Below are 54,930 nucleotides of genomic sequence, written 5' to 3' on the forward strand. Positions count from 1 at the left end.
AGGGCCGTATCGGTTCCGGTCTACTGATTGCTACTCTGGTTATTCTGGCGATAGTCCTGATAGTGGCTGGCTTTATTATATTTGAACGACGCAGGAAGAAAAAAATTTAAGCGATAAGGATAAGGGAAATTATGGATTTTAACTCCGGCCGCTAAAGCCGGAGTTTGTTTTAGACGTAATTGCCAAAATAACGGATTTTTGTTAAACTTCAACCCAGTTATGACTGATCAGAAACTGTCACAATTGCAACGCGATCTGCGGCGTTTGGCCAGCCCGGCCAAGGCCGCTATTCTGTTGCGGTTCTTTAAGACCGGCAAAGGGCAGTACGGCGAGGGTGATAAGTTTCTTGGCGTAGTGGTGCCGGAGCAGAGGAAATTGGCGCGTCAGTATGGTCAGCTGACTTTAAGCGATTTGGAAAAATTGTTGCATAGCAAAATTCATGAAGAACGCCTGACCGCGTTGATTATTTTAGATGACCAATTCAGGCGCGGTGACAGTAAGATTCAAGAGAAAATTTTTAAGTTGTATCTTAGAAACACTCGCTATATTAATAATTGGGATTTGGTAGATTTGAGCGCGCCCAATATTGTCGGCGCTTGGCTGTATCGGCGCGATCGTAATATTTTGTATCGTTTAGCTGAGTCAAAGTTGTTATGGGATAGGCGCATCGCCATGTTGGCGACATTTTATTTCATTTGCCAAGGTGATTGCGCTGATACTATAAAAATCGCTAAAGTTTTTTTAACTGACCAGCATGACCTAATACATAAGGCTGTTGGCTGGATGTTAAGGGAAGTGGGTAAACGATGCGATGAAAAAGAATTGAAGTCTTTTTTGAATCAGTATTCAGCCAAGATGCCCCGTACAATGTTACGTTATGCCATTGAGCGATTATCAACGGGAGAGCGCAAGAAATATTTAGCCAGTAAGGAGGTTTAAAATATGAAAGTAAAAGCATCGTTGCATTTGCACACCAAGGAGGATGTCCAAGACGGCAAAATAATTGATTACACCGCCCAAGATGTGATTGATCAGGCCGCTGTTTTTGATTTTAAGGTTTTGGCAGTAACTAACCACGATAAATTTGTTTGCAGTCCTGATATGGTGGTTTACGCTAAAGCCAAAGGCATCTTGCTTTTACCCGGTGTTGAAGTTCGCATTGGGCGTAAGCACATGTTGATTTTAAATTGCGGCGCCGCAGCCGATGAGGTGACCGACTTTGACCAGTTGGCCAAATGGCGGCAGGAACATCCGGAGTCTTTCATTATCGTGCCCCATCCTAATCATGGCATGGGGGTATCTTTGGGACTGAGAGATCTGCATCGTTATCATGATCTTTTTGACGCGGTGGAGCATAGTTGGTTTTATAGTAAGTGGTTTAACCCCAACAGAAAAATTGAACGGGCGTGCAAAGAATTGCATAAGCCGTTTATCGCCACTTCCGATCTGCACACCATGAATTATCTGGCTGGCGATTATGCTGTTTTGGACGTACTAGAGTTGACTCCGGAAGCAGTTTTTACCGCCATTAGAAATGGTGATTTTTCTAACGTCAGCAAACCCAAAACATTATGGGAGCTTATCAGGTTCAGTGTTTGGATGGGCCTCCATTAGTTCCTTGACTCGTAACTGTCGCACAACAATATGACTCGCAAAGCGGGTCATTTTTATTTAAATTTAGCTTATATTGTTGTTTTAGTGGGTTAGTAATTTTTCTGTCTGACTTGACTTTTATTCTTTAGTGTGATATGCTACCAGTCTGTTCTTTGGATAGTTGTGTGGCTAGCAATCAGGCTAGTAGCAAGAAGAGACCGCAAGGTCAAAGGAGGTGGCGTTAATGCCCGATCGTGAGAAGGTTAATGGAATCCATTTACGGTACTTGGTAATAGAAGCGATCAATATCACATTGCGCGGCGCTGGAGTTACTGACCGTGAGCTATTATTCAAGATGTATGAGATGGTGGTTGATGAAGATTTCCCGGCCAGGTTGTGGCTGGCTGAAACCCAAGAAGAGTCTTTCCGGGTAAAAATTGGGAGACTGTTTGAGCTTCAGTTTATAGATGGTAAGAATCGAGTATTGGTGCATATTGTCAATAATCGACACGATCGAAGCGCCAACGACGATGGCGATTTTTCCGGTCAGATTCGAGCCAGGCCGTTGGTAGAAGTCGCTCGACATTTTATCCGATATGCCCATGATATTGATCCGCTAAATCGTAGTGAGAAAGCGGTGCAACAAAATCTTGAGGCATTGGGTATAAAAATCAACAACTAATCGCTCTTTAGCCGTTCGGTAAAGCCGGGCGGTTTTTTTGATTGTCATTATTAGTGAAGATTAAAAAAGGAAGCCGTAATCGGCTTCCGCTGTAAAGTGCTTAGAGAATTGGCTCGTTGCCCCACCCCTCCATTTCTCGGATAACTTTAGCGTAACTTTTGCCTTCATTATCGTGAGTGAATAGCTCTACCAAGTAAACCGGCTTACGTGCCATGAAAGCCATCCCCAAATCAAAGTGCGAGCCGGTTGATCCTGCATCCCAGAAAATATGCACATAAGAACAGGCTTTCATGGCTTCGGCATGAGCCAGGCAGATATTTATTCCAGTGGGATCATTTTGATCAACATCGCGTGGCGGAAAATGAACTCTCAGGCCTTTTTCTTCTAATTTTCTAACATAGTCATCTATGACTTCCTGTTGCTCCGGGGTGATATTACGTACCGGACAAATCAAATAGATGAGGTTTTTATCCGCTGGCGCTGGTTTCTGCTGTCGGTTTTTTTGTCCGATCCAACGATTGCCCTTCAGGCGCAAATATGACCAGCAAGCTAAAGCCAGGGCGTATAGTAAATGCAAGGGGAAGGCAGAGATATAGCATAGCATGACAAAAGCCGCTAGTACGACATAATCGCCGATTTGCATAATGGTTGTCTCCTTATTGGGTTGTTCAAAGAGCTTTATAGTACTTTATTCGTATCCAACTTTAACATGGAATAGGCAAAAAGGCAAGGTGATATCAAAGACTCGATTAATTGATAATTGACTGCGTAATTACTGCCTGGCCAATCAATAGTTCAGATCGGCGCCATTTTGACTTAAGCGATTAAAAGTGATAAAATCATTATATAATATAGTGAAATTAATCCAATGAATAAGTCGGTGGCAATAGTCGTCTGCGCCTGGCCGCCCTTAGGTGGCGGTATTGGCAATAACGCCTATTATCAACTTAAGGAGCTGGCTAGAAACTCCATTACGACCCGCGCTTTTACGCCGGCTTATTTTGGTCTTGATCAAGACTTATCTTTACCTGTTTCTTATTTGCCGGCGATTTCACCGATTGGTAAGGCCGGCTTTATGCGAGGGTTAAAACGGGAACTGGAACAGTTTGATATTATTCATTTATACTGGCCATTTTTCGGCGCTGATTTGCAGTTGATTAGGTTTAAGCTCCGACATCCGGAAAAAAAACTTGTTCTACACTATCAGATGGATCCGATCGGCCGGGGAGTCAAAGCTTGGGTTTTTAGGCTTTACGTTAAATTATTCTTGGGTCTTATTGTTAAGCTGGCTGACAGGATCTTGGTGTTGTCTCTTGATCATGCCCAGCATTCCTATTTGTCTCCCTATCTTAAGTTGTATCCGGAAAAATTTTTGGAGTGGCCCAACGGCGTGGATACGGATTTATTCAAACCATTGAACAACAAGAATGAATTGCGCGCTTTGAACAAGTTTAGTGTTCAGGATGAAATCGTATTGTTTGTCGGCGGTTTGGATAAACAGCATTTCTTTAAGGGCGTACCGGTGTTGCTTGAGGCGTTTGAGAAAGTAGTTAGGGCCGTACCGCAGGCCAAGTTGTTAATTATCGGCGACGGCAATGAGCGTCTGAAATTTGAGGGTCAAGCCTTAGATCTGGGACTGAAGGATCAAGTTCGTTTTTTGGGGTGGATGAAGAATGAGAGCTTGCCGGTTTGGTATAATTTGTCCGATGTTTTTGTTCTGCCCTCTACCAAGTCTACGGAAAGTTTTGGGATAGTGGCGGCCGAAGCGCAAGCTTGCGGTTTGCCCGCTATCGTCGCCTCATGGCCGGGTGTCAGGCAGACTGTTAAATTGAATGAAACCGGTTTATGGGTGGAGCCGAACGACGCTAATGACTTGGCTTTGAAGCTGATCAAGCTTTTGACTGATGAGTCTCTACGCCAGCGTTTTGGCCAAGCCGGCCGGGAACGAGTTGGACGCTTGTATAGCTGGACTAGTTTGATTCTGCGTTTATTAGATATCTATAATTCGCTTTATGTTCCATCGACAGAAAAAAAATAATTTTCGGGCCGCTTTACTTTGGCTATTGGTCATATCTTGGCTGACTTTTATTTTTTGCTTGTCCGCCCAACCCAGTTTTCCGGTTAACTTTACGGTCAATGAATATCAAATAATTTCCTCTTGGGCTCACATTGCTTTGTATGTTATTCTGGCTTTTTTAGTAGTTGAGGCCGCAGTGGCATCGGGTATCAACCGGCGCCAGGCTTTGGTTGTCGCTTTAGCAGTTTGCGCCATTTACGGCGCTTCCGATGAATGGCATCAATTTTTTGTGCCGGGTCGGGAGGCGAGTTTAAATGATTGGTTATTGGATACGATAGCCGCCTTGTTGGTTGTTTTTTTCTACGCTTTTATTTATCGCTTTAAACTGGTTGACTGTTAATATGAAGATTGCTGTTATCCATTCCATTTATCAGCCTTACACTCGCGGTGGAGCAGAGGTAATGGTGTCCAATGTTGTCAGCGGGCTTAAGAGTCGCGGGCATGAAGTTCTTGTTATTACGGTCGGCTATGAAAATAAAATGGAAGTAATTAACGGTATTAAGGTTTATCGCATTAAGCCGTTTAATCTATTTAATTTTTTGGATATTAATAACCAGCCGGCTTGGAAACGTTTGTTCTGGCATTTGCTGGATATGTTCAATGACGTGCAGACCTGGCGGATTTATAAAGTTCTCCTGGCTGAAAAACCGGAGTTAGTCCTAACGCACAATCTCAAGGGCCTAGGTTATCAGGTTCCTCCCTTATTGAAACTATTGAAGATCAGGCATATCCATACTGTCCATGATATGCAGTTGATTCATCCTTCTGGACTGATCACTGACGATCCTAAATTCAAGCTTAATCTTTTTGTCCGATTATATACCAGATTCTGCCGCGAATTATTCAATAATCCTGATGTAGTAGTTTTCCCCTCGGACTATATCCGATTGGTTTATCGCCGTTACAAATTATTCACCAAAGCCAAGATGGCAATACTGGGCAATCCTTTATTGATTAAACCACGAAAAGTCAAAACCACCGCCAAAAGCAGAATCTTTACCTTGGTGTTTATCGGCCAATTGGAATTGTATAAGGGGATCATTGATTTGATTAAGGCCGCTAATCGTTTAACCGGCGATTGGCAGCTGCTTGTTGCCGGTGACGGCAAAGCCGAAAAGGAGGCGCGTCGCGTAGCCATTGACAGTCCGCGGATTAAATTTCTTGGCCGGTTGAGTCAGGATGAGCTTGAACAAAAAATTTGGTCGGAGGCGGATGTGTTAGTCAATCCTAGCCGAACGGCAGAAAGTTTCGGCATGGTGGTCATTGAATCTTATGCGCACGGCGTTCCTGTAATCGCTTCTAAGATCGGGGCTTTGCCGGAGTTAGTCAAGGACGGTTTGACTGGTTGGCTGGTCAAGCCGGGTAATCCCGATGATTTGAAACGGCAATTGGAGTTTATTATTGATAACCGCGATCATTTGACGCCGCTAACTGACAAATGCCTGGCTGAAGCAGAAAAGTATACCATTGACAGTTATTTGAATCGTCTTTTAGAACTATGAATCAAATTATGAAAGCTTTAATTATTTTCAATCCTACTGCCGGAGTTCTGACTAAATCAGATGTTAAGGGTCTAGTAGCGGCGCGACTCCAATCCTTGGGTTATCAGTCGGATGTTTTGATTTTAGACTTTAATTTTGAAACTAATATTGAGACTTATAACACTGACGGTTTGCGTTTGATTGTGGCGGTCGGCGGAGACGGAACAGTCAAAGTGGCGGCGCGGGAAATTATTCAACGCAAGCTGGACGTACCGCTGGCGATTATTCCTTTTGGTTCGGCCAATGTTTTGGCTTCGACTTTGGGTCTGCCTTTGGATATGGCCGGATCCTTGGCTTTGCTTCAAGAAATAAAAACTAAAAGAATCGATGTCGGCGTCATTAATCGCCAGATTTATTTTATTGTCGGCTTTTCTTTAGGTTATGTGTCTTCCATCATTATTCATACTGAAAAAGGACTCAAAAACCGTTTCGGCTACCTGGGGTATTTGTTGAATATTTTATGGAGTAAGATTAGGATTTTCCGCATTAAGTTCCGGATTGAAACGCAGAATAAAGTCTTTTGGGTTAGGGGCAATAGTTTGATTATTTTTAACGCTTTTAAGTTTTTCGGTCTAGAACCAAAAAAACCAGTCAGTATAACTGATGGTATTTTGAATCTTTACGTTGTTACCAACAAGACTTTTTTGACCTTGTTGCAAGCGGCCTTGGGGGTGCTGTTTTATGTTAAACCGCCGCGCCATATTTTTACTTTGGATAATCGTTATTTTAAGATTAGGATTAAACGTCGCCATTTGAAAACCGCCCAAGTGGACGGCGATCGTATTAAGGTGCCGAAGGTAATGGAAGTGGAATGCCTGCCTCAAGCACTTGAAGTGGTGGTAAAATAAAAGAAGTCGCATTTATGTGGCGGCTCCAACAAGGTACGAATCAGGGTAGGGATGAGATTTCCTACGGTTTATCATCGGAAGCGGCTTCGAGAAGCGGCTGACCGCAAGAAGCACAGACACTAATAGTGCACCTTTCTCCGTCACCTTCCGGATTTTTTAGTCCCGCACCGCATTTAAGGCAAATGCATCCACTGCCGATAGAGCTGATAGCTGAAAGATCAAAGTATTCGCCATCACAAGTCCTGAGTTTCAATATTTTTCCGCAAGACGAACAAACAGATCGCTTTTGATTCTCCATGTTCGGTCCTCCTGATGTTATCCGTTTTAACGGATTTTTTTGTTGTTTAAAAATGTACTGTCTTTAAGTATTCTTATCATAAATATGATTATTTGGCAAACTATTGATTTTTTTTAAGTATTATGTTAACATCTGGTCATATTGGTATATTTTGAACAACACTTAGCTGGAGGAATATTAAGGATGAAAAGAAAATTGCTGGAATGGGGAGTTAAGCCTAGCAATGCCAATGCTTGGATTGGTAATTTTCAATGCGGGCGCTGTGGTCAGGACTTAATTGATTTGAGTGATTCTTTGGTTGGTTTTTCTCATGCTGTCATGCCTAGCCAAACTGGACAAGAGGGAGCGATTGGTACTCTCGTTGTTAAGTGTCGTAAATGCTCTCGGTTGTATTGGATGCACGCTTATGAATCAACCATTGATTCCATTTTGCTTAACAAAAAAGCTTGTTCTAATTGGCCGAAGCCTCGTACCATTAAGAAAAATAAGAGGAGGAAAGTAAGAAGACTTAACCGCTCTAACTAGAGCGGTTTTTAATTTTTTAGGGTTTGGCAAACTACCTGATTATGCTATAATGAAATTAAGAATTAATCGCTAAATAAATGGATATTTCCTTTCATGGCGCCGCCGGCGAAGTTACCGGCTCCTGTATTTTAGTTAAAACTAAAAAGACTAAGTTTTTGGTTGATTGCGGTATGTTCCAAGGCGGTCAGTTTGCCCGGCAAGAGAACTTTGAGTCTTGGCCGTTTAATCCGGCGGAAATTAATTTTGTTATTCTGACCCATGCCCATATTGATCATTGCGGCCGTTTGCCCAAACTTTATGCCGACGGCTTTAAGGGCAAGATTTATTGCACTAGCGCCACCAAAGAGCTGACGGAAATTATTTTATCGGATGCCACTAAGGTTATCAAAGAAGAAGTCCGGCGCCATGGCGGGGAAGTGTTGTATCGTGACAAAGACGTTTACGGGGTTATCCCTCTGTTTTGGTCGTTGGATTATAGTCAAAAGCAAAAACTAAGCACTGATGTTACGGTCTGTTTCCGCGATGCCGGGCATATTTTGGGTTCGGCTATAGTTGAGGTTTGGGTTAAGGAAGGGATTAAGCCTAAGAAAATAGTTTTTTCCGGCGATTTGGGCAATCCGCCGGCGCCGATCGTGCGTGATACTGAGTTCATTGCTGGCGCTGATTATGTTGTTGTCGAGTCTACTTATGGCGGCAGGATACATGAGCCGGCGGAAATGCGTTCGCAGATCCTACGCCAATCAATTTTGGATTCCATCGGCCGCGGCGGCGTATTAATGATCCCAACTTTCGCTTTGGAGAGGACACAGGAAGTCCTTTATGAGTTGAATTACCTGCATGAAACTCGGCAGATTCCCAAGGTGCCGGTTTATTTGGACAGTCCTTTGGCAATTGACGCTTTGGATATCTATAAACGTTATACAAAACTATTTGATGATGAGGCCAAGGAACGCATTGATTCCGGCGATGCTTTGTTTAGTTTTGAAGGCTTGGAGTTGGCGCGAACCGTGGATCAATCCAAACGTATTAACCGTGTAGCGGCACCTAAAGTTATTTTAGCCGGCAGTGGCATGGCTAACGGCGGCCGCATTTTGTTCCATTTAAAATTATATCTGCCTAACAGTAAAAGCCATTTATTGATTATTAGTTATCAGGCGGAAGGGTCCTTGGGTCGATTATTGAAAGATGGCGCCAAGCAGGTTGTCATTGATGGTGAGAAAGTGGGAGTCAAAGCCAAGATTACCGCTATTGGGAGTTATTCTTCTCATGCCGACCAGCCTAAATTATTACATTGGCTCAAAAGTATTGATTCGCCTAAGCCCAAAATCGTATTTGTAAATCACGGCGAAGAAAAATCATCTTTGATGTTGGTTGATGGCATCAGGCAAAAACTGGGAGTGGAAACGATTATTCCGAAGAAGAACCAGCAATTCGTAATTTAGATAGACAGAGATAAAGATATGGATTATGCGAGTTAAAAATTCGTCAATGAAAAGAATAACCGGAATAAAAAAAGTAATCTCCGGCCGGCAGCTTTTTTTGTTGTCGGCATTTTTTTTGTTTTTGATCCTGGCCGCTTTTAAGATGAACGGCTTGATGGCCAAAACGCAAGCCGTTGATTCAAGCAGCGTTGATGGTCAAATCATTGAAACTTATTTGAGGGCAAAATACGATGATGCCGGAGCGGTTTTGGTTTCCGGCGATTCCGGAGCCAAATATCAGCCGATTATTCTGGAACAGCCCAAAGCGCCTTGTCCCGATTCTGATTTTTCCGCTTATACTTCCGCCACTGTTGACAAGGCGCCGATTCCCGTTTTAATGTATCATCATGTCGCCTTGGCTCCCGAAGGCAGTGCCTTACCGGGATTGTATCATGATCCGGAAGTATTTGAAGACCAATTGCGGACATTAAAGCTTGATTGTTATAGCGGAATTTTCGTTGCCGAGATCGGGCAGTATTTGCAAGGCGATTACCGTTTGCCGGCTAAGCCGGTCGCTTTGACTTTTGATGACGGTTATGACGATATGTATATCAACGCTTTCCCTTTGCTCAAAAAATACGGCATGAGAGGTACGATGTATATTATTGTAGAGGCTTTGGGACTGCCCGGCTACCTGACTAATGATCAAGTTAAAGAAATGTCTGAGAGCGGTTATGTGGAGATAGCTTCACACACCTTGAACCACGCTAATCTTAAAACCGTATCTGATAGTAAAGCCTGGCAAGAGATTTTTGACAGTAAAGGATCGTTGGAAAAAATTATCGGCCAACCCGTTACTGACCTGGCTTATCCCTTCGGTTATTTTCGTCGGCGTGAGGAGGCTTATTGTCGTCGGGCCGGCTATTTGACTTGCGTCTCCACTTATCAAGGGGTAATCCAATCGTTGGATCGCCGTTATTCTATTTTCCGTTTGCGTCCCGGCTACCTTACTGGCGATGACTTGTTGGATTTTATTGATAAATATATTTTTTCCGGACGGGCTCTAGGCGGAAACTGATTTTATGCAAAAAAAAGAGCCAGCCGATTGCTCGACTGGATCTTTTAGTAGGCAGTGATTAGTAGCGTCCTTGTCCGCCGGAGAAACCGCCACGGTCTCCCGTGCGTTTTTCCTGAGGACGAGCTTCGCTGACTTTGATCTCTCTGCCCATCATGTCTTTTCCGTTTAAGGTTTCAATGGCAGTTTGGGCTTCCTCATCAGAGGACATTTCCACAAAGCCGAATCCCTTAGACCGTCCGGTTTCCCGATCGGTAATAACAGAGGCTGACACAACGGTACCGGCGGGGGAAAAGAAGTCTTTCAAATCATCATTGGTAGCGCTATAAGCGATTCCGCCGACATAAAGTTTGCTGGTCATAGTTGTAGCTGTTTTTAATTTTAGTTTATCCGTTGGCCAGACCTTTAGCACTTAAACATGGTTTAGAGAATGCACTTAAGTAGTTAACCTACGAACACTTTAAGTATATCACAGATTAATTAAAAAGTCAATAGCCAAGAGATTTTAACGTATTTATTGGCAAATATCATTATTATCATTAAATAGCTATGTCACTTACAATTAAAGTAAAGAAGTTATCACCCGAGGCCAGATTGCCAAAATATGTCCATCCGGGCGATGCCGGCATGGATGTTTACGCTATTAGCAAGAGCGAAACCGATAAATACGTGGAGTATGGCACGGGTTTGTCATTTGAGTTGCCAGCTGGTCATATGTTGCTCTTATATCCTAGAAGTAGTGTGACCAACACTGATTTAACGTTGGCTAACTCTGTCGGTGTCTTGGATTCAGGCTATCGGGGCGAGCTTAAGTTAAGATTCCGCAGGTCTGGCAAGAGCGATTATAATGTCGGCGATCGCATCGGCCAGATCATTATTTTGCCCTTCCCGCAAGTAGAATTTGCTGAAGTGGCGGAGTTGTCGGTAAGCGAGCGGGGGAGCGGTGCTTTCGGTTCTACTGGAATAAATAACGTTTTATAATAATATGAAAAAATTTTTCTGCTTGATTTTTTTAATCAGCTTGGCGACACTCTTCCCTTTTTCTGCCAAAGCTTATGAACGTATTACTGATTTTTCTTCCGACATCGCCGTTAATAAAGACGGGACATTGACAGTTACCGAAACTATTAAGGCGATAGCCGAACACAAGAAAATCAATCATGGCATTTATCGCGATTTAATCGTTAAATACCAAGGACCGGATAGGGATCATTATTATCAAGCGGGGATAAAGATTCTGTCGGTTAAGCGTGACGGATTTACCGAGCCGTATCATACGGAAATGTCCGGTTCCAATTTAAGGATTTACATCGGCGACAGCGAGAAATTAGTACCGTTAGGCGAGCCGACTTATGAGTTAACTTACCAAGTTTCCGGCTTAATACGTTATCTTGAAGAAATGGACGAATTATATTGGAATGTGACCGGCAATAATTGGGAGTTTCCGATTGAGCGGGCTCGCGCCCAAGTGACTTTGCCTTGGTCTCAGAAGGAATATGATACGGTTTTTTCTTACAGCGGTCTTTATACCGGTGTCGCCGGTTCTCGCGACCAAAATGGTTATTTTGATGAAATTGGCGGGAAGTTTGTTTATCGAGCCAACTCGGTGCTTTATCCCGGCGAGGGCTTGACGATTGTTTTAGGCTGGCCGCAGGGGCGTGTTGCCAAGTTATTGCCTGTTTTGCGGGAAGTTAATCCCGTGGTCAAATTTTTGAATTCCTTGACTCATCAGGACCGTATTAATATTATAAGCGGGTTATCGTTGTTGGTGCTTATTTATTTTTTAGTAATTTGGTTATGGCGCGGCCGAGGCCCACAGCCGGGCACGATTATCCCGCAGTATGATCCGCCGGCCGGGTTGTCGCCCGGCGATGTTGCTCATATTGCCAGTCTGGGCTCGGGTTTTAATAAAACCCTGGGAGCGTTAATAATCAGTTTGGCGATTAAGGGTAAACTAAAGATCGCCAAAAACGATGGTTTTTTCAGTGTAGCGAAATGGAAATTAGATCGTCTTAATAAGGGAACTGAAGACTTAAGCGAGGATGAAAAGCTGTTAGTGACTAACTTATTCAAAAAGAGCGGTAATTTGAAATTGCCTAATTCCGACAGCGGTTTATCAATGTTCATTCGCTGGACCTTCCGTCCATATTTTACTAAGAAATGGCATAAAGCCGCCTATGTGAATAACTCAATTTGGCTGTTTCTGGGGACAACTTTATCAGTTATGCTTTTAATGGCTTTTTGGTTTTTGGGCCTAGGGGAGTCGGCGGTAGTTTTTTTACCATTTATCTTCCTAGTCATATTTTTTATTGTTTTTCTTTCCTCCCTAATGAAAACATTATTCAAGCGCGATTTTAATTTAGTTGCTGTTATTTATTTGATCGCCATAGTTATAGTTTTTATAGTTGCCGGGATTATTTTGCGTCCGTTTTTTCTTGGGATTGCAGAATTGCCGGGCTCTTTCTGGGCTGATTCATTTTTGGCATATTGGTATCTGTTGCTTCTGTTGGCGGTGTTGGTTGTTAATTTTTTAGCTTTCAGGCTTCTTCGCCGGCCGACTACTGAAGGTCGAAAGTTACTGGATGAAATTGAAGGTTTTAAACTGTTTTTGGTTACGACCGAGAAAGATCGTTTGGAATTTTTCCATCCCATCAAGCAGATTCCGGAAGTATTTGAAAAGTATTTTCCTTATGCTATCGCTTTGGGCGTCGCTGATAAATGGGCGGCCAGATTTGATAATTTATTTAAAGAAACAGACGGTCAGTCCGCCTATGTCCCGATTTGGTATGGCGGATCATTGTCCAGTATCGGAGGGATAAGCGGAATCTCTTCAATCGGCTCATCCTTGGGCTCGTCTTTAGGATCATCCGGTGCCGGTGGCGGCGGAGGAGCAGGGGGCGGCGGAGGCGGCGGCGGAGGAGGAGGGTGGTAAGATGAAGACTCGCGCTAAAATCGGCAACAAGCAAGGCAACCCGGCGTACCGCACTGCCGCTACATTCAGGTATAATAAATGTTTTGATATTGTCGGAGCAAAAGCAAAAAATCCGGCTGTAAAAAATAAAAACCCGTCCTGGCCAAAAGGCCGAACGGGCGATGCAAAAGAGCTGAAAAATGATTAGATTTTTTCCGGTTGGGGGTCAAAGAGAATAATGGCGTTTTTGCTGGATAACAGCTTGACGATCTCCTCCCAGCTCTTGCCGATTTTGTCGGCAATAAGACGGCATTTTTTTTCTAGCTGTTGAGTCGGCAAACTTACCCACCAAGCGCGGTCGCCTCTGATTTTTCCTTCGGTTTCATACTCCTGAACTGCGGCGATTTCTTGAGTTTGCTGTATATTGAATTCGGCAAAGGCGATTTTGTGGCTATAGTAGAAACAGAATCCGCCGCATAATATTAACGTTAAACCGATAGTAATACAAGCCAGTCCCAGTTTTTTTCTTTTAAGAATTAAAAAGTAAGTACCCGATATGATTAGTATCGTAGAGCATTGTATTGATATGAAACAAGCGCTGGCCAAGATATCCCGTAGCATTTGCTTTCTCCTTTGCCCTTATATGGCGGTTAACTTTTTTAAGGTGCTTTTTAAAGTCAGTTGACAACTTTCAGATTATTATATATGATAATGGTTTGTTTGTCAAGAGTATGTCCAAAAAATTATTTCAACTAAAATCCAAGTATTCTCCGGCGGGGGACCAACCGCAGGCGATTGAAAAAATCACTAAAGGCCTGAAGCAGGGGCAGGATTTTCAAACGCTCATGGGTATAACCGGTTCGGGTAAGACTTTTACTATGGCTAATGTGATTGCCCGGCAGGATAGGCCTGTTTTGGTTATGGCTCCCAATAAGGCCTTGGCGGCTCAGCTTTATCGCGAGTACAAAAATTACTTTCCGCATAACTCGGTGAATTTTTTCGTGTCTTATTACGATTATTATCAGCCGGAGGCGTATTTGCCCAATACTGATACTTATATTGAAAAGGAAGCGATGATTAATCAGGAGATTGATCGGTTGCGCCATCAGGCTACCTCGGCCTTGCTGTCGCGGCAAGATGTGATTATTGTGGCCTCAGTTTCTTGTATTTATAATTTGGGCGTGCCCGTCAGTTATCTGGAGTCGGCTTTGCATTTGGCTATCGGTCAGCCCTTAGTGCGCGCTGATTTTATTCGTCAGTTGGTGCGCATGCATTTTGAGCGTAGCTCAGGAGAATTAAAGCGCGGACTGTTCCGTGTTAGGGGTGAGGTGTTTGAAATTATGGCCGCCTCGGAAAACATTATTTATCGCTTAGAGTTGGGCGATCAACAAGTCAAGGAAATCCATTTAATTGATCCTTTAACGCGCAAGATCGTTGAGGAGCTCAAGGATATCGTGATTTTTCCGCCTAAGCATTTCGTGTCTACCGAGCCCCAGATAGACGCGGCTATTAAGGATATTAAGATAGAACTTAAGGATCGTTTGAAATATTTCAATAAGAAGAATTTATATTTGGAAGCGGAACGATTGGAGCGCCGTACCCGTTACGATATGGAGATGTTAAAAACCGTGGGTTATTGCCATGGTATTGAAAATTATTCCCGCCATCTGGCCGGCAAGTTACCGGGTGAACCGCCGGATAGCTTGTTGGCCTATTTCCCACTTAAGGCTGGCAAACCCGATTACTTGTTAATTATGGATGAATCGCATATCGGTTTGCCTCAGGTTAGGGGAATGTATGCGGGTGATCGAGCCAGAAAGAATACCTTGGTGGAATTCGGCTGGCGCTTGCCCTCGGCCTTGGATAATCGGCCATTGAAGTTTGACGAGTTTTTGAAGCGTATCGGCCAGACGGTGTTTACTTCGGCTACGCCGGGTGATTGGGAAATCAAACATTCTAAGCAATTAATTGAGCAGGTTATTCGTCCAACCGGACTAGTTGATCCGCCGGTTGAAATCCGACCAGTGTTTGATAAGAATAAAAATTATAGCCAAATTGATGATGTTATTGCTGAGTCAATCAAGATTACAGCTAAGGGCGAGAGAAGCATCATCAATACTTTAACTAAGAAACAAGCTGAAGACCTGAACACTTTTCTTGTTCAGCAGGGGATTAAGTCTAATTATTTGCACAGTGATATTAAGACCGTAGCGCGTACGGAGATTCTGACCGCTTTTCGCCGAGGGGAATTTGACGTTTTAATCGGGGTTAATCTGTTGCGCGAAGGGCTGGATTTGCCGGAAGTGTCTTTTGTAGCCATTTTGGATGCTGATCGCGAGGGTTTCCTGAGATCGGAAACATCATTAATTCAGACTATGGGGCGTGCCGCCAGGAACGTCTCCGGCAAAGTTATTCTCTATGCTGATAACATTACCGGTTCCATCAAACGAGCAGTGAGTGAAGTGGAACGCCGCCGCATCAAGCAACTGGCATACAATAAAAAACACGGTATCATTGCTGAAACCGTGCGAAAGGACATTGAGGAGTTTTTGGATTTTAAGTCGGCGGATTAGTTCATCAATATTAAGAGTTAGTATTAATTCGGCAACAGCACTATTGGCTGATGATAGATGACTACGCACTCGGCGCCGCGAGATTTGGGCATACAGACGCTTATTAATTTTTGATGTTCTTCCGTGTAAGATGCATCTATTTTTTTTTGAATGCCGCCTGGTTCTAATACGTGTGCGTAGATGATGACAGTTTTTTGAACTACCGCTATTTTATTGCCGTTTTTCCAGCCTTCAGCTACCCAAGTCAATAAGAATTGCATTGTTGCTTTCTCCTATTTTGTTAAAGGCCTAATCCCATATCCTTTTGCCGTTGCAGTTCACGTTTCTTTTTTTCGGCTACCTGCTTTAATTGCTGTTTTTTTATCCGTTCATATAGCCAGAGGCGTACGCTTAAATAAATAGAAATAACAAGCCCGACGCCTAACATTACAAACCACAAAGGATGATCGTAAAAGGTAAGTATCTTGACCAAGGTGAGGGTGTCGGCAACGGCAAAGAGCAGAAGTAGGCGTTTAAATTTTTTGGCCCGGTCTTTGTCGTATTCCAGGCGTCGCCTGATTATATCAATTGTCTGCATATTTACTGCCTCCCGTTGATTAAATTTTTATTTGTTGCTAAAGTGCTTAGTTATTAGTACACCCTATCATAAAAATATCATGTTGTCAACTAAAAATAAAAGTAATCTTTGGCAAAAGCTGGCGCGAACAGGCCGGCCGATTTTGGCTTTGGCACCGATGGCGGGCGTGACTGATTCGGCTTTCCGGCAGATTTGTCGCCAATGCGGGGCAGACGTGGCTTATACAGAAATGGTTTCGGCCGATGGTCTGTATTATGATTCCAAAAAAACTCTGGCCATGCTTAAATTTTCTAAGCAGGAGAAACCGGTGGTTATACAATTATTCGGCAAATATCCGGAAAGATTTACTAAGGCGGCTCAAGTAGTCCAAGCCGCCGGTTTTGACGGAATTGATATCAACTTCGGCTGTCCGGCCAAGAAGGTTGCCGGCCATGGCGGCGGGGTGACTTTGATGCGCGACCTGGATAAATGCCGGCAGATTGTGGAAAATGTTTTGGCTGGTACTACATTGCCCGTGTCGGTAAAGTTAAGGTCGTCTATTAAAAAAGATGGCGGGGAAGTGACGGCCAGGGACTTTTTGCAAGTCATGAAGGATTTGCCTCTGTCAGCAGTAATGATTCATGGCCGGCCGTATGAGAACCCTTTTGCCGCCGAGATAGATTATGAGATGATTAAAGAATGTGTTCAGTTTTTTAAGAGGCAAAATCGCCAAGGCGTCGTTTTGGGTAATGGCGGGATTAATACTCCCCAAGATGCCAAAGAGATGATAGAGTCAACCGGTGTAGATGGCGTGGGTTTGGCGCGGGGTCTGTACGGCCGACCCTGGCTGTTTAAGCAAATCAAACAATATTTAAAAACAGGAAAGTATTCGGAGCTTAATATTAAACAGGTTGACAAAATAATATTGCAACACGCTCAGTCGGCTTTTAAAACCAAAGATCGCCAAGGTATTGTAGAGCTAAGAAAACACTTGGCTTGGTATGTATCCGGACGAGTCGGAGCCAAGGAGTTGCGAGCCAAATTAGTCAGAGTGGAAGATCTAAAACAATTGAAACAAATATTAAAGTAAGCCGTCGGCTAGTAAAATCATCAGGGCTAAATTGCAACTCTAATCTTTGAAAAACACTTAAAATCAAAAGACGCCTCGCTCGGGGCGTCTTATTTTTTACTTTTTGTTGGCCCTCCTTTGGGGTCGGCTTTTCGAGGCTGTTTTCCTTGGCGCTATTTCTTTGATAGTAACGCCTAAGGTGTCGGCATTTCGGCGTAAGTAGGTTTCGGGCAGGCCGTTTTTTGTTCCTTTAATGACTAAACATCGTTTTCTTTGCGGGTTGTCCCATTTTGGAATAATCCGTTCAGCTTCGTAACGGCCGATCGGCAGGGTCACTCGGGAATCGTAAATACCTGATCGATTGCGTCTATGGAAGCTGCTCTCGTAAGCTTCTTGGGAATAGCTTGTAATCACGAGTTGTCGGCGACAAATCAACAAAAATCTTTTCTTTGGCATGAACTTATCTCCTTGTTTCTATTTGTATTGTTAGAAAGTGCGGTTGTTAATATAAACAGGTAATAACCTATTGTAGCAAAGAATTGTTATTTTGTCAAATCCAGCGTTTCTTTTTGAAGTAAAAGAAGAGGCAGATAGCCCCGACTATCATGATGAAAATTATTATCCAAAAACCATTGGGATTATCAACGAAAGGCATGCCGCCAATCGTGTTCATGCCGAAAATCGCCGCTAAGAGAGTCAAAGGAAAGACAATGACGGAAAATACTGTCAGGGTACGCATAATATCGTTGAGCTTGAAGGAAATCAAAGAGGAGTTGGTGTCTTCGAGGGCTTCAATCATTTCTTTTTGTTCGCTCAAGATGTCCCAGATGTTTTTGGTGTGTTCTATCAAGTCGTTGTAAAATGTTTTCATCTCGCTTGAGTCCAAATACCAAACGCTGGATCGGCCCAATTTCTGAATAACGCCTTTGTGCGCTTCCATAATCTTGCGGAAATTTAAAATATTCCTCTTGGTCAATAAGATTTCCCGTACCATTTCCCGTTCCCGGCCGTCAAAGATGTTTTTTTCAATACTTTGGATGTCAACGCTCATGTGATCCATAATCGGATAACAATATTCTTGCAGACGGACAATAATCTCGTAAAGAAGCATCATGTTATTGCCGGACAAGTATTGCTCGCGGTAGAATTTGTCGCTGAGGCAGAGATTGAATAATTCAACCAGGGGCGGCAAATTGTTTTTGTGGCAAGTGATCAGAGAATGATCGCTAATGAAGAAATCCACTTCTTCAGCGTCAACAGTGCGGGTTTTTCTGTTATAAATCGGGAATTGCAGGATGAGGAAACAATAATTGTTCCGAACGTAAAATTTCGGCCGTTGGGCGAGATTTTTGGAAAAAGAATCGCGCAGATCTAGTTCATTGAACTTGAATTTTTTGCGCAGATAGTTTATTTCCTCTTTTTGAGCATCGACTATATTGGTCCAATTAAATGTTCCAATATTTGATTTTAGGGTGTTGATGTTTAATGACATAGCATGGGTTCAATTTAATTATAGCATAGATTTATTAATTAGTGTATAATAGTGGTATAATATAAGAGAAACAGAGGGGCAATAAACAGAGATAAGATCCGATTGAATCGTCACTTCCTAATTATTAATTTTTTATTTCTTTCCCCTTCATCATTTTATGCCTTTAGACCAAAAAGAATTGTTAACTCCCGGCCGGGAAAAGCAAGATACTGTTCCGGGCGCAGTCAAGGAGAGCGGATTGGAATTTGAGCCGGCACCGGAGGCGGCGCCGTCAGAGTTCGGTCAGCCTGATAGAGACAGCCGATTAAGGGAGCAGGGCGAAATCATCGTCGGCGGAGAGGCGCCTTCCGCACCGGTTGCTACCCCTGCTAATGCTGAGGCCTTGGAAACCTACAAGCAGATTGAGAGCATTCTGGAGGAGGATTTGGGCGAGCTCTATAATAACTTGTCTCCTCAGGATCAACAGATATTCAAGACTAGGGGCGAGGAAGCGGCTCGTTCTATTTTTAAGGTCGTTTATCATCAAACCAAGATTAAGGTTAAAAAGATTATCAGTTTAATTAAGAAGTGGCTGAGAATGGTTCCTGGCATCAATCGTTATTTTTTGGAACAAGAAGCTAAGATTAAAGCCGATAAGATTGTAGCTTTAGCCAGGAATGACAAAAAGATAGAATTTTAGATTAATTTTATAATTTAGGCGTCATTACAAATTTATAAACCAAAGTTTGTCTATCGTTATTTTTTATGCCCTTAGATGAAGTACAGAATCCTTATCAATTTGATTTGTTTTTGTTATTTTCCAGCATACCCGACGCGGTAATTTATGCGATTGTCGGTGTTGTTATTTTTCTGTTGGTTTGTTTTGTCGTCCTATTGATTATGCGTGCCGTTTTTAGATCCCAGAAGCGTTATCCCAAAGTTTTTCAACAGCATATTTTTTTGGTAACGGTGCCGCAGCGAGTTAAGGAAGAAGGGGAGAATAAAAAGCAGTTGTCGGAAATAATCTCGGAAATTGAAGGGTTATACGCCAATTTGGGCGGACTTAGGGCATCCAAGGGTTTTAAGGCTTGGCTGTTCGGTCGTTTTGATCACTGGTCGTTGGAAATTGTTTTGGGTCTGGACGGCTTGATTTCTTTTTATATCGCTGTTCCCGAATACTTAGTGGAGTATATTAAACAACAGATTTTTTCCAAGTATCCTTACGCGCAGATTGAAGAGACCGGCGATTATAACATTTTTAATCAGCAGGGTTTTGTCGCCATCGGTTATCTTAAACTGCTTAAGCAGAACATGTTTCCGATTCTGACCTATAAGCAGATGAATAATGTTGACCCGCTCGTGTCCATCATCAGTGTTTTATCTAAATTCGGCGATCAGCAGACCGCGGCTATTCAGTTGGTGATGCGTTCGGCTGTCGGCGGTTGGCGCAATAAGGGCGTTAAGGTGGCTTCAGAAATGCAACAAGGTAAAGATATCAAAAAGGCCTTGGCCGCGGCCAATCCCGGACTTTTTTCCGGTTTGAGTAATATTTTTGGTGCGCCTTCTGATTGGTTTTTTGCTTCTAAGCCCAAAGATTTGAGCAAGACCTCAGAACAATACCGTTTGTCGCCTATGGAGGAGCAGGCGGTTAAAGCGATTGAGGAAAAAGCTTCCAAGGCCGGTTTGGATGTCAATATTCGCGTCGTGGCTTTTGCGCCGCTGGAGTCTCAAGCCAATGAAAATCTCAGGCGTTTGATTGACTCCTTCGCGCAGTATTCCAGTTATCAATATGCCAACGGCTTTAAAGGAGTGGTTAAAGGCGACGGCAAACAACTGATTCATGATTTTATCTATCGCAGTTTTGATGATAAGGCTGGCATGGTATTAAACACCGAAGAAATGACTTCGTTATGGCACCTGCCCCTGCCTAATACCGAGGTGCCGAGAATTAATTGGTTGATGGCTCGGCGCCTGCCCCCACCTTTGAATATTCCGACCGAAGGCGTAATAGTAGGCGAGAATGTTTATCGTGGCCAAAAAACAGTCATTAAAATGAAAGACGCAGATCGCCGTCGCCATATGTATATCATTGGTATGACCGGTACCGGTAAATCCACGACCATGGCCACCATGGCGGTGCAAGATATCCGTGACGGCAAAGGCGTCTGCGTAATTGATCCGCATGGCGAATTGGTGGAAAACATTCTGAAAGGCATTCCCAAAGAGCGCGTGGAAGACGTGATTCTGTTTGATCCTTCTGATATGGAACGGCCGATTGGCCTGAATATGCTGGAGGCCAGCAGTTCTTACGAGATGGATATGGCGGCGCAAGAAATGATCAATATCTTTTATAAGTTATTGCCCGATCCGGCGATGGCCGGCCCGATGTTTGAGCATTATATGAGAAACGCGCTGTTAGCCCTGATGGCCGACCGCGAAGATCCGGGAACCTTAGTAGAATTGGCCCGTATTTTTACTGACGATACTTTCCGCAAGAAAAAATTAGAGCACGTAACCGACATTTTGGTAAAAGATTTTTGGGAGCGAGAATACGCCATGTCCCAGAAGGGCTCTACGGGCGCCGATATGCTGTCCTATGTCATTTCCAAAACCGGCCGATTTGTGGAAAATGAGCTGATGCGCAACATTATCGGCCAGTCTCATTCAGGCATTAATTTTCGCGAAGCCATGGATTCGGGCAAGATCTTATTGTTGAATCTATGCAAAGGCAAGATAGGCGAGACTAATAGCAGTTTGCTGGGCCTAATCGCCGTCGCTAAGTTGCAGATGGCGGCTTTGTCCCGCGCCGATATGCCGGAAGATCAGCGCCAGGATTTTTTCTTGTATATTGATGAATTTCAGAATTTTATTACCGATTCCATTTCCATCATTTTGTCCGAAGCCAGGAAATACAAACTTAATCTTTGTCTGGGCCATCAATTCATTTCGCAGTTGGTGCAAAACAATGATACGCGCGTGCGTGATGCAGTTTTTGGCAATGTGGGCAATCTATTGGTTTATCGTATCGGCGTGGATGATTCGGAGATTATCGCCAAACAATTATCGCCGGTGGTCAATGAATATGACGTGATGAATATTGAAAAATACAACGCTTACTTCCGTATTATGATTGATAATACGGCTATGCCGGCCTTTAATATAAAGTGTTATCAACCATCTGACGTGGTTCAGATCAATCCTGAGATTGTTACACCGCTTAAGGAATTATCCCGCCTCAAATACGGTCGCGACCATCAATCGGTGGTGCGGGATATTATGGAGCGCAGTCAGATCGGCCGGCTGGGCGGAGCCAAAAAAGAAAGCCCGGGCGAATTCGGGTTTTAAATCAGGAATATGATATATGATGGGCGACATTTAACAGGGGACCAAATTGTTTTTTGTTGTCAGCCGGCTTATTGATAACTGTTTGTTGCGCATTATTCAAATCAGATACAACAAAATTGACTTTATAGTCATTTTTTTGTTATATTACACCCATAATTAACTAGTAATTATTATAAATGAGCAGCGCTTTATACCGTAAATACCGACCGCAGACTTTTGCGCAAATGATCGGCCAGAATCATATCAAGATTACCCTTCAACATCAACTGGAAAGGGGAGAATCGGCTCACGCTTATTTATTTTGCGGTCCGCGCGGTTTGGGTAAAACTACTAGCGCCAGATTATTCGCCAAATCCATCAATTGCGAAAATCGTACGGCCGGTGACAGCGAGCCCTGCAACACTTGTTCGTCCTGTTTGGATATTATGGCCGGCCGATCGGTGGATATTATTGAGATTGACGCCGCCAGTAATACCGGCGTGGATAATGTGCGGGAGAATATTATTGAGAATTCCCGTTTTACGCCGGTCAAAAGTAAGTACAAAGTGTTTATTATTGACGAGGCGCACATGTTATCCAACGCCTCGTTCAATGCTCTGCTTAAGATTATGGAAGAGCCGCCGGCGCATGTGCTGTTTATCCTATGCACTACGGAAATCCATAAGTTACCTCTGACTATTATTTCCCGTTGCCAGCGTTTTGATTTTAAGAAAGTAACAGCTGAACAGCTCCTAAAACGTTTACAGTTGATCGTTGAGGGTGAGAATAAGAAAGTAGACGATGAAGTACTTAAGCGAGTGGTAGTGGTTTCTGAAGGATGCGTGCGTGATGCGGAAAGCTTATTGGCTAAGATTTTGTCTTTGGGCGATGATATCACCTTGGAACAAGCGGAAATCGTCTTGCCACGTAGCGACTTTCAGATTATTTTGGTTTTTGTGGAGTATCTGGCGGAAAAAAACGCCGCCGCCGCCGTAGAGCATATTAATCGTTTAATGGAGGAAGGGGTTGATTTGTCGGTATTTACGGAAAATTTGTTGGAATTTTTAAGACAAATGATGCTGGTCAAGGTTAACGGTCGTTTAGCTGTTTTTGGCTTGGAATTCAATGATGATTTGGCGGAAAGCATTAAAGACTTGGCTGATAAGTTTAATTTTGCTGAAATCGTAGAGATGGTAGAAATTTTTTCTGACAAGGCCAAGGAAATAAAGCAAGCGCCAATAATGCAATTTCCTTTGGAGATCGCTGTTATTAGATTAGTGGAACGCGTTTCCGGCGTTAAGCCTGATAAAACTGTTTTTGCCGCCGTTTCGGCACCTGTGACCGCAGTCGTTTCTCCGGCTGGCAAGTTGAACGATTCAGTTCCAGTTGCCACCATAAAAAAAGATACACCGATTACTGATAATAAAATCGAAACAGCAACAGCTCCGGCTGTTAGCCAGCCAGTCGCCAGCCAGCCGACCATTGCCGCTACAGCCAGCCAGCCGACCTTAGATCAAAACGTGTCTTTGGCGGATATCGCTGCCAATTGGGGCCAGCTTGTTAATCGTTTAATTAAAACTAATTTTTCCTTGGGCTCTCTTTTGCGGATCAGCCAACCGTTATCTTGCGACAGGGGAGTATTGCAGGTCGCTGTTACCAGTCTGTTCTATAAGAATCGCCTGGAAACTCAAGATAACCAGAAAATAGTAGAAGATACTCTGTTGGAAGTAGCGGGAATCAATATCAGAGTCAAGGGAGTGGTGTCGCAAACCGTGGTGCCGTTGGAAGTAGCGATTGATTATGGTGAGGATTTGGCCGTGCCGCCTAACGATTTTTCACCGCCGCCGGCTGAATCGGTGCCCGGGGTTGTTCCGGTTGTCCCGTCGATCAAGCTTGATCCGACAGAGGATGTCTTGGGTATGTTGTAAAATCCGTTAAGGATAAAATAAATATTAATATGAAACGATCAGAAATCATTATTTCCGCCGGCTTAGTGCCCATTGATTATTTAATGGTGGTTTTAGCCGGTATTGCCAGCTATTATTTCCGTTTCTGGGAGCCGATCAGCGCTTATCGCCCGGTAGTTTTTAATTTGCCGTTTTCGTATTTTTTGAGCTGGCTTTGGTTGATGGCCGTAGTCTGGATTGTCACTTTCGTTTTAGCCGGATTATATAATATGCGTGGCACTTCGCGGGCGGTTGATGAAGTTTCCAAGATTATTCTGGCTTCTACGGCGGCCGTAGCCATCTTGATGTTTTTATTTTTCTTTTCCCGCTCCTTGTTTGATTCCCGTTTTATTATTCTGGCTGCTTGGTTCTTCTCTATTATTTCAGTAATGTTCGGCCGTGGCCTGATGCGTTTCCTTCAGCGTCGCTTGTATGGCTGGGGCGTGGGCATTCATCGGGTGATTATTATCGGTGAAGGCAATGCGGCTGATGAAGTGGTTCGGGAATTTACGGCTAACCCGCGCGCCGGTTATCGCGTTGCTGACCAATTTAAGAATTTTGATGCGGTTACGGAAAAAGAACTGCTGGAGTTGAAAGCGGCGGACAAATTTGACGAGATTTTGGTGGCGCGTGCTGATTTATCGACGGAAATCTCGGAGAAGCTCCATGACTTTTCCTATGTCAATCATGTGGAGCTTAAGTATATTGCGGATATTTTTGATTTTCCCATTAATAATTTTGTCATTGATAATATCGCCGGTCTACCGGTAGTGGAATTGAAGAAAACCAAGTTGGACGGTTGGGGCCGGATCGGTAAGCGTTTGTTTGATTTGGTTGGTTCGGCTTTGTTGATAATCCTGCTATCGCCGATTTTGGTTATCATTACTTTAGCGGTCAAATTAAGTTCGGTTGGGCCATTGTTTTTCACTTACAAACGCATCGGTGAGTACGGCAAGCCTTTTACCTATTTCAAGTTCCGCACCATGATCAAAGACGCGCATAAATTTCGTTTTGATGAGGAATTCATAAAAACGCAAGAAAATGTCCGCGCCGGCACGCCCATGATGAAATTCAAGAATGACCCGCGCATCACGCCGGTCGGAAAATTTCTGCGGCGTTATTCATTGGATGAGTTGCCGGAGCTATTTATTGTCTTCGCCGGCAAAATGTCTTTAGTCGGTCCCAGGCCTCATGAAGTTGAGGAAGTGGAAAAATATGAAAGTTATCATAAGCGCGTTTTGTCCATCAAGCCGGGCATGACCGGCATGTCTCAAGTCGCCGGACGCAGCGATTTGGATTTTGACGAGGAAGTTCGTTTGGATGTGTGGTATATGGAGAACTGGTCCATGAAACTGGATTTAATGGTTATGTTTAAGACGCCTTTTGCCGTAGTGCGTAAGCGGCAGGCGGAGTAATCTGTTTAGATGTATTGATTTAGCCTAAGCACCTGGTATCATTATAGTATCGTCCCGAGAGTTGTCTCGGGACTTTTTTATAAGATATGTTTAACAATTTGGGAATAAAAAAGCGCCTCGCCGCAGAGTGCGACGAGGCGTTGAAATTAAACTAACCCAACGATTAGGGGACAAATGCGACACCGCCCCTCCTGTTGAGAATCGCGAGCTTACCATCGATTCTTATATACCTGAAAGCACAGTAGTCCGCCGAGCAGCTGCTCAGCATCTCAACTGTTGGCGGGTTCATTTCGAACTTTTCCGCTGGTTGGGGGGTCTTGACGGCGTTGCGGGCGTCAAGACATGAAGCGAAGGCGAGGGCGGTAATGAATACTACAACTACTATCGCCATCAGGGTCGGATTATAAGAATGCATTTTTCTTCTCCCTTGATTGATGGTTGAAGTTACGGTCTATTGGTTGGAATCACTATGACCGAGTTTAGAATTCCCGATACGTTCATTTCACCCTCAGGTAACGGGTTGGTTAGTCGCATCACGTGTTTTACCAACCAGTAGAAACTTTTTCCTTCCCAGTAGTACTTTTTACCATTGGCCGTGGTGCTTACCCCGGCCGCTTTCAGCGCCCCGTCGTCAAAGTAAATTATGTCGTCCACGTTGATCGGTTCTGACCATTCCAGAAATATCGTCCGCTCGAAAGCGACTTCTCTAAATATTACCTCATAAACGTGTTTCATCTCGTTCTCCTTGCGTGGTTTTTTACTTTTACCCAAGGCGTTACATAAGTTGTTAGCCTAAAAAACATACTTTTAAAAGTGCCAGATATCATTTAATGATAGCATACTTATAATATTTTGTCAAGTATTTATCCACAATTGAGATATTTTGCCTAATTTTACCTATTTTTATAAGGAAACAGCCCGCTCCATTTTTTATTTACTGAAATTTTGCTATTATTAAAGAAGCTTATGGTCAAATACGTTTTACATACTGCCTCAACAGTTAAGGATTTTAAAATTGATTACGCTAAAGAGCTTAATGAGGAACAACACAAGGTCGTAACCGAGGGCTACGGGCCTTGTTTAGTTTTGGCCGGCGCCGGTTCGGGTAAAACTCGCACCTTGGTTTATCGCGTAGTTTATCTGTTGGAACAGGGCGTACCGGCCGGAAATATCATGCTGGTAACTTTTACCAACAAGGCGGCCAAAGAAATGCTAGAACGCATTGGGGTGTTACTTAAAGGCGAAGCCAAGGGGTTGTGGGGCGGAACTTTTCATCATTTGGGCAATCGGCTGTTGCGGATGTACGGCGAGCGGATAAATATCGCTAATAACTTTACGATCTTAGATGAGGAGGATTCTTTGACTTTGCTTAAGAATTGCCTGAGCCGGGCCAATCCGCCGGAGGATAAGTATTTCCCCAAGGCCAAGGTCATTCGTTCCATTATCTCTTTGTCGCAGAACTTGTGCCAGCCCATCCGCCAGGTCATAGCTGAGCGTTATGATTATTTTAAAGACAATTATTTGCCGTGCATTTTGGAGACGGCTGATTTGTATAAGGAGCGCAAAGCTCAGATTAATGCTTTGGATTTTGATGACCTCCTAATCAAATGGAATGAATTGCTGGAACAATCACCGGAAATAAAAAAGCGTTTGGGCGAAAAGTTCGCTTACATTTTGATTGACGAATTCCAAGACACTAACGCTTTGCAGTCCAAGATTATCGCTAATCTGGCCAGCCCTCAGCGCAACATTTTGGCGGTCGGCGATGACGCCCAAAGCATCTATGGCTTTCGGGGCGCCGATGTTAATCATATTTTGGATTTTCCTCAGCAATTTCCCGATGCCAAGATTCTGCGATTAGAAATCAATTATCGCTCTACACCCGAGATTCTGGCGCTGGCCGATACATCAATTAATCGCAATGAAGCTAAGTTTGAGAAACACCTCAAGGCGATCCGAGCCAAAGGCGCCAAGCCGGCTGTGGCGGCTTTGACTGATAATTATCAGCAAGCTGAGTTTGTTTGTCAAAGGATTTTGGATTTGCAACGTGATGACGGCCTGGCGCTTAATAATATGGCTGTACTGTTTCGGTCGCATTTCCAATGCTTGGAATTGGAAATGGAACTTAATAAACGAAATATTCCGTATCAGATGCGCGGAGGCATGAGGTTTTTTGAGCAGGCGCATTTGAAAGACGTTCTGGCTTACTTGAAAATTTTAGCCAATTTTCGCGACGAGGTTTCTTGGTTGCGTCTTCTTAGTATGCAGGGCGGCATCGGCGAGATGACGGCAGAAAAGATTTGGCGCCAGGCCGCGGTTTTGGGCGATTTGGAAAAGTTGTTGGGTTATAAGCTGGAACTTGGCTCTAAAGCCGCTTTCGGCTGGTCCGTCTTAAGGCGCATATTGGAGAAAATCGCGCAATTAGATAAGAATGATTTGCCCGCGTTAGTAACTGTTATTATTGATTCCGGTTACGAAAAACATTTGCAAGCCAACTACGAGAATTTTCAGGATCGGCTGGATGATTTGACTCAGTTGATAGAATTCGTCAAATCTTACGACAGTTTGGAAAGATTTTTGGCCGATACGGCTTTGTCGGAAAACTTCCAGGGTCAATCGCGCGCTGAGCGACTGGCGAATGATAATGAACAATTAATCCTGTCTACCATCCATCAGGCTAAGGGCTTGGAGTGGCCGGCAGTGTTTGTGATCGGCTTGGCGGAAGGCCTGTTTCCGCACGCCAGAGTTTATGATAAGCCGGCGGAACTGGAAGAGGAGCGGCGGTTGTTTTATGTGGCTTGTACCCGCGCCAAAGACCAATTATATTTGAGTTATCCGTTATTCGGCCGAGACAGTATATTGCACCCGTCGCAGTTTATTAGGGAGTTGCCGACGAAGTTATATGATCGCTGGGATGTGGAGGAAGATGAAGATGAGGTGATTTATGTGGATGAAGCAGGGGAGCGCGCGCTCGGACCGGGCAAACGAAAAGGCATCTTGGATTTTGATCCGGAATTGGAGGTTGAGGAGTCGGATTATTAATTCGGCCAGCTATTGACAAAATACACCATGTTTCTTATTATATTTGCATGATGCAAATCATATTAAGCGCAACCTTGAAAACTGACAACTAAAATGAAAGGAGGCCATTATGCTTGTCTCTGAGAATCTTAAGGCTGGTGAAGGCTGTAAGAAAACGGTCAAACGTATTGAGGTGGGTTTTTCCACCGGTCGGGAAATGGGCGATTCAAAATATAAGATGCGTATTTATGCGGATAAAGGTAGAAACGACGTTCCTTTTTTGAATTTAATCAAACGCGCCGTTGAAAATTTTTATTACGGTCTTTTCTATCAAGGCTTTAATAATGATCCGATACAGATTGATGCTTCAAAAGCTGAAGTAATCAGAAATATACGCGTTACTCTTTATGCTCGTAATCCGTATAATGGCCATTGTGATTTTTATCACTTGGTTCTTTGTCTTGATCCCGTAGACGAACATAGCGATAAAGTCATGTTTTGCTATCGTCGAAGATAATTTCTGGCGGATCGTCTGCCGCCAGTTCGTCCAATTCGTTGTTTTGTAACCAATTTAATCCCGTGATGTGACTGGTCACGGGTTTTTTGTTTGCTCAAAAAGGAATAAAATGTTAAAATGCAGGCGTATGTGGATGCTAATCATTGTCGCTTTTTATTTGCTTTTGCCCGCCTATTTGGCCAATATGGCTCCGCCCGTATTCGGCCGTCTTGGTTTGCTGAAATTATTGGCCAAGCCCATTGACGGCGGTCGCAAATGGCGCGGGCAATATATCTTTGGAACCGGCAAAACCTGGCGTGGGATTTTGGTTGCTGTAATTTTCGGCATTTTGGGTGCCGGTTTGCAGGCCTGGCTTTTTAATTACCCTTATTTTGAGGGGATCTCCCTGGTGGATTATCCGAGTGTCTGGCTGATATTCGGTTTTCTGGCCGGACTGGGCGCAATTCTGGGCGATTTGGCTAAGAGCTTTTTCAAGCGCCGCATTGGCGTTGTTTCCGGCGGCGTCTGGCCCGTATTTGATCAGTTGGATTTTGTCGCGGGATTTTTTTTGTTCACCTGGTGTTATGCGGCGCTGTTCTGGCAGGTTGTCGTGGCCGCTTGTTTGCTTACTCTGGTGCTTCATCCCTTAACTAATATCATCGCTTACTTGCTAAAACTGAAAAAAGTTTGGTGGTAATATAATCAATTACAGTTTTTAAATTACGAATTATTAATTTTTTATGTCTATAACCTTGGTTTTGATCGCTTTGATAATTGTTTTGGTCGCCGCGGTGGTCGGTTTATTTGTTTTTTTTAACAGCAAATTATCGCAATTAGCCGCGCCCCAGGATGATAAGACGGCGCTTTTGCTGTTTGAACGCATTAAGGAATTGAATCAGACTATGGATAGCAGTATTCGCGGGCTGAATCAAACTATGGATAGCAAACTGACCGAATCATCGCGTCAAATGCAAACGCAGTTTGGTCAGAGTATTAGTATTATCAGGGGAGTGACCGAAAAAGTTACCGAATTGCAAGCTACCAATAAACAAGTCATGGGTTTTTCGGAGCAATTGAAGAATTTGGAAAAAGTTTTGACCAGCCAGAAACAGCGCGGCAACCTAGGCGAGGCCGGCTTGCATTTGGTGTTAGATAATATTTTGCCGCCGACCGCCTTCAAGATTCAATACCAGTTTGACGACGGTGATATTGTGGATGCCGCGATTTTTACTAAGGACGGCATTATTCCCGTAGATGCCAAGTTTTCGTTGGATAACTATAATCGCGTAATTAATGAGGATGATGAAGAAAAGCGTTTGCAATACGAAAAGGAATTCAAGAACGATTTGAAGAAGCGCATTGACGAAACCAGTAAATATATCAAACCGGACAAGGGAACTTTGGACTTTGCTTTCATGTTTATTCCCGCCGAGGCTATTTATTATGATCTGCTGGTCAATGAAGTCGGCGCGATTAAGATAAACACCCGTTCGTTGATTGATTACGCTTTTAAGGAAAAGAAAGTGATTATTGTCTCGCCTACTACCTTTGCCGCTTACCTGCAGACGGTTCTGCAAGGGTTGCGCGCTCTAAAAATCGAGGAGCAAACCAAAGATATCATTAAGCGGGTGGAAATGCTGCAAAAACATATCGTGGCTTATGATGACTATTTCAAAAAGCTGGGCGGTAGTCTGGCCACGACGGTTAATGCCTATAATGCGGCGGACAAAGAACTGAAGAAAATTGATAAAGATGTGGTCAAGATCACCGGCGCCGAAAGCGGCATTGATTTGTTGCAGATAGAAGGGCCGAAAAAAACTGATTAATATGAGGTACTTAGAGGGCGAAGAAAAAATACTGGCTGAAGAATATTTTTCTGCGGCGGCCGAGATAGCCAAGCAAGCCACTTGTGAGCGATCCAAATGCGGTACGGTAATAGTCAGGGAAGGGCGGATCATCGGTTCGGGCTTCAATTCGCCGGCCGGCAATCTGGAAAGCCAGCGGCGTTGTTCAGCGTTTAAAAGCGATTTGCATATCAAGGTGACGGATAAAACATGTTGCGTTCACGCCGAACAGCGAGCGATTATGGACGCTTTACGCCGTCAGCCTGACCGATTAAGCGGAGCGGTTTTGTATTTTACCCGCTTAAACGGTAACGGAGAAGCGACAGAATCGGGTCGGCCATATTGCACTCATTGCAGTAAATTAGCTCTTGATACCGGTATCAGCGAATTTGTCTTATGGCACAAGGAGGGAATTAGCGCTTATCCGACAGACGAATATAATTTATTGTCTTATCAATATCAAGAATAATTTTATGCCAAAGATCGCTATTATTGGCGGGTCAGGGTTGGATGATCCGCAAATTTTGCAAAACGCCACGGAAAAAATCGTAGGAAATAGATACGGCCAGCTGGCTTCGCCTTTAACGCTCGGACAGATCGCCGGCGTGGAGGTGGTGATCTTGGCGCGTCATGGCAAGACGCACAATATTATGCCGACCAAGATTAATTTTATGGCCAATATCCAGGCGCTTAAGGATGAGGGTTGTACACACATCTTGGCTACGACTGCTGTTGGATCATTGAGAGAAGAAATTAAACCGGGTAATCTGGTTTTTCCTAATCAGTTTATTGATTTTACCCGCCATCGCAATCTGACTTATTTTACCGACGAAGTGGAGCATAAAGCCATGGCTGATCCTTATGATTCGTTGTTACGTAGCATGTTACGTAACACTTGCGATGAGTTGGGTTTTGATTATAATTATGATAAGACGGTAATTACGATTGAAGGACCCAGATTTTCCACCCGCGCTGAAAGCCACATGTTCCGCCAATGGGGAGCGGATATCATTAATATGTCCACTTGTCCGGAAGTGATTCTGGCTAATGAGCTGGGCTTGCCTTACCAGACTATCGCCATGTCCACGGATTATGATTGTTGGAAAACCGATGAGGTGCCGGTAACTTTTGAAATGGTGATGCAACGTATGACTGAGAATGCGGAAAAGGTGAAGCAGTTATTGATTAAGATTATACCTAAGATTAAATAGTTTTTTGACGCTGCGCCTACCTGCCGGCAGGCAGGCTTGCAAAAATTTTTCGTGAACGCCCTGGCTCCGCTTGGCGGCGGACACTGAAGATCAGCACAAGATTTTAATAGTCGCAGGTTTTATAAAATTAATAATTTTTAATTCGTAATTCGTAATTGAATCTATATGCCTATTAAATCACGCATTCGCACGGTGGCGGACTGGCCCAAGAAAGGCGTTATGTTCCGCGACATTACTACTTTAATAAAAGACCCGGTCGGACTGAAGTTATGTTTGGACGATTTTGCGGAAAGATATAAAAACAAGGATATTGATGTCATTGTCGGTATTGATAGTCGAGGATTTATTTTGGGCGGTGCTTTGGCTTACTTGTTGGGCAAAGGTTTCGTACCGGTGCGCAAGAAAGGCAAATTGCCGGCGGAAACGGAAAGTGAAACTTATAATTTGGAATATGGCACTGACACGATAGAAATCCATAAAGACGCCATTACGCTCGGCCAGAGAGTATTAATTGTTGACGATCTGATTGCCACCGGCGGTACGGCTCTGGCCGCTTCCAAATTGGTTAAAAAATTGGGGGGAGAAATAGAGGAGTTGGCGTTTATTGTGGATCTGCCGGATTTGGGGGGTGGTAAGAAATTGACTGATGCCGGGCTTAAATATTATGCCCAGACTGAGTTTGCTGGGGAGTAGTATCCTTGACATTTTTTATCATTTACGGTATAGTGTTACGAACTTTAGTTCTTTATATAATTAATCAAAGTCAGGGGAATAAAATGCAATAAACAGTAAAGGAGGATTGGCCATGGGAAAGGACGAAAAGAGCTGTGATGAAAGGTTAAGTGACGCTTTAGTGGCTTTGGCGGTAAGTTTGTCCGGAGAAAACCTGGGCAAGATGATTTCTGTCATTAATTCTCAAATTAAAGATTATTGCCTACGTAGAGACGGTAATACGGGTCGTGATATGGCTAATGTTTTAGCCGTTGCAGTATTGCGTATCGCCAAAGAAACCAAACCGGAGTCTTTGGATATTATAGCCAGAGAGCTCGCTGAGGCGGAGATATTGGCGCTCGTTTTCCCTAGTCGTGCCGTTGAGATAGCCGATGCCGCCTCTACTCAGGCGGATTTGATCGCTTTGCTTGTACCGGCGGAGATAGTCGGTATCTGTAGAAAGTTATCCCCCGAAGCTTTAGTTAATGTTGTGGGTACAATGGTCAAAAATCACAGCAAGATCGGTTATCATCCTTTAGCCGATACTGAAGTATTCAGGAGATACTTTCCGGCCGAAGCCGAACGCTTTGGCAAATCTGCCGAAGACAAAAAGAAAGGGTAAAACCATGTCTTTGTGTATAAATTGCAGCGGTATTATCCGAAAGCCGGGCGTGCCCGTCGGCGGTTGCACTGCATCAGGCTGTAATAATCTGGCCACGCATCAGGGGTATGAGTATTGCCCGCACTGCGCCAAAGAATTGGGCCGTTGCGAATCTTGTGGTAAAAGGCAAGAGAAACAGCATCAGATCGAAGACTAGGACATTATGAGCGGACACGAGTTGTCCGCTTTTATTTTTGTTTTGATTTGTGTTATAATATTATTAATTATGCTAAAGGAAGATGACAAATTGAAACGGTTAATCACGGCAGTTTTTCGTGACTATTTTGTTTATGCTCCGGTTAAGCGGGACGGGAGGCTTTTGGCACAGGAAGCTAAGGTGCCGGACGAAATTGATTGGTCAGGCAAGTTAACCGAGAACTCTTGGAAAGAGTTGTTTTTGCCTCATCGGGAAAAGTTGTTTGAAGGCCGGCAGGGATTGGCGGAGACCAAAGGCGAACAGCCGCCGGTGGCCTGCTTGGGCATGAATATTTTGGATTTGAAGGCGCTGACGCTCTTTGATTTGGTTTTCGGCAACGATGTCTATTATCAAAATCGTCGGCAGAAAACCGTTGTTATCGGCTATGGTGCTGATTGGCCCAACAGCTACAAGAAAAGTAAAGTTTTTTCCCATAATTTTAAGGAGGACGCGCTGGAGCATGTGTCGTTTGATGTTTTTATTGCCGGCCGCAAAGGCGGGGAGCCGATTTTTTATTCCGGCTCTTCAGTCGGCCGTAAATTATTGGAGAGTTGCCGTATCAAGGATTTTGAGAATATCAAATTTGCCGGCGCCATAGCTGAAAGCGGGCCGGACAAGCGTATGTTGGAAATTAAAGGTAAATTGGAACGTTCTGCTAATCATTATTTATGGGATAATTTGGATCAAGTTTGTTTGGCCTGCGGCAAATGCACCGTTGCCTGTCCGACTTGTTTTTGTTTTGATTTGGAAGACAAGGCTAATCCTGATGATCCGCGGCGCGATCGCCGGTGGGGGAGCTGCTTTTATAATGATTTTTCTCTGGTCGCCGGCGGACATCAGGAATTGGATACGGTCAGGAAAAAAATATTTTTTTGGTATTATCATAAATTTGTGCGTATTCCCAAAGAATATTCCCATGTTGGGTGCGTATCCTGCGGCCGTTGTACGCGCACTTGTCCGGTCGGCATTGATATTGCCAAAAATATCGCTAAGATTTCAAAATTGAAATAAGCAAAATATTCAGTAGCATAAGATGCGTAATATTTATCAACCGCAAGAAGTTAAGGTGATCTCCGTCAGTCGCGAATCAATTGACACGGTTCTTTTGAGATTCCAATTTATTGATAAAAAACGCCAGAAGGCTTTTGCTTTTTTGCCCGGGCAATTTATGCAGATCGGCTTTCCCGGTTGGGGCGAGTGTCCCATCAGTATTTGTTCCTCGTCGGCTGACAGCAAGAAGTATTTTGAATTGGCTGTCCGTGACGTAGGGCAATTGACGCACAAAATCAACGAATTAAAAAACGGAGACGAAGCGTGGGTCAGGGGACCGTTTGGTAACGGCTTTGATACGGGTCTTTATACCGGCAAGGAATTGATTTTGATCGGCGGTGGCTGCGGTTTTGTGCCGCTGAGGCCGTTGATCATTGACTGTTTGGCTGGCCGCATCAAACCCAAATCGTTGAAAATTTTTTACGGCTGTCTTAATGAAGATACGTTATTATTCAAGAAACAATATCCGGAATGGAATCGCGGAGCGGAATTGAGCGTTATTCTGGAAAAACCGACTGAGCGGTGGCATGGTGAAAAAGGCTTGATCACCGCTTTGATCCAAAAACGCCAGATATCTTCTTCTGCCGTAGTGGTGATGGTAGGTCCGCCCATAATGTATCGTTTTGCCGTCAAGGAGCTGGAAGCCAAAAAAATCAAAGCCCAAAATATTTGGGTATCATTGGAACGGCGGATGTATTGCGGGGTCGGCGTTTGCCAGCATTGCGCTATTGGGCCGTATTACGTCTGCAAGGACGGGCCAGTATTCAGTTATTCCCAGCTTAAAGATATTCCTAACGCTTTATGACCATCAGTATTCTGATTTACCTTTTGCTTTTTTTGGTGTTGCTTACCGCGGCTTACGGCGCGTATTCGGCCGCGCCTTGGTTGCCTACCAGGCGTCGTGATGTTCAGCGCATGATGGATTTGGCGGAGATCAAAAACGGCTGTAAAATTTATGACTTGGGTTGTGGCGACGGCCGGCTGGTTTTTGAAGCGGCTAAACGCGGCGCTACGGCCACCGGGGTAGAAATATTCTTTCTGCCTTGGCTGTATGCCAGGATTAAAAGTTTTTTCATTCCTCGGACTAAGATTTTATTCGGTGATTTATTTTTTCAGGATATTTCCGATGCCGACACGATTTTTATTTTTTTGTTGGACAAGAGTTATAAGCGGCTGACGGAAAAGTTCAGTCGAGAGCTTAAGCCGGGGGCGCAAGTTATTGTGGGCTGTTGGCCCATAGCCGAGTGGCAGGATAAGCTTGTTTCCTCCAGTCAGCCGGCGGATAATCTGCCGATGTTTGCTTATAAGATTTCGGGAGATAGGCTCATTCACCAGCCAGTCAGAAACAACGATAATAAATAATTTATTAATAATTAACCATAAAGCCATGCTCGCTATCGCACTCATTATCATCGGAGCAATTTTTTTGCTCAAGAATCTCGGCCTGCTGACCGTCATCAATTGGGATGTCGTTTGGCCGATCGTTTTGATCGGCGTCGGCGTTCTGATGCTGTTTAAGAAAAAAATGTAGTTATGTGCCTGACCGTGCCGGCGCAAGTGATTTCCGCCGCTGACAATTATTTGGAGGTGGAAACCGCCGGCACCAGGCGCCGGGTTAAGCGCGCCTTTTCGGCGGTGCCGCAAGTAGGCGATTGGGTATTGGTAAACGCCGATTTGGCCGTAGTCAGAATAACAGAACAGGAAGCTGAGGAGATTGCCGGTTACTTGTCACCGGCGAAAAAAGTATGAACGGAGAAAAGATTAATGGCATGGTTTTGGCGGCGCGCTATGCTTTCATGCCCAATAAATTGCGTTATTGCGGCGGCGACAGGAATTCCCAATTATTTTCTTATGTTTCCGCCGGGGTTAGCGATGGGGGATTGGGCGAATTACTGGAAGAGTTTGATACCATGTTCCCTTACATAAGTTTTATCGCTCACGCCAATAAAATCGCCGATCCTTTTGATTATCGTGTGGTGGAAGCGTATTGGATCGGTAATGATTTGCTTAGCCACATTGATTTCAACGCTTTTTATCGTTACATGGTGGACATTCAGCGTTTGCCCAAATCCTATAAGCCGGAGTTGGCGGAAAAGATTTATGGCAAGATTACTTTGGGCGCCAAACCACATCACTCCTGGCATGTTTTCAATATTCCTAAGCGTATGGGTCCGAACGCGTTAGCTTATACTATTGCCACTATGGATGATTGCCGCATTAGTTGGGCTAAGGTGCTTGAGTCCGATCCGGTCACTGACGGCTTGCTCAAAAAGATAAAAGTTAAATGTCAGCCGTTGCAGTATATTGATAATCAATTATCGCTCGGCGCGCCGCAAGCGAAGGAAGTCTGGTTTGAATATGATAATAAGAGTTTTACCGGTCCGCTTCATGCCGGCGATCTGATAACCCTGCATTGGAATTGGGCATGCGACCGCATTTCCGAGGAGCAAAAGGATAATCTGGAAAAATGGACGCGTCATAACTTAAAATTGGCCAATCTATGAAAGTAAAAAAACCAAAACTCGCCATTATCAGTTTAACCTCTTGCGAGGGCTGTCAATTCGTTTTGCTGGATCAGGGCAAGAAGTTTTTGGATTTGCTGAAAAAATTCGAAGTTGAGGAATTTCGGTTAATTGAGGATGATCCGATGCCGGAAGGCCAATATGACGTTTGTTTGGTTGAAGGCAATCCGGTGACCAAGGAGAATATCAAACTGCTTAAGGCCATGCGCGAACGTTCCAAATTTTTAATCGTTTTGGGTAACTGCGCGGCGCTGGGCGGCGTTTGGGAAATTAAGAATTATCAGGATAAGAAAAAAACCATCAGGTATGTCTATCAGAACTCCGCCAAAGTGGAGAATCCTGATATCAAAGAAGTGGATAATTTTGTTGAAGTGGATTTGACTATTCCCGGCTGTCCCGTAACCGGTAGCGAGATGTTGGAGATGATTTATCAGCTTTTGTCCGGCAAAATGCCGCGTCTTCCGCAAAGCCCGGTGTGTTGGGAATGCCAGACTAAGGGCTATGAATGCTTGTTGCAAAAAGGTATGATTTGTCTGGGGCCGATTACTTTGGGCGGCTGTCAGGCGGTTTGCCTGAAAAGCAAACAGCCGTGCTGGGGCTGTCGTGGGCTGTTTGAGGGCGCGCAAGTCAAGAATCATTTTAATTATTTGACGGCCAATTTCCCTCGTCAACAAGCTTATCGCGTGATGGAAGTTTTTGGCGTTCGCGACTCAATCTTAAAGTCATTGGTTAAAGGAAACAAAACAACTAAAGGATTAAGGAATAAAAAGGGAGGAATAAAGATAAATAAGAAAAAATAATTATGTCAATAGAAACCAGAACCGGGACGGAGGAAGAATTAACAGCTCGCAATAGAATGCAGAGAATGTTATTCGGTCAGTATTTGGCGGAGGGCAAGGTAAGCGAAACCGACCCCGAGACCATGAAAAAGATTTTTACGCAAGTGAGTGATATCTTAGACGGTGATAATCCGGCTTACGACAGTATTCGCATCGCTTTCAAGTCCGGAGATTATGACGCTACGGTTTCCATGTTAAAGACTGTTGTTGAATTGTAAATATTTTAGTTTATGCAAATAAAAGTCAATCACATCGGCAAAATGGAGGGGCACTCCGATTTTGTGGCCGAAATCATTAAGGGCAAAGTGTCTTCGGCTAAGGTAATGACTACCGAAGGCGCGCGTTTGATCGAGGGCATTTTGGTCGGCCGGAATTTTGATGAAGCGCCGATTATTACCGCCCGCATCTGCGGTATCTGTCCGGTGGTGCATAAGATTTCTTCGGTCAAGTCATTGGAGAATGCCTTAAATATCAAGCCGAGCGAGCAGACAATCAAATTGAGAAAAGCCATGCTGTGCGCTCAACTGATCCACAGCCACGCTTTGCATTTGTTTTTTTTGTCTTTGCCGGACTTTTTTGACATCACTAATGATTTACAGTTCATCGGCCAATATAAAAAAGAAACCGAGAGCGCTATTCGAGTGCGCGATTGGGCGCTGAAGACAATTGAAGTCATCGGTGGCAGAGCGGTGCATCCTATCGCCTGCGAAGTCGGCGGATTCAAGGTTTTGCCGGAAAAGTCCGAGTTGGCTGAGTTGGCCGGCCGTTATCAGTCAGTCCTAAAAGACGCCTTGGTTCTGGTTAATATGGCGCTGAAAATCAATTTGCCCAGATTCAGCCGTCCCACAACTTTTGTGGCCTTAACTCAGGGTGATGAATATGCCTATTATGGTGGCGACTTGAAGGTGTTATATCCCGGTGGCAAGACTAAGACGATCAAAGCCAAGGATTTTACTAAGAATATTAAGGAGATTGAGGAACCGTATCGCGCCGCTAAGTCGGCCAAGCTGGACGGCAAACCGTTTATGGTTGGCGCTTTGGCGCGGATAAACATTAATCATGACAAATTAAATCCTTTGGCAGCTGGAATATTCAAGAGTTTAAAGTGGCGCTTGCCCCAGTACAACACTTTTAATAATATTATTTGCCAGGCAGTAGAGATAGTCCATTTTACGGAAGAATTAGACCGCTTGCTGGAGGAGCTGTCGACAGAGTTAAAGCCGGAAGCAAGCCGAGGTCAAGAGCTTAGTCTTATTGCCCGCGCCAATCCGTTGAGTCGAGTCACTGCCGGCGTTGACGCTTGCGAGGCGCCGCGTGGGACGCTGTATCATTCTTACAAATTAGATAAAAACGGATTGATTACCGATTGCCAGATCATTACTCCGACCGTGTCTTTCTTGAAAAATTTGGAGGCGGACATCAAGCAATATTTGCCGGGAATAAAAGATATGCCGGAGAAAAAGCGCGCCATTAGGATTCGCGCCCTGATTCGCGCCTATGATCCGTGCATTGCCTGCGCCACTCATTAATTTTGCAGATTGAATCATAATTAACAAAAACTAAAACAGATATGCATGATTTTCATTTGGCTGACACGATCTATAAAGCGATTATCCAGGAAGCCGAAAAAAACAATTTAAAAAAAATCACCAAAGCGGTGATTGAGCTGGGGAGTATTGTGGAACATGGCGAGGAGGTTTTGCCGGCTAATTTGGATTTTAACATAAAGATGTTAGCAGAGGGAGGGAAAGCGGACGGCTTAAATATTGAAATTGGTAGGTCGTCGGGTAATGAGTGGGTACTTAAGGAGATCGAAGGGGAGTAATTTTGTTAAATAAAAAACCGCCGTGTATATGTAAATTTTCAACACTTCACACAGCTGTGTGAAGTGTTGAAAACAGCTAAAATTACAAATATAAATAGTTTCAGTTATGAAGATAAAATCAATCCGACAAGCAAATAGTCTCAAAGGAAAAAAGGTGCTCATGCGCGCTGATTTTAATGTGCCTATAACTAAAAATGGCAAAGTTGGACAAAGCGAGGATTTCCGTATTGTCCGAACTGCGCCGACTATCCAGTATTTAATTAAAAAAGGCGCCAAGATAATCATTATGGCGCACCTGGGCCGACCGGAAGGAAAAGTTAACCTTAAATATAGTCTGAAGCCGGTGGCCAAAAGATTGTCGCAAATAATCAAGCAGCCGGTCAAATTGTCGCCGGAAATAATCGGCGTTAAGACTGATAAATTAATCAGTCAGATGAAAAACGGCGAAGTACTATTGTTAGAAAATATCAGGTTTGATAAGCGCGAGGAACAAGCGAATAATAATTTTGCCCGGGAGCTGGCGAGTTTGGGCGATCTTTATGTTAATGACGGTTTTGCCGTTTCTCATCGTGACCAGGTATCGGTTTCTGTTATTCAAGATTTTCTGCCGTCTTATGCGGGATTATTGTTGGAAGATGAAATAAAGTATTTGGGCGGTGTTTTGAAAAATCCTAAGAAGCCGCTAGTGGTGATTATTGGTGGCGCCAAGATTTCCACTAAGATCAGGGTAATCAAGAATTTTGCCAAGGTGGCGAAGCGGATTTTACTGGGTGGCGCGTTGGCCAATACGGTGCTGAAAGTTATGGGCGTGTCGGTGGGTAAATCGCCGATTGAGCCGGAAATGTTCGGCGAGGTTAAGAAATTCAAATTGACTGATAATAATATTGTAGTGCCGGTTGACGGCGTGATGGCCAATAATTTTAACGCCAAGAAGGGGAGGATGGATGCCTTAGCCGATATTAAGCCGGAAGAATTGATTCTGGATATCGGACCGGATACTGTAAAACTATATGAAAATATCTTAAAATCGGCTAAAATGGTTATGTGGAATGGGCCGATGGGTTTAATAGAAAACCCGGTCTTTGCCCGGGGCACTAGGAGCTTGATCAGGATTTTGGCTGGTTCCAAGGCCCAAACCATTGTCGGGGGTGGAGAAACGGTGCAAATGATTCGTAAAATGAAATTAGAAAATAAATTCAGTTTTATTTCGACCGGCGGGGGAGCGATGTTGGAGTTTTTGGAAGGCAAGAAATTGCCGGGACTTAAAAAATTAGTCAGCAGATAATAATTAATAATAACAAAAAATATGGAAGAACAAAAAACATGTTGTACAACTAATGGCATGCACAAATGCCATTGTGCCAAACATATCGTTTTAGCGATTTTGGCTGTCGTTTTAATCGTTTATGTCGGCGTCCTAACGCGCAATGCCTGGCGCACTTATGATTATATCGGCAAGTCGCCGGATATGATTAATCAGATTACTGTTACCGGCACAGCCAAGGTCAGCGTTACACCCGATATCGCCGTGCTTTATCTGGGCGTTATCAACGAGGGCGCGACGGTCAATCTGGCGCAAAAAGGCGTGACCGACAAAATGAATGCGATTATTGATTCGCTCAAGAAAGAGTTTAAAATTGACGCCAAAGATATCAAGACGGAAAATTATAGCGTTAATCCCAAGTATGATTGGACTGACGGCAGGCAACGGATAATCGGTTATTCCGCCAACCAAAGCGTTACTGTTAAAGTCAGGGATTTTGATAAGACCGGGGATATTCTGGCCAAGGCCACCGAACTCGGCGCTAACACAGTGTCCGGGCCGACTTTTTCTATTGATGATCCGGAAAAAGCCAAAGCCGAAGCGCGAGAAAAGGCCATCGCCCAAGCCAAAGAAAAAGCAAGAATATTGGCTGATCAGGTCGGCATTAAATTGGGCCGGATTATTAATTTTTATGAAGGCGGAACAGAATTGCCGAATGCAATCTATAGCCGTAGCGACCTGGCTGTCGGCGCCGGCGAGATGAAAGCGGCAGCTCCGACGATTGAACCGGGTAGTCAGGATGTTCAATTGACAGTCAGTATCAGCTATGAAATAAATTAGTAATCTTATGACAAAAATAAAGTCCGTTAAGGCGCGAGAAATTTTGGATTCGCGTGGCAATCCAACGGTAGAGGTTGAGGTGTGCTTGGATAATGGCAAAAAAGCTTGGGCTGGAGTGCCCTCCGGAGCCTCTACGGGCTCGCGTGAAGCCTTGGAACTTCGGGATGGCGATAAACGGCGATATGGTGGCCAAGGCGTACTTAAGGCCGTAAAAAATATCAACACGGTTATTGCGCCGAAGTTAATAGGATTGGATCCGGCCAAGCAGAAAGAAATTGACGAACTGATGCTTAAGTTGGACGGTACGGAAAATAAATCCAAGTTAGGCGCTAATGCTATTTTAGGAGTTTCTATGGCAGTGGCGCGTGTTGCGGCTTTTAGTCAGAACAAATCGCTTTACGTTTATCTTCACAAAAAATATTGGAACAGCAGTAGAATGTCTTTCCCGGTGCCAATGATGAATATTATGAATGGCGGCGCGCACGCCGGCTGGTCAATTGATATTCAGGAGTTCATGGTGATGCCGCAACAAAAGAATATTAAGGAAGCGATTCGTTGTGGTGCAGAGATTTTCCATGTTCTTAAGAAACTTTTGGCTAAAGCCGGTTACCCAGTAACGGTTGGCGATGAAGGCGGTTATGCTCCCAAGCTGACCGGCAATGAAAAGGCCATGGGATTGATTGTTTCTGCTATTAGGGGGAGTGGTTATAAACCGGGCCAAGACGTCAGGATAGCTATTGATTCGGCCGCCTCGGAGTTTTTTGATGATAAAGACAAACATTATGACATGAAAGCCGATAAGAAAACCAGAACTTCAAAAGAGATGATCAAAATGTACGGCGAATGGATTAAGAAATATCCGATTGAGTCATTGGAAGACGGTTTGGCTGAAGGGGATTGGCAGGGTTGGGCGGATTTGACTCAGGCCTTGGGCAGGAGGGTTGCTTTGGTTGGCGATGATTTGTTTGTGACTAATTCCAAAATTCTTCAGGAAGGCATTAATAAGAAAGTGGCCAATGCCATTTTAATCAAATTAAATCAAATTGGCACCCTGACAGAAACAGTAGAGGCGATGAAACTGGCGCAAAAAAATAATTATAAGCTGGCGGTCAGTCATAGGAGCGGTGAAACTCCTGATGATTTTATCGCCGATTTGGCCGTAGCTTCTGGCGCCGAGTACATTAAAACCGGATCGCTTAGCCGGGGTGAAAGAGTCGCTAAGTATAACCGTTTGATGGAAATCTGGGATGAGATGGGTAAAAAATAATTATAGAATAGGCAAAGCACCCGGATTATTCGGGTGTTTTGTGTTTTAAAAGGAAATGTGTTATAATAATTTAAGAATTTATTGTTTTTAACTGTTTACTTTTAAGTAATTTTCAGCAATTTTACTTGAAAGTTTTTACGTTATAATCTTTGTTATTTAGTGTTTTAAAATTGAAAGTTCTGGCTTTTAGGCCACTTTATGCCTGTAAAATCTAAAAAATCACAAAAAACAGAAATCGCTAAAAAAGTTCTTTTGCTCATATTAGACGGTTGGGGAATCGGCAAAGAAGACGGTTCCAATCCGATTTTTTTAGCTAAACCGAAGTTTATCAATTCTTTGTATAAGAAGTATCCCTGGACGGAATTATGCGCGTCCGGACTTTGCGTCGGTTTGCCGCCAGACCAGGTGGGAAACTCTGAAGCCGGCCACATGAACTTGGGAGCCGGACGCATTGCCGATCAGGACGTGATTAAGATTTCCAAACACATCGGTACTGGCGAATTTTTCAAGAACCCCGCTTTTTTGGCGGCTATTAATCACGCCAAAAAGAATAAAACCGCTTTGCATTTGATGGGTATGCTGTCTAACGGCCAGAGTCCCCACAGCGATCCTGATCATCTTTTGGCTTTACTGACCTTAGTGCGCAAGCATGAGTTAAAAAAAGTTTATTTGCATTTATTTACCGATGGTCGCGATTCACCGCCTATGTCGGCCTTGAAATCCATCATGGCTTTGGAGCGTTCGCTTAAACCCAATGAGATCATCTCTACGGTTATCGGTCGGTTTTACGCCATGGATCGCAAGAAAGTCTGGACCAGGACTATCGCGGCTTACAACGCCATGACCGACGGCCGGGATGCGCATTATGCTGACAGTCCTCAGGCCGGCATCGACCGCGCTTACAATGCTAATATATCCGATGAATTCATCGAGCCTATTGTCATTAGGCAAAAAGGAAAAATGACGCCGCGTATCAGCGATAATGACGCCATTATTTTCTTTAATTTGCGCAGCGATCGCGCCAGGCAAATGGCCAAGCCGTTTGTCCAGCATCAATTTGAAGAAAAGAATCCAGGGTTTGTTAAGCGTAAACGAGTATTGCGTAATGTTTCCTTTGTGGCTATGACTGATTTCGGACCGGATTTGGATAGTATTCTGACCGCTTATCCTTCGGAAGATTTAAAAAACACCTTGCCTATAGTGTTGAAGAACAAGAAGCAGATTTATATCGCCGAGAGCGAGAAATACGCTCATGTGACTTTCTTTTTTAATGGTGGTTATGCTGATCCGGTGGGCGGTGAAGAAAGAATTAATATTCCTTCGCCTCATGTGGATAGATACGACAAGACGCCGGCTATGTCCACCAAAGGAATAACCAGCAGAATTATTGCTTCATTAAGAAAATACGATTTTATCTGCGCCAACATCGCTTGTCCTGATATGATCGGCCACACCGGCAATATGGAAGCGGCGCAAGAAACAGTTAAGGCTGTTGATAAATACGTCAAGCAAATCGTGGCGGCCGCGCTTAAGAATGATGCCGTGTTGCTCATCACTGCCGATCATGGCAATATAGAATACAAACTCAATTTGGAAACAGGGGAGAGGTTGACCGAACATACCACTAACCCAGTGCCATTTATTGTTGTAGGTGGCAGTTTCGGCAAGTCGCTAAAATTAAAGCGCGATGGCGTTTTGGGTGATGTCGCCCCTACTGTTATTAAACTGTTCGGTTTAAATAAACCCAAGGGAATGAGTAAGAATAGCTTGATTTAAATTATGACTGATAGCAAAAACAAACGACTTAAACCGGTAATACTGATGATTTTGGATGGTTGGGGAGCGGCCCCGCCTTCAAGATCCAATGCCATTACTCTGGCCAAAACGCCGGGGGTGACAGGATTAATAAAAACTTATCCGGCTTTGACTTTACAGGCCTCGGGCGAAGCCGTGGGCTTGTCTTGGGGGGAAATTGGCAACTCTGAAGTCGGGCATCTTAATTTGGGCTCGGGCAAGCTGGTTTACCAGAATTTGCCGCGCATTAATAAATCCATTTCTGACGGCGCCTTTTTTGAGAATGAAAAGTTTATCAATGCCATAAAACACGCTAAGAAAAACAAAGGCAAAGTTCATTTGCTGGGGTTGATTTCTTCGGGCGGCGTGCACAGCCATATTGATCATTTATTCGCTTTGTTGGAGCTGTGTCAGAAAGAAAAATTCCGCGAGGTATATATTCATGGCGTTTTGGACGGCCGTGACATGCCCTATAATTCCGGCATTGATTTTGTGGAAAAAATAAAAAACAAATCCGAGGAATTGGGTGTCGGCCGCATTGCCACTCTGTCCGGCCGGTTTTATGCTATGGATCGCGACAATCATTGGGAGCGCATCGTTCTGGCTTATAACGCCATGGTCAAAGGTGAAGCCACGGAAAGATTCAGTGATCCGAGCGAGGCGGTCAGCGCTTCTTACGATAAAAAGATCTATGATGAGGAATTTGTGCCGGTAGTGATCGAAGATGGCGGCCGGCCTGTGGCCACCATCGCCCCCGGCGATGCCGTGATATTTTTTAATTTTCGCGCGGATCGCGCTCGAGAGATTTCCAAAGCGTTCGTTTTGCCCGGTTTTGAAAAGTTTGAACGGCAATATTTGAAAGATTTATATTTCGTGGCTATGACCGAATACGAGAAGGATGTCCCGATGGAAGTCGCTTTTCCTCCTGAAACCATTAAAGATCCGTTGGCTAAGGTTATAGCCGATGCCGGCCTAACTCAATTGCATATCGCGGAGACGGAGAAATACGCCCACGTCACTTTTTTCTTTAATGGCGGTACCGAGCAGGAATTTACCGGTGAAGACAGGGTGTTGGTGCCGTCGCCACGCGTGTCTTCTTATGCGGAGAAGCCGGAAATGTCAGCCAAGGAAGTGACGCAGAAAACCATCGACGCTATTATGGCTGATAAGTATGATTTTATTGTGTTGAATTTTGCCAATTGTGATATGGTCGGCCATACTGGAGACTTAAAAGCCACAATCAAAGCCGTGGAAGCAGTGGACAGTTGCGTCAAAAAAATCACAGAAGTGGTTTTGGCCAAAGGCGGAGCGGCCTTAATTACCGCTGATCATGGCAATGCCGAGGAGTTGCTCAATTTACAATCAGGCGAAATAGACAAGGAACACAGCACTTATCCGGTACCGCTTATTATCGTCGGCAAGGAATGGGAGGGTAAGAACGCCGGTTTTCCGGAAGTGCCTGGCGGTGATCTATCTTTGGTTCAGCCGGCTGGCATACTGTCCGATGTGGCACCGACGATTATCAAGATTATGGGGCTCGAACAGCCGGCGGAAATGACCGGTAAACCGTTGATTTAATTTATAATTTAAAATTATTCAATACTATGTTAAAAATTTTCAAGAAAAAACGCTTTTGGGTAATTCTAGTAATTATCCTGGCAGTGGTCGGATTTGGAATCTATAAATTATTAACGCCTAAATCGGCAGTGGAATATACCACCGAAGCGGTTAAGCGCGGCCAACTGACTCAAACGGTGACGGCTACCGGCCAAGTTGAGTCGGCGCATGAGATAACTTTGAATTTTAAGACGCCGGGTAAAATAACTTACATAGGAGTCAAAGAAGGCGATGATGTTAAGGCCGGGCAGGATTTGGCGCGAATTGATTCCGGTTCCATTGCCGCTTTAATCAAGCAGTATCAGGCTAACCTGGCCTCAGCTCAAGCTAACCTGGAAAAGGTTAAAGCCGGCGCTTCCGCTGAAGATATTAATCTGACTCAGGAACAGCTGATTAAAGCGCAAAATGACTATAACAATCTGGTTCGTGAATCGGAAACGCAGGTTGAAATATTGAAGGATAAGACAGTTAATAATCTTAATAACGCTATTTTTACTTCACAAACAGCATTAAATACTGTTTTTGGCGATTTGATTAGTACCGAAACCACTGTTTATATGTTGGTGATGGATGCTAGTCTGCAGAGCCAAGTTAAAAGCGATTATAGCGTTTTAAAGAATGGACTTTCGGTTCTGCGCGATGAAGTGATAGCGGCGCAGAAGTCCGATGATCAACAATTTATTATCAGGGCCAGCGATGATGTAAAGAACTTTCTTAGCCAGCTTAACAGTTACTTGGATTCCAGTTTTAATTTAGCGGATAAAATTATCATTAATACTACCTACACCCAAACCAAAAAAGATACGATTAAGTCAGATATTTCTACGCAACAAACCTCCAACAATACTTCGCTTACGGCTGTGCAAACCGCCCGTGCCAATATTATCAATACGGCCGATTCTTATCAGTCGCAGATTTTGGCGGCGGCTAACGCCGTTTCCATTGCGCAAGCGTCTTTGGATTTAAAGAAGGCCGGACCGCGCAGCTTTGAGCTGGCTTCGGCCGAGGCCGCGGTGGCCCAAGCCCAAGCGTCACTGGACAAGACCAGGGCTGATGCCGATGATTATGTTATCCGCGCGCCGATTGACGGCAAAATCACCAAAGTTAATTATTCCATGGGTGAGACTACGGCGGCAGGCGGGGTGGCGATCGCTATGTTGTCTAATGAACGCTATGAGATTAAGGTTGATATTCCGGAATCGGATATTATTAAATTGGCTGTGGGGGAGAAAGTGGCGATTGATCTGGACGCTTTTGGTAGCGATCATCCATTCTCTGGCGCCGTAACTTTTATTGACCCGGCGCAAACAATTATTAAGGATGTGACTTATTACAAAACTACCGTTACCTTCAACCAGGATTCTTGGAGTGATCAGATTAAGCCTGGTATGACCGCCAATATTACCATTATTGCGGCGGAAAAAGACGGCGCTTTATATATTCCGCAACGCGCGGTCAAGATCAGAGAAACGACTTTAGGCGAAGTACCGAAGAAATACGTGGAAATCCTGGTTAATAGCCAACCGCAGGAGCGTGATGTGGAAATCGGTTTGCGCGGCGACAATGGCTTGGTAGAAATCATTTCCGGCCTGGCTGAAGGCGAACAAGTGGTGACTTATAAAAAAGATTCCACTAAATAGCGCGGACGGCGGCTATTGAAGATAAATATAAAATATGACTGAGAAATTAATAGAAGTTAAGGATTTAAAAAAAGACTACGTTAATGACGAGGTGGTAACGTCAGTGCTTCATGGCGTAAGTTTCGATATTCATCAGGGGGAATTCGTGGCCATCATGGGGCCGTCCGGTTCGGGTAAATCCACCTTGATGCATATCTTGGGATTTTTGGATAATCTGACTTCCGGCCGTTTTATTTTTAAAGGGCGTGATGTCAGTAATTTGGAGGAAGATGAGCTGGCGCGCATTAGAAATGAGGAAGTCGGGTTTGTCTTTCAAGCCTTTCATTTGTTGCCCAAGACTTCGGTGTACAATAATGTCAGATTGCCCTTGCTTTACGGTACAGCTAAGAATATTGATGAATTGGTCAAATCGGCGATTCGGGCCGTCGGCTTAGAACACCGTACTAATAATTTTTCCAATCAGCTCTCCGGCGGAGAAAAACAAAGAGTGGCTATTGCCCGCGCCCTGGTCAATAATCCGTCAATTATTTTTGCCGATGAGCCGACCGGCAACTTGGATAGTAAATCGGGCAATGCTATTATGGAGATTCTGGAAGATTTAAACGACGCCGGCCATACGATTATCCTGGTTACCCACGAAACCGATACGGCCAAACATGCTAAGCGCATCATCAAAATAGTGGATGGCCTGATTGCCGAAGATTACAATGTCGCTGATCGCCGCAGCGCCAAGAATGGCGGACAGCTGATGAAATAACATGCGATTTACCGAAACTGTAAAATTATCATTTTCTGTTTTGCGCACCAATCGGACGCGCAGTTTTTTGACTTCGCTGGGGATTATTATCGGCATTGCCGCTGTCATCGTGATTATTTCTGCCGGTGCCGGTGCGCAATCGCTCATCGTTAATCAATTCAATGCTATTGGCACCAATTTGATTGGCATTCTGCCCGGTGCCAGCGACGAGAACGGCCCGCCTGCTTCGGCTTTTGGCATTATTCTACAGACGCTTAAATATGAAGACGCTCAGGCTATTGTGCAAATAGTATCGCATGTTACTGCTGTCTCCTCTTATAATACCGGCGTAGCTACGGCGTCTTACCAGAGTTCCAAAACAGATATCACTTATTACGGTGTTATGCCTGACTATCTACTGGTTGAGGAAACGGAAGTGGAGAAGGGGAGATTTTTCGGCGATGACGAGGATCGGGGAAGCTCCAAAGTTGCCGTGTTGGGCTGGCAGGTGGCGCAGGATCTGTTCGACGGTCAGGAAGCTGTCGGCCGCAAGATGAAAATCGGCAAAGAATCTTTTGAAGTGATCGGGGTGATGCGTAAACGCGGCGTCTCCGGTTTTCAAAATAACGATAGTATTATTCTGATTCCGGCACAGACCGCGCAAAAGATAATGCTGGGCGTACGCCATGTTAATTTTATTCGCGCCAAAGTGGATCAGCAAGAGAATTTGTCGCAAGTAGTGGAGGATATTCGCTTTTTGTTGCGTGATCGCCATAACTTATTAGAATCAAAGGTTGACGATTTCAATATCCGCAACACGGCCGACGCTATTAAGACGCTGACTTCCATTACTGACGTGCTGAAGTTTTTTTTGGCCGCAATCGCCAGTATTTCTTTGTTAGTCGGCGGTGTGGGCGTAATGAACATTATGTTGGCCTCGGTTAATGAGCGTGTCCGCGAAATCGGCTTGCGCAAAGCTGTCGGCGCCAAGTCCAATGATATTATGGTTCAGTTTTTGGCCGAGTCGGTTACTGTTACTTTAGCCGGAGGCGTTATTGGCATTATTATCGGTTCGTTGATTTCCGCCTTAGTCGCCGTAGTTGCCAAATATTTGGGTTATGATTGGGATTTAGTAGTTTCTCCGCTGTCAATATTCATGGGTTTTGGCGTAGCTTTTATTGTCGGTTTAATTTTTGGCATTTACCCGGCTCAGCGTGCGGCCAAACTCAACTCCATTGAGGCGCTAAGATGGGAGTAATAAGTTTTATTATTAGTCATTAATTATTAATTATTAGTTAACAAATCGCTTATTTTGGGGCGATTTTTTTATTTTATTTTGTCTAATTTTAGTCATTTATTTATAATTAAATCAAAAATAGGGGATAAAACACTTGACAAAATATTTAAGGTGTGATATAATAGTTTATTCAAGATAGTGGTTGTGGATAACTGAACAAAATTCAATTATTGACAATATTATCTTGTGGCAGCTTAAAAGCTGTTTTAAGAGAACCTTCGGGTTCTTTGTCAGGGCGTCAGGCGGCTTATGTCGTGTGTCGCCCTTGACAAAGGTTCCGAATAATGGAACTCTGAATGTTAATTAAAAAAATATTCGCGGCAGCTTGTCGCCGCGTCGATATGATTAAGGCGTATGCTTGTCCGCCTAAATCCGATCCAAGGTCTAAAGCCGAGGATCTTAGGAGGAGATTAAGCTGAAGAGGGGGCCTGGCTTGAAATTATATATTCGCCAATCGCCTTAATTCACTTCTTCAAGTCTTGATTATATCGATGCGGTAGCAATGTCTGGCCGTCTAAGCAGGCGGGCAAACGCGCGCTGCAAGTACTTTCGAAGGAAGATTTTCCCCACCGCGTCGGGCTTTTATCCCGCCGGATCGGTAGACCTCCTCCTTTCCCCGGGGAGGCGTTATGTAGCGATACATGCGCCTCCCCCACACGCCTCAGACAGTATGGTTCGAGAGCATATAATCAAATCCTCACAAAGGAAGCTTGGTTTTACGCTTACGGCCGGGGTACTGTTTGAGGCGTGTGTTGCAAAAAAGCATTTTTCATTTTACGTTACGAGTAATCTCGTGAAGGAGGCCTATGATAGTACAATGTTGCGTTTGTCGTAGGGTGCGTTTGTCTGGCGTGTCTGGCGTCTCTTGGGCGGAGCAAGCCATACCACCCGGTGAGGATGTTTCCCATGGCTACTGCCCGGAATGCGCCGCAAAAGCGTATGAGGGCATGGAGAGGGAATTGACCAACCGGCACCAAAGGAGCCCGACTGATGGCAAAGGGTAAGTGCCCGGCTTGTTTTAAAATCGAAGTGGCGCCGGGGCAGTGGAAAAACACCGCCTTACCGGTCAAAGAAGAAACATTGCCCAAATACTGTCCGAGATGTAGCGAGCATAACGCTTATGTCCGGGAGAGCATTCGGGTATCCAAGGAGTTGGCGGGCGGCGCGTCGGGAAAATAGAACATTCTGTTAGGAGGAAGCCGCGCGGCTTCCTCCTTTAAAATTGATTTTGATTTATCCACAGCCAAGCTCTTGACACTGTATTGTTTTTATAAAAATTTAATATATAATTTTATATTAAGGGATGACATTAAGCATCAGGCATTTTCAATCGCACTTTCCTAAAAATTTTTTTAGGATCACACTCAAGTGTGATTTCGAAAATTCCCGTTGCGTCTTCTCCGAGTCCCGCCCATGTGGCGGGACTTTTAATTGGCTGATTTTGTTAATTGGTGTTATAATTTAATCAGGTAATCAAATCATATGTCACTCAAACAACTAATTATCATCGTCAGTATCGCCACTCTACTTTGCTGGGCCAGTTGGTTGCTAGTTATCTTTGAAGTGGATCCGACAACCGCCGGCTTTTACGGCCTACTGATTTTTTATGCCAGCATGTTTTTGTCTTTGCTTGGTTTGTTTTTCCTGATCAGTTTCGGCTTTCGCAAATTATTCAATAAGCTGGAAATGGAATACAAGCTGGTGGGCATGTCTTTCCGCCAATCATTTTTCTTCTCCTTGGCCGTCGTGGGATTCTTTTTCCTGCAGAGCAAGGATTTATTGACTTGGTGGAACAGCATTTTGCTGGTTTTGGCTCTGGTGATTTTGGAATTTTTCTTTTTGAGTTATCGGAAGAAATAGTATAGCGTTAGCCGTCCCGTTGGTCGGGGCGGTTTTTTTATTATTTTTTTCTCCTTTAGGAAGAAGAAGATTAAGAGGGGCTTATTTTCATGATACTTTTCTCTAGAGAAAAGTATCACCAAAGAGTCGCGAGCGAATAAAATCATGGCTAGATTTTTTACTCCGCAATATTTTTAATAGCCATTTGACTAAAACTTGTTAAATTGGTTATAATATATTCAATATGAAAGAAAAACTCAGCCAATTAAAGGCGCAATTCACCGAGGAATCGGCAAAGGTCAAATCAGCTTCCGAGCTGGAAGAATTGGAGAATAGATTTTTGAGCCGTAAAAGTGGATTGCTGACCGGCATCATGAAGGGGATCAAAGATGTGGCTAAAGAAGAGGTGGCGGAAATCGGCGCCTTGGCTAATGAAACCAAAGATTATATTGTTGAGGGACTGGAAACACTTAAGGGAAACTTGGGCGGTATCGGTTCCTCTAATTTCGATTTTACCGTACCCGGCCGCAAGCCGGCTGTCGGCCATTTGCATTTAGCCACCATTGCCATTCGCGAGATTGAAAGTATCCTAGAGCCGTTAGGCTTCGTCAGGACGCGCCATCCGGATGTAGAATGGGATTATTATGCTTTTGAAACTTTGAACATGCCCGGCGATCATCCGGCTCGCGATGACTGGGAAACCTTTTTTATTGATGATTCTCCGATCAAGATGAATTTGCCGGCTAATTCAAAGAAATTAGTCAAAGAGGGGAGACGATTACTAACTCCTCATACTTCTAGCATTCAGGTACGGGAAATGGAGAGGGGCGTTCTGCCGATTCGGATGATGAATATTTCCAAATGCTATCGTCGGCAGATTGATGTTTCTCATGTGCCGATGTTCCATCAATTTGAGGGGCTAGTGATTGACAAGGGGATTAATATTACTCACTTGAAGGGCACGATTGATTATTTTGTTAAGAAATTTTTCGGCGAGGATCGCACAATTCGTTTGCGGCCGCATCATTTTCAATTCACTGAGCCGAGTTTTGAAGTGGATATTTCCTGCGGACTCTGCCATGGCGCAGGTTGCAAGATGTGTAAAGAGGGTTGGTTGGAGCTGGCTGGCGCCGGCATGGTTCATCCAAATGTGCTTAAAGCCGGCGGCATTGATCCGGAGAAGTATTCGGGTTTTGCTTTCGGCTGGGGTGTCGAGCGATGCTATTCCATGAAGTCGGACCTGAATATTGATGATTTAAGGTTGATGTATAAGAATGATTTGAGGTTTAATGAGCAGTTTTAGAGATTATATATTATATGACAGAATATAAGTTAGAAGCAGAATCTGCAAGATTTGATTTAAAAGGTAATCCCGTCGATCTCTCTACTATTAGAGGTGAGGTGACAATTAACTTCTTTTTCGTTGTATATAATATTTTTTTTACATTATTAATTGCTATTATTGGTGTTATACCGATACATTTGCTGTGTTGGCAATTGAAAATATTATTATTTATTATTGTGTTAATTGGGTTATTTTTTTGTTTTCGTATAGTATATTTTAGGAAATTTTTAACAAAAATAAGATCTACTATATTTAGTTTTAAAGAGAGGTTGTAATCATTTTAGTATTACTTTTCTAGAAAAGTAATACAAAAGTCGCGACCGGAAAAAATCATGGCTGGATTTTACGCTCCACTCCTGAAAATTTCCTGACGCTTCGCTTGCAGAAATTTTCTAGTCGTTCCTGCAAAAAATCGCACAATATTTTTTAATGGTCGCAATAGCAATGTATGCCAAATATAAAACCTAAATCACAAATAGAAGTTGATCAGAATATCTTAGATTTTTTAAATGGAATGCACATTGATAAGCCCGAAGATTTGGTAACCTTAAAGAATAAGATAATTAAATCCCTTGAATTCCGATCATATAATAATAAAACAAAAAAGCATGCTGATAGTATCCAATGGAAAAGAACTGCTTCTGAGATCTTGTCAGATGGTTATGTTTATAAAGGAAAGGCGTGCTCTGATTTGGCGGTAGTTTTCCTTGCTCTATGTAAGGCAACCGGGATTAATGGCCGCTTGGTTAAATTAAAATCAATAGATAACGAACATACTCACTCGATTGTTGAGGTTAAATTAAAGAGGGCTTGGTATAGAATTGATCCATCAAGTAGAGATTCCTTGCCATTTAAAGGTGAGTTATCAAGTAAATCAATTTGGAATAAAAAGTTTAAAGTTTGGCGGAAAGGAAAAGATGTCTGGGATTTAGGCCTTAAAGATATAAAATCAGAATTATGATAAATAAAATTTGGAAAAAAATTTATAATATTTTCACAAATGTACCAGTCTATCTAAAATTGGCAATTATTCCGATTTTATTTTACTTAATTTTATTTGTATCTTTTGTCCTATTGTCTCTTATAGGATTTATAGCACAAAGGTTTGAAATTTTTGGAGCTTTTCTTAGTATTATAGCGCTTCCCATAATTATAATTATGTTTGTTTTCGAATTCTTTACTCTACTTACTGTTAGTATTTTATCACTATTTATTCCGAACAATATTATAAAAGAAATGACTACTCCAGCTATTTTTGGCGGTGATATTTCGAATAACTTTGGTGTTTTTGCGTCATTAGTATTTTGGGTTATTATTGGATTTTTTGTCGGCTTAATAATATTTTTTAAAAAGCGTTATTTTAATAATAATAAAATTAATTAACTATTATATTATTAATGATTTATGAACCTAAATATCTCTTACAACTGGCTAAAGTCGCTCGCCCGTTGTCATTCCGACCGGAGCGAAGCGTAGTGGAGGAATCCCTTTTGACAGTAAAAACCCATTAAAATAGTTTATTTAGAGTTAAAAGCGATCCCTCCACTCGGCCTTGAGGCCTCGGTCGGGATGACAAAATGGTTTAATGAC

63 protein-coding genes (1 of these 63 running past the window's edge) are annotated in these 54,930 nt (G+C 43.7%); 53 read left to right on the forward strand and 10 right to left on the reverse strand.

What is annotated here, in order from left to right; genetic code table 11:
• From WC473_05330 to WC473_05345, 4 genes are all read left to right on the forward strand, one after another.
• Nucleotides 1-110, forward strand: the 3' portion of a protein-coding gene (locus WC473_05330) for a hypothetical protein (protein ID MFA5125210.1). The gene continues 562 nt to the left of window position 1, outside the view; the window shows 110 of its 672 coding nt (coding positions 563-672); its start codon lies off the left edge, out of view; it ends in the stop codon at nucleotides 108-110.
• A gap of 109 nt (nucleotides 111-219) precedes the next feature.
• On the forward strand, nucleotides 220-939 hold the full coding sequence (locus WC473_05335; protein ID MFA5125211.1) for a DNA alkylation repair protein: 720 nt from the start codon (nucleotides 220-222) through the stop codon (nucleotides 937-939).
• 3 nt (nucleotides 940-942) lie between these two features.
• A complete protein-coding gene (locus WC473_05340; protein MFA5125212.1) occupies nucleotides 943-1,614 on the forward strand; it encodes a PHP domain-containing protein in 672 nt (223 codons plus the stop codon).
• A 223-nt stretch (nucleotides 1,615-1,837) separates the two neighbouring features.
• Entirely contained in the window at nucleotides 1,838-2,275 is a 438-nt protein-coding gene (locus WC473_05345; GenBank protein ID MFA5125213.1) for a hypothetical protein, read from the forward strand.
• Between the two features lie 100 nt (nucleotides 2,276-2,375).
• Here WC473_05345 and WC473_05350 read toward each other — a convergent pair whose 3' ends face one another.
• Nucleotides 2,376-2,918, reverse strand: coding sequence for a hypothetical protein (locus WC473_05350; protein MFA5125214.1), 543 nt, complete (start codon nucleotides 2,916-2,918; stop codon nucleotides 2,376-2,378).
• Nucleotides 2,919-3,143: 225 nt separating this feature from the next.
• On the opposite strand from WC473_05350, the gene WC473_05355 reads away from it, so the two are divergent.
• Genes WC473_05355 through WC473_05370 form a run of 4 tightly spaced genes read left to right on the forward strand, consistent with a single transcriptional unit; the run spans nucleotide 3,144 to nucleotide 6,741 of the window.
• Nucleotides 3,144-4,313: a glycosyltransferase family 4 protein gene (locus tag WC473_05355; GenBank protein ID MFA5125215.1), complete on the forward strand. Its 1,170-nt coding sequence runs from the start codon at nucleotides 3,144-3,146 to the stop codon at nucleotides 4,311-4,313.
• Nucleotides 4,288-4,692, forward strand: coding sequence for a VanZ family protein (locus WC473_05360; GenBank protein MFA5125216.1), 405 nt, complete (start codon nucleotides 4,288-4,290; stop codon nucleotides 4,690-4,692). The genes WC473_05355 and WC473_05360 overlap by 26 nt, the downstream gene beginning before the upstream one ends.
• Nucleotide 4,693: 1 nt before the next feature.
• Entirely contained in the window at nucleotides 4,694-5,854 is a 1,161-nt protein-coding gene (locus WC473_05365) for a glycosyltransferase (GenBank protein MFA5125217.1), read from the forward strand.
• Nucleotides 5,855-5,862: 8 nt separating this feature from the next.
• Nucleotides 5,863-6,741 (forward strand): diacylglycerol kinase family protein, encoded by an 879-nt coding sequence (locus tag WC473_05370; GenBank protein MFA5125218.1) that lies wholly within the window; start codon nucleotides 5,863-5,865, stop codon nucleotides 6,739-6,741.
• 61 nt (nucleotides 6,742-6,802) lie between these two features.
• On the opposite strand, the gene WC473_05375 is transcribed toward WC473_05370, so the two are convergent.
• A complete protein-coding gene (locus WC473_05375; protein MFA5125219.1) occupies nucleotides 6,803-7,039 on the reverse strand; it encodes a hypothetical protein in 237 nt (78 codons plus the stop codon).
• 183 nt (nucleotides 7,040-7,222) lie between these two features.
• Here WC473_05375 and WC473_05380 point away from each other — a divergent pair, with 183 nt between their 5' ends.
• From WC473_05380 to WC473_05390, 3 genes are all read left to right on the forward strand, one after another.
• On the forward strand, nucleotides 7,223-7,564 hold the full coding sequence (locus WC473_05380; protein MFA5125220.1) for a hypothetical protein: 342 nt from the start codon (nucleotides 7,223-7,225) through the stop codon (nucleotides 7,562-7,564).
• A gap of 77 nt (nucleotides 7,565-7,641) precedes the next feature.
• Nucleotides 7,642-9,006, forward strand: a complete 1,365-nt coding sequence (locus WC473_05385) for an MBL fold metallo-hydrolase (GenBank protein ID MFA5125221.1) — start codon at nucleotides 7,642-7,644, stop codon at nucleotides 9,004-9,006.
• 46 nt (nucleotides 9,007-9,052) lie between these two features.
• Complete coding sequence (locus WC473_05390) at nucleotides 9,053-10,063, forward strand: polysaccharide deacetylase family protein (protein MFA5125222.1); 1,011 nt, start codon at nucleotides 9,053-9,055, stop codon at nucleotides 10,061-10,063.
• 58 nt (nucleotides 10,064-10,121) lie between these two features.
• On the opposite strand, the gene WC473_05395 is transcribed toward WC473_05390, so the two are convergent.
• A complete protein-coding gene (locus tag WC473_05395) occupies nucleotides 10,122-10,421 on the reverse strand; it encodes an RNA-binding protein (GenBank protein ID MFA5125223.1) in 300 nt (99 codons plus the stop codon).
• Nucleotides 10,422-10,609: 188 nt separating this feature from the next.
• Here WC473_05395 and dut point away from each other — a divergent pair, with 188 nt between their 5' ends.
• From dut to WC473_05410, 3 genes are read left to right on the forward strand one after another with little or no spacing between them, the layout of a single operon-like run.
• Nucleotides 10,610-11,041: a dUTP diphosphatase gene (gene dut, locus WC473_05400; protein ID MFA5125224.1), complete on the forward strand. Its 432-nt coding sequence runs from the start codon at nucleotides 10,610-10,612 to the stop codon at nucleotides 11,039-11,041.
• Between the two features lie 4 nt (nucleotides 11,042-11,045).
• On the forward strand, nucleotides 11,046-12,992 hold the full coding sequence (locus WC473_05405) for a DUF2207 domain-containing protein (GenBank protein ID MFA5125225.1): 1,947 nt from the start codon (nucleotides 11,046-11,048) through the stop codon (nucleotides 12,990-12,992).
• Nucleotide 12,993: 1 nt separating this feature from the next.
• Nucleotides 12,994-13,179, forward strand: a complete 186-nt coding sequence (locus WC473_05410) for a hypothetical protein (GenBank protein ID MFA5125226.1) — start codon at nucleotides 12,994-12,996, stop codon at nucleotides 13,177-13,179.
• Here WC473_05410 and WC473_05415 read toward each other — a convergent pair.
• Nucleotides 13,176-13,592: a hypothetical protein gene (locus WC473_05415; protein MFA5125227.1), complete on the reverse strand. Its 417-nt coding sequence runs from the start codon at nucleotides 13,590-13,592 to the stop codon at nucleotides 13,176-13,178. The two genes, WC473_05410 and WC473_05415, sit on opposite strands and share 4 nt — an antisense overlap.
• A gap of 110 nt (nucleotides 13,593-13,702) precedes the next feature.
• On the opposite strand from WC473_05415, the gene uvrB reads away from it, so the two are divergent.
• On the forward strand, nucleotides 13,703-15,544 hold the full coding sequence (uvrB, locus tag WC473_05420; GenBank protein MFA5125228.1) for an excinuclease ABC subunit UvrB: 1,842 nt from the start codon (nucleotides 13,703-13,705) through the stop codon (nucleotides 15,542-15,544).
• A 23-nt stretch (nucleotides 15,545-15,567) separates the two neighbouring features.
• Here uvrB and WC473_05425 read toward each other — a convergent pair whose 3' ends face one another.
• Nucleotides 15,568-15,804, reverse strand: coding sequence for a hypothetical protein (locus WC473_05425; GenBank protein MFA5125229.1), 237 nt, complete (start codon nucleotides 15,802-15,804; stop codon nucleotides 15,568-15,570).
• A gap of 20 nt (nucleotides 15,805-15,824) precedes the next feature.
• Nucleotides 15,825-16,121 (reverse strand): hypothetical protein, encoded by a 297-nt coding sequence (locus WC473_05430; protein ID MFA5125230.1) that lies wholly within the window; start codon nucleotides 16,119-16,121, stop codon nucleotides 15,825-15,827.
• Between the two features lie 79 nt (nucleotides 16,122-16,200).
• Between WC473_05430 and WC473_05435 the strand changes: the two genes are divergently transcribed.
• Nucleotides 16,201-17,190, forward strand: coding sequence for a tRNA-dihydrouridine synthase (locus WC473_05435; protein MFA5125231.1), 990 nt, complete (start codon nucleotides 16,201-16,203; stop codon nucleotides 17,188-17,190).
• Between the two features lie 96 nt (nucleotides 17,191-17,286).
• Here the strand turns inward: WC473_05435 and WC473_05440 are convergent, their stop codons facing one another.
• The gene (locus WC473_05440; protein ID MFA5125232.1) at nucleotides 17,287-17,625 is read right to left on the reverse strand and encodes a hypothetical protein; all 339 of its coding nucleotides are present in this window, start codon (nucleotides 17,623-17,625) and stop codon (nucleotides 17,287-17,289) included.
• A 94-nt stretch (nucleotides 17,626-17,719) separates the two neighbouring features.
• Entirely contained in the window at nucleotides 17,720-18,661 is a 942-nt protein-coding gene (locus tag WC473_05445) for a magnesium transporter CorA family protein (GenBank protein MFA5125233.1), read from the reverse strand.
• A gap of 157 nt (nucleotides 18,662-18,818) precedes the next feature.
• On the opposite strand from WC473_05445, the gene WC473_05450 reads away from it, so the two are divergent.
• The 4 genes from WC473_05450 (at nucleotide 18,819) to WC473_05465 (ending at nucleotide 25,325) form a co-directional block, all read left to right on the forward strand.
• Nucleotides 18,819-19,340 carry a hypothetical protein gene (locus WC473_05450; GenBank protein ID MFA5125234.1) on the forward strand — a complete coding sequence of 174 codons (522 nt, stop codon included), beginning with the start codon at nucleotides 18,819-18,821 and terminating at the stop codon, nucleotides 19,338-19,340.
• A gap of 65 nt (nucleotides 19,341-19,405) precedes the next feature.
• Complete coding sequence (locus tag WC473_05455; GenBank protein ID MFA5125235.1) at nucleotides 19,406-21,985, forward strand: type IV secretion system DNA-binding domain-containing protein; 2,580 nt, start codon at nucleotides 19,406-19,408, stop codon at nucleotides 21,983-21,985.
• Between the two features lie 176 nt (nucleotides 21,986-22,161).
• The gene (dnaX, locus tag WC473_05460; protein MFA5125236.1) at nucleotides 22,162-23,892 is read left to right on the forward strand and encodes a DNA polymerase III subunit gamma/tau; all 1,731 of its coding nucleotides are present in this window, start codon (nucleotides 22,162-22,164) and stop codon (nucleotides 23,890-23,892) included.
• A 29-nt stretch (nucleotides 23,893-23,921) separates the two neighbouring features.
• Nucleotides 23,922-25,325 (forward strand): sugar transferase, encoded by a 1,404-nt coding sequence (locus tag WC473_05465; GenBank protein ID MFA5125237.1) that lies wholly within the window; start codon nucleotides 23,922-23,924, stop codon nucleotides 25,323-25,325.
• A gap of 163 nt (nucleotides 25,326-25,488) precedes the next feature.
• Here WC473_05465 and WC473_05470 read toward each other — a convergent pair whose 3' ends face one another.
• Nucleotides 25,489-25,716 (reverse strand): hypothetical protein, encoded by a 228-nt coding sequence (locus WC473_05470; GenBank protein MFA5125238.1) that lies wholly within the window; start codon nucleotides 25,714-25,716, stop codon nucleotides 25,489-25,491.
• Nucleotides 25,717-25,769: 53 nt separating this feature from the next.
• Nucleotides 25,770-26,096: a hypothetical protein gene (locus tag WC473_05475; GenBank protein ID MFA5125239.1), complete on the reverse strand. Its 327-nt coding sequence runs from the start codon at nucleotides 26,094-26,096 to the stop codon at nucleotides 25,770-25,772.
• Nucleotides 26,097-26,291: 195 nt separating this feature from the next.
• Here WC473_05475 and WC473_05480 point away from each other — a divergent pair, with 195 nt between their 5' ends.
• The 33 genes from WC473_05480 (at nucleotide 26,292) to WC473_05640 (ending at nucleotide 54,723) form a co-directional block, all read left to right on the forward strand.
• Entirely contained in the window at nucleotides 26,292-28,367 is a 2,076-nt protein-coding gene (locus WC473_05480) for a UvrD-helicase domain-containing protein (GenBank protein ID MFA5125240.1), read from the forward strand.
• 109 nt (nucleotides 28,368-28,476) lie between these two features.
• Nucleotides 28,477-28,863, forward strand: a complete 387-nt coding sequence (locus tag WC473_05485; protein ID MFA5125241.1) for a hypothetical protein — start codon at nucleotides 28,477-28,479, stop codon at nucleotides 28,861-28,863.
• 133 nt (nucleotides 28,864-28,996) lie between these two features.
• Nucleotides 28,997-29,539 carry a CDP-2,3-bis-(O-geranylgeranyl)-sn-glycerol synthase gene (locus tag WC473_05490; protein MFA5125242.1) on the forward strand — a complete coding sequence of 181 codons (543 nt, stop codon included), beginning with the start codon at nucleotides 28,997-28,999 and terminating at the stop codon, nucleotides 29,537-29,539.
• 43 nt (nucleotides 29,540-29,582) lie between these two features.
• Nucleotides 29,583-30,668: a DNA recombination protein RmuC gene (locus WC473_05495; protein ID MFA5125243.1), complete on the forward strand. Its 1,086-nt coding sequence runs from the start codon at nucleotides 29,583-29,585 to the stop codon at nucleotides 30,666-30,668.
• Between the two features lies 1 nt (nucleotide 30,669).
• Nucleotides 30,670-31,155 carry a deaminase gene (locus WC473_05500; protein ID MFA5125244.1) on the forward strand — a complete coding sequence of 162 codons (486 nt, stop codon included), beginning with the start codon at nucleotides 30,670-30,672 and terminating at the stop codon, nucleotides 31,153-31,155.
• Nucleotides 31,156-31,159: 4 nt separating this feature from the next.
• Nucleotides 31,160-31,897 carry an S-methyl-5'-thioadenosine phosphorylase gene (mtnP, locus tag WC473_05505; protein ID MFA5125245.1) on the forward strand — a complete coding sequence of 246 codons (738 nt, stop codon included), beginning with the start codon at nucleotides 31,160-31,162 and terminating at the stop codon, nucleotides 31,895-31,897.
• Nucleotides 31,898-32,062: 165 nt separating this feature from the next.
• Entirely contained in the window at nucleotides 32,063-32,590 is a 528-nt protein-coding gene (locus tag WC473_05510) for an adenine phosphoribosyltransferase (GenBank protein MFA5125246.1), read from the forward strand.
• A 112-nt stretch (nucleotides 32,591-32,702) separates the two neighbouring features.
• On the forward strand, nucleotides 32,703-33,230 hold the full coding sequence (locus tag WC473_05515; GenBank protein MFA5125247.1) for a hypothetical protein: 528 nt from the start codon (nucleotides 32,703-32,705) through the stop codon (nucleotides 33,228-33,230).
• Nucleotides 33,231-33,234: 4 nt separating this feature from the next.
• On the forward strand, nucleotides 33,235-33,426 hold the full coding sequence (locus WC473_05520) for a hypothetical protein (protein MFA5125248.1): 192 nt from the start codon (nucleotides 33,235-33,237) through the stop codon (nucleotides 33,424-33,426).
• A 69-nt stretch (nucleotides 33,427-33,495) separates the two neighbouring features.
• Nucleotides 33,496-34,476 (forward strand): 4Fe-4S dicluster domain-containing protein, encoded by a 981-nt coding sequence (locus tag WC473_05525; GenBank protein ID MFA5125249.1) that lies wholly within the window; start codon nucleotides 33,496-33,498, stop codon nucleotides 34,474-34,476.
• A gap of 22 nt (nucleotides 34,477-34,498) precedes the next feature.
• Nucleotides 34,499-35,320, forward strand: coding sequence for an FAD/NAD(P)-binding protein (locus tag WC473_05530; protein MFA5125250.1), 822 nt, complete (start codon nucleotides 34,499-34,501; stop codon nucleotides 35,318-35,320).
• Entirely contained in the window at nucleotides 35,317-35,877 is a 561-nt protein-coding gene (locus WC473_05535; GenBank protein MFA5125251.1) for a class I SAM-dependent methyltransferase, read from the forward strand. The genes WC473_05530 and WC473_05535 overlap by 4 nt, the downstream gene beginning before the upstream one ends.
• Nucleotides 35,878-35,902: 25 nt before the next feature.
• Complete coding sequence (locus WC473_05540; GenBank protein MFA5125252.1) at nucleotides 35,903-36,046, forward strand: DUF5668 domain-containing protein; 144 nt, start codon at nucleotides 35,903-35,905, stop codon at nucleotides 36,044-36,046.
• A gap of 2 nt (nucleotides 36,047-36,048) precedes the next feature.
• Nucleotides 36,049-36,264 (forward strand): HypC/HybG/HupF family hydrogenase formation chaperone, encoded by a 216-nt coding sequence (locus tag WC473_05545; GenBank protein MFA5125253.1) that lies wholly within the window; start codon nucleotides 36,049-36,051, stop codon nucleotides 36,262-36,264.
• Entirely contained in the window at nucleotides 36,261-37,019 is a 759-nt protein-coding gene (locus WC473_05550; GenBank protein MFA5125254.1) for a DUF6390 family protein, read from the forward strand. Before WC473_05545 ends, WC473_05550 begins: the two co-directional genes overlap by 4 nt.
• A complete protein-coding gene (locus WC473_05555) occupies nucleotides 37,016-37,837 on the forward strand; it encodes an NADH:ubiquinone oxidoreductase (GenBank protein MFA5125255.1) in 822 nt (273 codons plus the stop codon). The genes WC473_05550 and WC473_05555 overlap by 4 nt, the downstream gene beginning before the upstream one ends.
• Nucleotides 37,838-37,839: 2 nt before the next feature.
• A complete protein-coding gene (locus WC473_05560; GenBank protein ID MFA5125256.1) occupies nucleotides 37,840-38,094 on the forward strand; it encodes a hypothetical protein in 255 nt (84 codons plus the stop codon).
• 12 nt (nucleotides 38,095-38,106) lie between these two features.
• Nucleotides 38,107-39,405, forward strand: coding sequence for a Ni/Fe hydrogenase subunit alpha (locus tag WC473_05565; protein ID MFA5125257.1), 1,299 nt, complete (start codon nucleotides 38,107-38,109; stop codon nucleotides 39,403-39,405).
• Between the two features lie 41 nt (nucleotides 39,406-39,446).
• Complete coding sequence (locus tag WC473_05570) at nucleotides 39,447-39,701, forward strand: hypothetical protein (protein ID MFA5125258.1); 255 nt, start codon at nucleotides 39,447-39,449, stop codon at nucleotides 39,699-39,701.
• A 106-nt stretch (nucleotides 39,702-39,807) separates the two neighbouring features.
• Nucleotides 39,808-40,986, forward strand: coding sequence for a phosphoglycerate kinase (locus WC473_05575; GenBank protein MFA5125259.1), 1,179 nt, complete (start codon nucleotides 39,808-39,810; stop codon nucleotides 40,984-40,986).
• A 21-nt stretch (nucleotides 40,987-41,007) separates the two neighbouring features.
• Nucleotides 41,008-41,805, forward strand: coding sequence for an SIMPL domain-containing protein (locus WC473_05580; protein ID MFA5125260.1), 798 nt, complete (start codon nucleotides 41,008-41,010; stop codon nucleotides 41,803-41,805).
• Nucleotides 41,806-41,812: 7 nt separating this feature from the next.
• Complete coding sequence (gene eno, locus WC473_05585) at nucleotides 41,813-43,072, forward strand: phosphopyruvate hydratase (GenBank protein MFA5125261.1); 1,260 nt, start codon at nucleotides 41,813-41,815, stop codon at nucleotides 43,070-43,072.
• Nucleotides 43,073-43,270: 198 nt separating this feature from the next.
• Complete coding sequence (gene gpmI, locus WC473_05590) at nucleotides 43,271-44,848, forward strand: 2,3-bisphosphoglycerate-independent phosphoglycerate mutase (protein MFA5125262.1); 1,578 nt, start codon at nucleotides 43,271-43,273, stop codon at nucleotides 44,846-44,848.
• 3 nt (nucleotides 44,849-44,851) lie between these two features.
• Nucleotides 44,852-46,444 carry a 2,3-bisphosphoglycerate-independent phosphoglycerate mutase gene (gene gpmI, locus WC473_05595; protein ID MFA5125263.1) on the forward strand — a complete coding sequence of 531 codons (1,593 nt, stop codon included), beginning with the start codon at nucleotides 44,852-44,854 and terminating at the stop codon, nucleotides 46,442-46,444.
• A gap of 26 nt (nucleotides 46,445-46,470) precedes the next feature.
• Nucleotides 46,471-48,123, forward strand: a complete 1,653-nt coding sequence (locus WC473_05600) for an efflux RND transporter periplasmic adaptor subunit (GenBank protein MFA5125264.1) — start codon at nucleotides 46,471-46,473, stop codon at nucleotides 48,121-48,123.
• 34 nt (nucleotides 48,124-48,157) lie between these two features.
• Complete coding sequence (locus tag WC473_05605) at nucleotides 48,158-48,880, forward strand: ABC transporter ATP-binding protein (protein MFA5125265.1); 723 nt, start codon at nucleotides 48,158-48,160, stop codon at nucleotides 48,878-48,880.
• Nucleotide 48,881: 1 nt separating this feature from the next.
• Nucleotides 48,882-50,117 carry an ABC transporter permease gene (locus tag WC473_05610; GenBank protein ID MFA5125266.1) on the forward strand — a complete coding sequence of 412 codons (1,236 nt, stop codon included), beginning with the start codon at nucleotides 48,882-48,884 and terminating at the stop codon, nucleotides 50,115-50,117.
• 845 nt (nucleotides 50,118-50,962) lie between these two features.
• The gene (locus tag WC473_05615) at nucleotides 50,963-51,160 is read left to right on the forward strand and encodes a hypothetical protein (GenBank protein ID MFA5125267.1); all 198 of its coding nucleotides are present in this window, start codon (nucleotides 50,963-50,965) and stop codon (nucleotides 51,158-51,160) included.
• Nucleotides 51,147-51,335, forward strand: coding sequence for a hypothetical protein (locus tag WC473_05620; GenBank protein MFA5125268.1), 189 nt, complete (start codon nucleotides 51,147-51,149; stop codon nucleotides 51,333-51,335). The genes WC473_05615 and WC473_05620 overlap by 14 nt, the downstream gene beginning before the upstream one ends.
• 303 nt (nucleotides 51,336-51,638) lie before the next feature.
• Nucleotides 51,639-52,016 (forward strand): hypothetical protein, encoded by a 378-nt coding sequence (locus WC473_05625; GenBank protein ID MFA5125269.1) that lies wholly within the window; start codon nucleotides 51,639-51,641, stop codon nucleotides 52,014-52,016.
• 223 nt (nucleotides 52,017-52,239) lie between these two features.
• Complete coding sequence (gene pheS / locus WC473_05630; GenBank protein ID MFA5125270.1) at nucleotides 52,240-53,298, forward strand: phenylalanine--tRNA ligase subunit alpha; 1,059 nt, start codon at nucleotides 52,240-52,242, stop codon at nucleotides 53,296-53,298.
• A gap of 490 nt (nucleotides 53,299-53,788) precedes the next feature.
• Complete coding sequence (locus WC473_05635; protein ID MFA5125271.1) at nucleotides 53,789-54,301, forward strand: transglutaminase domain-containing protein; 513 nt, start codon at nucleotides 53,789-53,791, stop codon at nucleotides 54,299-54,301.
• Complete coding sequence (locus WC473_05640) at nucleotides 54,298-54,723, forward strand: hypothetical protein (GenBank protein ID MFA5125272.1); 426 nt, start codon at nucleotides 54,298-54,300, stop codon at nucleotides 54,721-54,723. The genes WC473_05635 and WC473_05640 overlap by 4 nt, the downstream gene beginning before the upstream one ends.
• The last annotated feature ends 207 nt before the right edge of the window (nucleotides 54,724-54,930 follow it).

Source organism: Patescibacteria group bacterium (assembly GCA_041650895.1).
Taxonomy (GTDB): Bacteria; Patescibacteriota; Patescibacteriia; order 2-01-FULL-39-33; family 2-01-FULL-39-33; genus CAISTG01.

What these genes read in the sequence shown, in the direction of transcription:
- WC473_05525 (MFA5125249.1), top strand. Translation starts at nt 33,496, where the DNA reads ATGCTAAAGGAAGATGACAAATTGAAACGGTTAATCACGGCAGTTTTT.
- WC473_05490 (MFA5125242.1), top strand. Translation starts at nt 28,997, where the DNA reads ATGCTAATCATTGTCGCTTTTTATTTGCTTTTGCCCGCCTATTTGGCC.
- WC473_05550 (MFA5125254.1), top strand. Translation starts at nt 36,261, where the DNA reads ATGAACGGAGAAAAGATTAATGGCATGGTTTTGGCGGCGCGCTATGCT.
- WC473_05500 (MFA5125244.1), top strand. Translation starts at nt 30,670, where the DNA reads ATGAGGTACTTAGAGGGCGAAGAAAAAATACTGGCTGAAGAATATTTT.
- WC473_05395 (MFA5125223.1), bottom strand. Translation starts at nt 10,421, where the DNA reads ATGACCAGCAAACTTTATGTCGGCGGAATCGCTTATAGCGCTACCAAT.
- gpmI (MFA5125262.1), top strand. Translation starts at nt 43,271, where the DNA reads ATGCCTGTAAAATCTAAAAAATCACAAAAAACAGAAATCGCTAAAAAA.
- WC473_05565 (MFA5125257.1), top strand. Translation starts at nt 38,107, where the DNA reads ATGCAAATAAAAGTCAATCACATCGGCAAAATGGAGGGGCACTCCGAT.
- WC473_05485 (MFA5125241.1), top strand. Translation starts at nt 28,477, where the DNA reads ATGCTTGTCTCTGAGAATCTTAAGGCTGGTGAAGGCTGTAAGAAAACG.
- WC473_05605 (MFA5125265.1), top strand. Translation starts at nt 48,158, where the DNA reads ATGACTGAGAAATTAATAGAAGTTAAGGATTTAAAAAAAGACTACGTT.
- WC473_05580 (MFA5125260.1), top strand. Translation starts at nt 41,008, where the DNA reads ATGGAAGAACAAAAAACATGTTGTACAACTAATGGCATGCACAAATGC.
- WC473_05520 (MFA5125248.1), top strand. Translation starts at nt 33,235, where the DNA reads ATGTCTTTGTGTATAAATTGCAGCGGTATTATCCGAAAGCCGGGCGTG.
- WC473_05380 (MFA5125220.1), top strand. Translation starts at nt 7,223, where the DNA reads ATGAAAAGAAAATTGCTGGAATGGGGAGTTAAGCCTAGCAATGCCAAT.
- WC473_05360 (MFA5125216.1), top strand. Translation starts at nt 4,288, where the DNA reads ATGTTCCATCGACAGAAAAAAAATAATTTTCGGGCCGCTTTACTTTGG.
- WC473_05610 (MFA5125266.1), top strand. Translation starts at nt 48,882, where the DNA reads ATGCGATTTACCGAAACTGTAAAATTATCATTTTCTGTTTTGCGCACC.
- WC473_05390 (MFA5125222.1), top strand. Translation starts at nt 9,053, where the DNA reads ATGAAAAGAATAACCGGAATAAAAAAAGTAATCTCCGGCCGGCAGCTT.
- WC473_05415 (MFA5125227.1), bottom strand. Translation starts at nt 13,592, where the DNA reads ATGCTACGGGATATCTTGGCCAGCGCTTGTTTCATATCAATACAATGC.
- WC473_05440 (MFA5125232.1), bottom strand. Translation starts at nt 17,625, where the DNA reads ATGCCAAAGAAAAGATTTTTGTTGATTTGTCGCCGACAACTCGTGATT.
- WC473_05470 (MFA5125238.1), bottom strand. Translation starts at nt 25,716, where the DNA reads ATGGCGATAGTAGTTGTAGTATTCATTACCGCCCTCGCCTTCGCTTCA.
- WC473_05375 (MFA5125219.1), bottom strand. Translation starts at nt 7,039, where the DNA reads ATGGAGAATCAAAAGCGATCTGTTTGTTCGTCTTGCGGAAAAATATTG.
- WC473_05425 (MFA5125229.1), bottom strand. Translation starts at nt 15,804, where the DNA reads ATGCAATTCTTATTGACTTGGGTAGCTGAAGGCTGGAAAAACGGCAAT.
- WC473_05540 (MFA5125252.1), top strand. Translation starts at nt 35,903, where the DNA reads ATGCTCGCTATCGCACTCATTATCATCGGAGCAATTTTTTTGCTCAAG.
- WC473_05410 (MFA5125226.1), top strand. Translation starts at nt 12,994, where the DNA reads ATGAAGACTCGCGCTAAAATCGGCAACAAGCAAGGCAACCCGGCGTAC.
- WC473_05625 (MFA5125269.1), top strand. Translation starts at nt 51,639, where the DNA reads ATGTCACTCAAACAACTAATTATCATCGTCAGTATCGCCACTCTACTT.
- WC473_05640 (MFA5125272.1), top strand. Translation starts at nt 54,298, where the DNA reads ATGATAAATAAAATTTGGAAAAAAATTTATAATATTTTCACAAATGTA.
- WC473_05385 (MFA5125221.1), top strand. Translation starts at nt 7,642, where the DNA reads ATGGATATTTCCTTTCATGGCGCCGCCGGCGAAGTTACCGGCTCCTGT.
- WC473_05600 (MFA5125264.1), top strand. Translation starts at nt 46,471, where the DNA reads ATGTTAAAAATTTTCAAGAAAAAACGCTTTTGGGTAATTCTAGTAATT.
- WC473_05530 (MFA5125250.1), top strand. Translation starts at nt 34,499, where the DNA reads ATGCGTAATATTTATCAACCGCAAGAAGTTAAGGTGATCTCCGTCAGT.
- WC473_05350 (MFA5125214.1), bottom strand. Translation starts at nt 2,918, where the DNA reads ATGCAAATCGGCGATTATGTCGTACTAGCGGCTTTTGTCATGCTATGC.
- WC473_05345 (MFA5125213.1), top strand. Translation starts at nt 1,838, where the DNA reads ATGCCCGATCGTGAGAAGGTTAATGGAATCCATTTACGGTACTTGGTA.
- WC473_05450 (MFA5125234.1), top strand. Translation starts at nt 18,819, where the DNA reads ATGCCTTTAGACCAAAAAGAATTGTTAACTCCCGGCCGGGAAAAGCAA.
- WC473_05465 (MFA5125237.1), top strand. Translation starts at nt 23,922, where the DNA reads ATGAAACGATCAGAAATCATTATTTCCGCCGGCTTAGTGCCCATTGAT.
- dnaX (MFA5125236.1), top strand. Translation starts at nt 22,162, where the DNA reads ATGAGCAGCGCTTTATACCGTAAATACCGACCGCAGACTTTTGCGCAA.
- WC473_05510 (MFA5125246.1), top strand. Translation starts at nt 32,063, where the DNA reads ATGCCTATTAAATCACGCATTCGCACGGTGGCGGACTGGCCCAAGAAA.
- WC473_05340 (MFA5125212.1), top strand. Translation starts at nt 943, where the DNA reads ATGAAAGTAAAAGCATCGTTGCATTTGCACACCAAGGAGGATGTCCAA.
- gpmI (MFA5125263.1), top strand. Translation starts at nt 44,852, where the DNA reads ATGACTGATAGCAAAAACAAACGACTTAAACCGGTAATACTGATGATT.
- eno (MFA5125261.1), top strand. Translation starts at nt 41,813, where the DNA reads ATGACAAAAATAAAGTCCGTTAAGGCGCGAGAAATTTTGGATTCGCGT.
- WC473_05430 (MFA5125230.1), bottom strand. Translation starts at nt 16,121, where the DNA reads ATGCAGACAATTGATATAATCAGGCGACGCCTGGAATACGACAAAGAC.
- WC473_05620 (MFA5125268.1), top strand. Translation starts at nt 51,147, where the DNA reads ATGGCAAAGGGTAAGTGCCCGGCTTGTTTTAAAATCGAAGTGGCGCCG.
- WC473_05560 (MFA5125256.1), top strand. Translation starts at nt 37,840, where the DNA reads ATGTCAATAGAAACCAGAACCGGGACGGAGGAAGAATTAACAGCTCGC.
- WC473_05555 (MFA5125255.1), top strand. Translation starts at nt 37,016, where the DNA reads ATGAAAGTAAAAAAACCAAAACTCGCCATTATCAGTTTAACCTCTTGC.
- WC473_05435 (MFA5125231.1), top strand. Translation starts at nt 16,201, where the DNA reads ATGTTGTCAACTAAAAATAAAAGTAATCTTTGGCAAAAGCTGGCGCGA.
- pheS (MFA5125270.1), top strand. Translation starts at nt 52,240, where the DNA reads ATGAAAGAAAAACTCAGCCAATTAAAGGCGCAATTCACCGAGGAATCG.
- uvrB (MFA5125228.1), top strand. Translation starts at nt 13,703, where the DNA reads ATGTCCAAAAAATTATTTCAACTAAAATCCAAGTATTCTCCGGCGGGG.
- WC473_05355 (MFA5125215.1), top strand. Translation starts at nt 3,144, where the DNA reads ATGAATAAGTCGGTGGCAATAGTCGTCTGCGCCTGGCCGCCCTTAGGT.
- WC473_05545 (MFA5125253.1), top strand. Translation starts at nt 36,049, where the DNA reads ATGTGCCTGACCGTGCCGGCGCAAGTGATTTCCGCCGCTGACAATTAT.
- WC473_05405 (MFA5125225.1), top strand. Translation starts at nt 11,046, where the DNA reads ATGAAAAAATTTTTCTGCTTGATTTTTTTAATCAGCTTGGCGACACTC.
- WC473_05365 (MFA5125217.1), top strand. Translation starts at nt 4,694, where the DNA reads ATGAAGATTGCTGTTATCCATTCCATTTATCAGCCTTACACTCGCGGT.
- WC473_05495 (MFA5125243.1), top strand. Translation starts at nt 29,583, where the DNA reads ATGTCTATAACCTTGGTTTTGATCGCTTTGATAATTGTTTTGGTCGCC.
- WC473_05480 (MFA5125240.1), top strand. Translation starts at nt 26,292, where the DNA reads ATGGTCAAATACGTTTTACATACTGCCTCAACAGTTAAGGATTTTAAA.
- WC473_05635 (MFA5125271.1), top strand. Translation starts at nt 53,789, where the DNA reads ATGCCAAATATAAAACCTAAATCACAAATAGAAGTTGATCAGAATATC.
- WC473_05370 (MFA5125218.1), top strand. Translation starts at nt 5,863, where the DNA reads ATGAAAGCTTTAATTATTTTCAATCCTACTGCCGGAGTTCTGACTAAA.
- WC473_05615 (MFA5125267.1), top strand. Translation starts at nt 50,963, where the DNA reads ATGATAGTACAATGTTGCGTTTGTCGTAGGGTGCGTTTGTCTGGCGTG.
- WC473_05570 (MFA5125258.1), top strand. Translation starts at nt 39,447, where the DNA reads ATGCATGATTTTCATTTGGCTGACACGATCTATAAAGCGATTATCCAG.
- WC473_05335 (MFA5125211.1), top strand. Translation starts at nt 220, where the DNA reads ATGACTGATCAGAAACTGTCACAATTGCAACGCGATCTGCGGCGTTTG.
- WC473_05535 (MFA5125251.1), top strand. Translation starts at nt 35,317, where the DNA reads ATGACCATCAGTATTCTGATTTACCTTTTGCTTTTTTTGGTGTTGCTT.
- mtnP (MFA5125245.1), top strand. Translation starts at nt 31,160, where the DNA reads ATGCCAAAGATCGCTATTATTGGCGGGTCAGGGTTGGATGATCCGCAA.
- WC473_05455 (MFA5125235.1), top strand. Translation starts at nt 19,406, where the DNA reads ATGCCCTTAGATGAAGTACAGAATCCTTATCAATTTGATTTGTTTTTG.
- WC473_05575 (MFA5125259.1), top strand. Translation starts at nt 39,808, where the DNA reads ATGAAGATAAAATCAATCCGACAAGCAAATAGTCTCAAAGGAAAAAAG.
- WC473_05445 (MFA5125233.1), bottom strand. Translation starts at nt 18,661, where the DNA reads ATGTCATTAAACATCAACACCCTAAAATCAAATATTGGAACATTTAAT.
- dut (MFA5125224.1), top strand. Translation starts at nt 10,610, where the DNA reads ATGTCACTTACAATTAAAGTAAAGAAGTTATCACCCGAGGCCAGATTG.
- WC473_05515 (MFA5125247.1), top strand. Translation starts at nt 32,703, where the DNA reads ATGGGAAAGGACGAAAAGAGCTGTGATGAAAGGTTAAGTGACGCTTTA.